The 56,659-nt window shown below is 60.0% G+C and carries 56 protein-coding genes and 1 tRNA gene (2 of these 57 cut by a window edge); 18 read left to right on the top strand and 39 right to left on the bottom strand.

All coding sequences use genetic code 11. The features are described 5' to 3' along the window. Positions 1-690, top strand: the 3' portion of a protein-coding gene (locus tag SBC1_RS10485) for an ABC transporter ATP-binding protein (protein ID WP_165091876.1). Its footprint begins 42 nt before the window's first position; the window shows 690 of its 732 coding nt (coding positions 43-732); its start codon lies off the left edge, out of view; it ends in the stop codon at positions 688-690. 43 nt (positions 691-733) lie between these two features. Here the strand turns inward: SBC1_RS10485 and glnA are convergent, their stop codons facing one another. The 3 genes from glnA to SBC1_RS10500 form a co-directional block, all read right to left on the bottom strand. Beyond that, a complete protein-coding gene (gene glnA, locus SBC1_RS10490; RefSeq protein WP_165091877.1) occupies positions 734-2,239 on the bottom strand; it encodes a type I glutamate--ammonia ligase in 1,506 nt (501 codons plus the stop codon). A gap of 81 nt (positions 2,240-2,320) precedes the next feature. Continuing rightward, a complete protein-coding gene (locus tag SBC1_RS10495) occupies positions 2,321-2,524 on the bottom strand; it encodes a hypothetical protein (protein ID WP_165091878.1) in 204 nt (67 codons plus the stop codon). Positions 2,525-2,570: 46 nt separating this feature from the next. Next, positions 2,571-2,864: a GYD domain-containing protein gene (locus SBC1_RS10500; RefSeq protein WP_165091879.1), complete on the bottom strand. Its 294-nt coding sequence runs from the start codon at positions 2,862-2,864 to the stop codon at positions 2,571-2,573. A gap of 267 nt (positions 2,865-3,131) precedes the next feature. Here SBC1_RS10500 and SBC1_RS10505 point away from each other — a divergent pair, with 267 nt between their 5' ends. The 3 genes from SBC1_RS10505 (at position 3,132) to SBC1_RS10515 (ending at position 5,302) form a co-directional block, all read left to right on the top strand. Next, entirely contained in the window at positions 3,132-3,473 is a 342-nt protein-coding gene (locus SBC1_RS10505) for a hypothetical protein (protein WP_165091880.1), read from the top strand. Positions 3,474-3,962: 489 nt separating this feature from the next. Next, positions 3,963-4,472: a DUF1269 domain-containing protein gene (locus SBC1_RS10510; protein WP_165091883.1), complete on the top strand. Its 510-nt coding sequence runs from the start codon at positions 3,963-3,965 to the stop codon at positions 4,470-4,472. A gap of 446 nt (positions 4,473-4,918) precedes the next feature. Continuing rightward, positions 4,919-5,302, top strand: a complete 384-nt coding sequence (locus SBC1_RS10515) for a hypothetical protein (RefSeq protein ID WP_165091885.1) — start codon at positions 4,919-4,921, stop codon at positions 5,300-5,302. A gap of 133 nt (positions 5,303-5,435) precedes the next feature. Here the strand turns inward: SBC1_RS10515 and SBC1_RS10520 are convergent, their stop codons facing one another. From SBC1_RS10520 to SBC1_RS10540, 5 genes are all read right to left on the bottom strand, one after another. Further along, positions 5,436-5,762, bottom strand: a complete 327-nt coding sequence (locus SBC1_RS10520; RefSeq protein ID WP_165091888.1) for an NIPSNAP family protein — start codon at positions 5,760-5,762, stop codon at positions 5,436-5,438. 132 nt (positions 5,763-5,894) lie between these two features. Further along, positions 5,895-7,394 (bottom strand): MFS transporter, encoded by a 1,500-nt coding sequence (locus tag SBC1_RS10525; RefSeq protein ID WP_165987604.1) that lies wholly within the window; start codon positions 7,392-7,394, stop codon positions 5,895-5,897. 286 nt (positions 7,395-7,680) lie between these two features. Continuing rightward, the gene (locus SBC1_RS10530) at positions 7,681-8,781 is read right to left on the bottom strand and encodes an IS5 family transposase (RefSeq protein ID WP_165102028.1); all 1,101 of its coding nucleotides are present in this window, start codon (positions 8,779-8,781) and stop codon (positions 7,681-7,683) included. Positions 8,782-8,873: 92 nt separating this feature from the next. Beyond that, on the bottom strand, positions 8,874-9,347 hold the full coding sequence (locus SBC1_RS10535) for a VOC family protein (RefSeq protein ID WP_165091893.1): 474 nt from the start codon (positions 9,345-9,347) through the stop codon (positions 8,874-8,876). A gap of 147 nt (positions 9,348-9,494) precedes the next feature. After that, entirely contained in the window at positions 9,495-9,965 is a 471-nt protein-coding gene (locus SBC1_RS10540) for a VOC family protein (protein ID WP_165091896.1), read from the bottom strand. Between the two features lie 516 nt (positions 9,966-10,481). Between SBC1_RS10540 and SBC1_RS10545 the strand changes: the two genes are divergently transcribed. Next, the gene (locus SBC1_RS10545; protein ID WP_241201925.1) at positions 10,482-10,808 is read left to right on the top strand and encodes a hypothetical protein; all 327 of its coding nucleotides are present in this window, start codon (positions 10,482-10,484) and stop codon (positions 10,806-10,808) included. 143 nt (positions 10,809-10,951) lie between these two features. On the opposite strand, the gene SBC1_RS10550 is transcribed toward SBC1_RS10545, so the two are convergent. The 14 genes from SBC1_RS10550 to SBC1_RS10615 all read right to left on the bottom strand — a co-directional run bounded on the left by SBC1_RS10550 (position 10,952) and on the right by SBC1_RS10615 (position 24,687). Then, complete coding sequence (locus tag SBC1_RS10550) at positions 10,952-11,338, bottom strand: MerR family transcriptional regulator (protein ID WP_165091899.1); 387 nt, start codon at positions 11,336-11,338, stop codon at positions 10,952-10,954. An 87-nt stretch (positions 11,339-11,425) separates the two neighbouring features. After that, entirely contained in the window at positions 11,426-11,836 is a 411-nt protein-coding gene (locus tag SBC1_RS10555) for an integration host factor subunit alpha (RefSeq protein WP_031359001.1), read from the bottom strand. Between the two features lie 47 nt (positions 11,837-11,883). After that, positions 11,884-14,319 (bottom strand): phenylalanine--tRNA ligase subunit beta, encoded by a 2,436-nt coding sequence (gene pheT / locus SBC1_RS10560; RefSeq protein ID WP_165091901.1) that lies wholly within the window; start codon positions 14,317-14,319, stop codon positions 11,884-11,886. 101 nt (positions 14,320-14,420) lie between these two features. Continuing rightward, positions 14,421-15,434, bottom strand: a complete 1,014-nt coding sequence (pheS, locus tag SBC1_RS10565) for a phenylalanine--tRNA ligase subunit alpha (RefSeq protein WP_165988819.1) — start codon at positions 15,432-15,434, stop codon at positions 14,421-14,423. Positions 15,435-15,635: 201 nt separating this feature from the next. After that, the gene (gene rplT, locus SBC1_RS10570; protein WP_007585475.1) at positions 15,636-15,995 is read right to left on the bottom strand and encodes a 50S ribosomal protein L20; all 360 of its coding nucleotides are present in this window, start codon (positions 15,993-15,995) and stop codon (positions 15,636-15,638) included. A gap of 29 nt (positions 15,996-16,024) precedes the next feature. Next, positions 16,025-16,222: a 50S ribosomal protein L35 gene (rpmI, locus tag SBC1_RS10575; protein ID WP_165091903.1), complete on the bottom strand. Its 198-nt coding sequence runs from the start codon at positions 16,220-16,222 to the stop codon at positions 16,025-16,027. Positions 16,223-16,445: 223 nt separating this feature from the next. Next, entirely contained in the window at positions 16,446-16,970 is a 525-nt protein-coding gene (gene infC / locus SBC1_RS10580; protein WP_075643994.1) for a translation initiation factor IF-3, read from the bottom strand. Between the two features lie 50 nt (positions 16,971-17,020). Continuing rightward, positions 17,021-18,928 (bottom strand): threonine--tRNA ligase, encoded by a 1,908-nt coding sequence (thrS, locus tag SBC1_RS10585; RefSeq protein WP_165091906.1) that lies wholly within the window; start codon positions 18,926-18,928, stop codon positions 17,021-17,023. Positions 18,929-19,208: 280 nt separating this feature from the next. Beyond that, a tRNA-Val gene (locus SBC1_RS10590) sits at positions 19,209-19,285 on the bottom strand. A 186-nt stretch (positions 19,286-19,471) separates the two neighbouring features. Next, on the bottom strand, positions 19,472-21,706 hold the full coding sequence (locus SBC1_RS10595) for a bifunctional (p)ppGpp synthetase/guanosine-3',5'-bis(diphosphate) 3'-pyrophosphohydrolase (protein WP_165091909.1): 2,235 nt from the start codon (positions 21,704-21,706) through the stop codon (positions 19,472-19,474). Positions 21,707-21,739: 33 nt separating this feature from the next. Further along, positions 21,740-22,093 (bottom strand): RidA family protein, encoded by a 354-nt coding sequence (locus SBC1_RS10600; protein ID WP_165091912.1) that lies wholly within the window; start codon positions 22,091-22,093, stop codon positions 21,740-21,742. Between the two features lie 48 nt (positions 22,094-22,141). Further along, positions 22,142-23,059, bottom strand: a complete 918-nt coding sequence (locus SBC1_RS10605) for an alpha/beta fold hydrolase (RefSeq protein ID WP_165091914.1) — start codon at positions 23,057-23,059, stop codon at positions 22,142-22,144. 279 nt (positions 23,060-23,338) lie between these two features. Further along, positions 23,339-23,980, bottom strand: coding sequence for a CoA transferase subunit B (locus tag SBC1_RS10610; protein ID WP_165091916.1), 642 nt, complete (start codon positions 23,978-23,980; stop codon positions 23,339-23,341). A gap of 2 nt (positions 23,981-23,982) precedes the next feature. Then, positions 23,983-24,687: a CoA transferase subunit A gene (locus SBC1_RS10615; protein WP_097263986.1), complete on the bottom strand. Its 705-nt coding sequence runs from the start codon at positions 24,685-24,687 to the stop codon at positions 23,983-23,985. Between the two features lie 208 nt (positions 24,688-24,895). Here SBC1_RS10615 and SBC1_RS10620 point away from each other — a divergent pair, with 208 nt between their 5' ends. Then, entirely contained in the window at positions 24,896-25,441 is a 546-nt protein-coding gene (locus SBC1_RS10620; RefSeq protein ID WP_165091921.1) for a LuxR C-terminal-related transcriptional regulator, read from the top strand. On the opposite strand, the gene SBC1_RS10625 is transcribed toward SBC1_RS10620, so the two are convergent. Continuing rightward, complete coding sequence (locus SBC1_RS10625) at positions 25,438-25,917, bottom strand: thioesterase family protein (RefSeq protein ID WP_165091923.1); 480 nt, start codon at positions 25,915-25,917, stop codon at positions 25,438-25,440. The genes SBC1_RS10620 and SBC1_RS10625 overlap by 4 nt on opposite strands. After that, entirely contained in the window at positions 25,914-26,687 is a 774-nt protein-coding gene (locus SBC1_RS10630) for an SDR family oxidoreductase (RefSeq protein WP_165091925.1), read from the bottom strand. The genes SBC1_RS10625 and SBC1_RS10630 overlap by 4 nt, the downstream gene beginning before the upstream one ends. A 214-nt stretch (positions 26,688-26,901) precedes the next feature. On the opposite strand from SBC1_RS10630, the gene SBC1_RS10635 reads away from it, so the two are divergent. Then, entirely contained in the window at positions 26,902-28,575 is a 1,674-nt protein-coding gene (locus SBC1_RS10635) for an electron transfer flavoprotein-ubiquinone oxidoreductase (RefSeq protein ID WP_165091928.1), read from the top strand. A gap of 63 nt (positions 28,576-28,638) precedes the next feature. Here SBC1_RS10635 and aroC read toward each other — a convergent pair whose 3' ends face one another. The 3 genes from aroC to SBC1_RS10650 form a co-directional block, all read right to left on the bottom strand. Then, positions 28,639-29,742, bottom strand: coding sequence for a chorismate synthase (aroC, locus tag SBC1_RS10640; RefSeq protein ID WP_165091930.1), 1,104 nt, complete (start codon positions 29,740-29,742; stop codon positions 28,639-28,641). Positions 29,743-29,891: 149 nt separating this feature from the next. Further along, complete coding sequence (locus tag SBC1_RS10645) at positions 29,892-31,826, bottom strand: MFS transporter (protein WP_165091932.1); 1,935 nt, start codon at positions 31,824-31,826, stop codon at positions 29,892-29,894. A gap of 248 nt (positions 31,827-32,074) precedes the next feature. Next, on the bottom strand, positions 32,075-32,527 hold the full coding sequence (locus tag SBC1_RS10650; RefSeq protein WP_031359018.1) for a CBS domain-containing protein: 453 nt from the start codon (positions 32,525-32,527) through the stop codon (positions 32,075-32,077). Between the two features lie 278 nt (positions 32,528-32,805). Here SBC1_RS10650 and SBC1_RS10655 point away from each other — a divergent pair, with 278 nt between their 5' ends. The 3 genes from SBC1_RS10655 (at position 32,806) to SBC1_RS10665 (ending at position 35,481) form a co-directional block, all read left to right on the top strand. After that, positions 32,806-34,131: an O-acetylhomoserine aminocarboxypropyltransferase gene (locus tag SBC1_RS10655; RefSeq protein ID WP_165091934.1), complete on the top strand. Its 1,326-nt coding sequence runs from the start codon at positions 32,806-32,808 to the stop codon at positions 34,129-34,131. After that, a complete protein-coding gene (locus SBC1_RS10660; protein WP_165091936.1) occupies positions 34,128-34,949 on the top strand; it encodes an alpha/beta fold hydrolase in 822 nt (273 codons plus the stop codon). The genes SBC1_RS10655 and SBC1_RS10660 overlap by 4 nt, the downstream gene beginning before the upstream one ends. Before the next feature lie 211 nt (positions 34,950-35,160). Next, positions 35,161-35,481, top strand: a complete 321-nt coding sequence (locus SBC1_RS10665) for an Mpo1-like protein (protein WP_165091938.1) — start codon at positions 35,161-35,163, stop codon at positions 35,479-35,481. A gap of 23 nt (positions 35,482-35,504) precedes the next feature. Here SBC1_RS10665 and SBC1_RS10670 read toward each other — a convergent pair whose 3' ends face one another. Beyond that, positions 35,505-36,833 carry a YihY family inner membrane protein gene (locus tag SBC1_RS10670; protein WP_165091940.1) on the bottom strand — a complete coding sequence of 443 codons (1,329 nt, stop codon included), beginning with the start codon at positions 36,831-36,833 and terminating at the stop codon, positions 35,505-35,507. A gap of 102 nt (positions 36,834-36,935) precedes the next feature. Between SBC1_RS10670 and wrbA the strand changes: the two genes are divergently transcribed. The 4 genes from wrbA (at position 36,936) to SBC1_RS10690 (ending at position 40,402) form a co-directional block, all read left to right on the top strand. Further along, the gene (gene wrbA / locus SBC1_RS10675; protein WP_165091942.1) at positions 36,936-37,538 is read left to right on the top strand and encodes an NAD(P)H:quinone oxidoreductase; all 603 of its coding nucleotides are present in this window, start codon (positions 36,936-36,938) and stop codon (positions 37,536-37,538) included. A gap of 3 nt (positions 37,539-37,541) precedes the next feature. Further along, positions 37,542-37,994 carry a DUF2069 domain-containing protein gene (locus SBC1_RS10680; RefSeq protein WP_370469557.1) on the top strand — a complete coding sequence of 151 codons (453 nt, stop codon included), beginning with the start codon at positions 37,542-37,544 and terminating at the stop codon, positions 37,992-37,994. A 110-nt stretch (positions 37,995-38,104) separates the two neighbouring features. Further along, positions 38,105-39,568, top strand: a complete 1,464-nt coding sequence (locus SBC1_RS10685; RefSeq protein WP_165091944.1) for an FAD-binding oxidoreductase — start codon at positions 38,105-38,107, stop codon at positions 39,566-39,568. Positions 39,569-39,598: 30 nt separating this feature from the next. Beyond that, positions 39,599-40,402 carry a metallophosphoesterase gene (locus SBC1_RS10690; protein WP_165091946.1) on the top strand — a complete coding sequence of 268 codons (804 nt, stop codon included), beginning with the start codon at positions 39,599-39,601 and terminating at the stop codon, positions 40,400-40,402. 271 nt (positions 40,403-40,673) lie between these two features. Here the strand turns inward: SBC1_RS10690 and SBC1_RS10695 are convergent, their stop codons facing one another. Further along, entirely contained in the window at positions 40,674-40,844 is a 171-nt protein-coding gene (locus SBC1_RS10695) for a hypothetical protein (RefSeq protein ID WP_158934310.1), read from the bottom strand. A 172-nt stretch (positions 40,845-41,016) separates the two neighbouring features. Further along, the gene (locus tag SBC1_RS10700; RefSeq protein ID WP_165091948.1) at positions 41,017-41,955 is read right to left on the bottom strand and encodes a LysR family transcriptional regulator; all 939 of its coding nucleotides are present in this window, start codon (positions 41,953-41,955) and stop codon (positions 41,017-41,019) included. 207 nt (positions 41,956-42,162) lie between these two features. On the opposite strand from SBC1_RS10700, the gene SBC1_RS10705 reads away from it, so the two are divergent. Genes SBC1_RS10705 through SBC1_RS10720 form a run of 4 tightly spaced genes read left to right on the top strand, consistent with a single transcriptional unit; the run spans position 42,163 to position 46,939 of the window. After that, on the top strand, positions 42,163-43,662 hold the full coding sequence (locus SBC1_RS10705; RefSeq protein WP_241201927.1) for an efflux transporter outer membrane subunit: 1,500 nt from the start codon (positions 42,163-42,165) through the stop codon (positions 43,660-43,662). Positions 43,663-43,664: 2 nt separating this feature from the next. Further along, positions 43,665-45,821: an FUSC family protein gene (locus SBC1_RS10710; RefSeq protein ID WP_165091953.1), complete on the top strand. Its 2,157-nt coding sequence runs from the start codon at positions 43,665-43,667 to the stop codon at positions 45,819-45,821. Next, positions 45,811-46,011: a DUF1656 domain-containing protein gene (locus SBC1_RS10715; protein WP_165091955.1), complete on the top strand. Its 201-nt coding sequence runs from the start codon at positions 45,811-45,813 to the stop codon at positions 46,009-46,011. The genes SBC1_RS10710 and SBC1_RS10715 overlap by 11 nt, the downstream gene beginning before the upstream one ends. 49 nt (positions 46,012-46,060) lie before the next feature. Further along, positions 46,061-46,939 (top strand): HlyD family secretion protein, encoded by an 879-nt coding sequence (locus SBC1_RS10720; protein WP_165091957.1) that lies wholly within the window; start codon positions 46,061-46,063, stop codon positions 46,937-46,939. Here the strand turns inward: SBC1_RS10720 and astE are convergent. The 9 genes from astE to SBC1_RS39790 all read right to left on the bottom strand — a co-directional run. Further along, positions 46,934-47,965: a succinylglutamate desuccinylase gene (gene astE / locus SBC1_RS10725; protein WP_165987606.1), complete on the bottom strand. Its 1,032-nt coding sequence runs from the start codon at positions 47,963-47,965 to the stop codon at positions 46,934-46,936. The two genes, SBC1_RS10720 and astE, sit on opposite strands and share 6 nt — an antisense overlap. Beyond that, positions 47,949-49,292, bottom strand: a complete 1,344-nt coding sequence (gene astB, locus SBC1_RS10730; protein WP_165987608.1) for an N-succinylarginine dihydrolase — start codon at positions 49,290-49,292, stop codon at positions 47,949-47,951. Before astB ends, astE begins: the two co-directional genes overlap by 17 nt. A 9-nt stretch (positions 49,293-49,301) precedes the next feature. Beyond that, positions 49,302-50,777: a succinylglutamate-semialdehyde dehydrogenase gene (astD, locus tag SBC1_RS10735; RefSeq protein ID WP_165091963.1), complete on the bottom strand. Its 1,476-nt coding sequence runs from the start codon at positions 50,775-50,777 to the stop codon at positions 49,302-49,304. 10 nt (positions 50,778-50,787) lie between these two features. After that, positions 50,788-51,837, bottom strand: coding sequence for an arginine N-succinyltransferase (gene astA, locus SBC1_RS10740; RefSeq protein ID WP_165091965.1), 1,050 nt, complete (start codon positions 51,835-51,837; stop codon positions 50,788-50,790). Next, complete coding sequence (gene aruF, locus SBC1_RS10745) at positions 51,834-52,889, bottom strand: arginine/ornithine succinyltransferase subunit alpha (protein ID WP_165091967.1); 1,056 nt, start codon at positions 52,887-52,889, stop codon at positions 51,834-51,836. Before aruF ends, astA begins: the two co-directional genes overlap by 4 nt. A 43-nt stretch (positions 52,890-52,932) precedes the next feature. Beyond that, on the bottom strand, positions 52,933-54,144 hold the full coding sequence (locus SBC1_RS10750) for an aspartate aminotransferase family protein (protein ID WP_165091969.1): 1,212 nt from the start codon (positions 54,142-54,144) through the stop codon (positions 52,933-52,935). A 247-nt stretch (positions 54,145-54,391) separates the two neighbouring features. Next, positions 54,392-55,207: an ABC transporter ATP-binding protein gene (locus tag SBC1_RS10755; protein WP_165091971.1), complete on the bottom strand. Its 816-nt coding sequence runs from the start codon at positions 55,205-55,207 to the stop codon at positions 54,392-54,394. Between the two features lie 148 nt (positions 55,208-55,355). Continuing rightward, complete coding sequence (locus tag SBC1_RS10760) at positions 55,356-55,790, bottom strand: hypothetical protein (RefSeq protein WP_241201928.1); 435 nt, start codon at positions 55,788-55,790, stop codon at positions 55,356-55,358. 33 nt (positions 55,791-55,823) lie between these two features. Then, positions 55,824-56,659 carry the 3' portion of an EAL domain-containing protein gene (locus tag SBC1_RS39790; protein ID WP_370469558.1) on the bottom strand. 385 nt of this gene lie beyond the right edge of the window, so 836 of the gene's 1,221 nt are visible here — the last part of the coding sequence; the start codon falls outside the window, past its right edge — the gene reads right to left on this strand; its stop codon occupies positions 55,824-55,826.

Here is a 56,659-nt window from a genome sequence, read left to right on the forward strand (position 1 = left end):
AACGTAGAGGTTCTGCATGGCATATCTCTCGACGTGGGGGAAGGTGAAATCGTTGCATTGCTCGGCAGCAACGGGGCGGGAAAGACCACCACGCTACGGGCCGTGTCCGGCCTGATTCGCCCACGGGCGGGAGAGATCGTGATGGCCGGGCACCCGCTGAAGGCACTGCGTGCTCATCAGATCGTGGCGCTGGGTCTCGGTCACGTGCCGGAAGGCCGCCGCATGTTCGGCGCGCTGACGGTCGAGGAAAATCTGCAGCTCGGCGGCTATCTGATCCGGCGCGACGCTGCCGTGATGGCGCAGCGGATGGACACGGTCTATCAGACTTTTCCGCGGCTTGGCGAGCGGCGCAGCCAGTTGGCGGGGACTCTCAGCGGTGGTGAGCAGCAGATGCTCGCGATTGCACGCGCCCTGATGCTGCGGCCTCGCATAGTCGTACTGGATGAACCGTCCATGGGACTGGCGCCGAAACTGGTTCGCGTGATTTTCAGCATGATTGCCGACATCGGCAAAGAAGGCACATCGATCCTCCTCGTCGAACAGAACGCTCGTCAGGCGCTGCGCATCGCTCATCGGGCCTACGTGCTGGAAAGCGGCCGTATTGCACTGGAAGGGCCAGCCCGGGATCTGGCGCAAGACAGCCGGGTCCGCGCCGCGTATCTTGGCGGCAGCGCAGCAACGACAGAGTGACCCGTGAACGGCAACGAGTGCACACGAAGAGATCACCCCGCTTTTAAGTATCGAAATACAGGTAAAACTCCCACGGGTGCGGGCGCAGTTTGAGCGTGTCGATCTCGCGTGTGCGCTTGTATTCAATCCACGTCTGGATGACATCGTCGGTGAATACATCGCCCTTGCGCAAAAACGCTTGATCCATTTCGAGCGCCGTGAGCGCGGCGTCAAGGGAGCCCGGCACCTGCCGTATATTTTTGGCTTCTTCCGGCGACAGATCGTAGATATTCCGGTCAAGCGGATCGCCAGGATCAGTTTTGTTTTCGATACCATCAAGGCCCGCCATCAGCATTGCCGCGAAAGCGAGATACGCATTGGCCGACGGGTCCGGACAACGAAACTCGACGCGCCGCGCGTTCGGCGAATCTGAATACATCGGGATCCGCGCCGCAGCCGAACGATTGCGCTGCGACATCGCCAGATTGACGGGCGCTTCATACCCCGGCACCAGACGCTTGTATGAATTCGTCGTTGGCGCGCAAAAAGCCATCAACGCGGGCGCGTGCTGCAGCAATCCGCCGATGTACCAGCGGCACATTTCGGAAGTCAGCGCCCACCCGCTGGCATCGTAAAAGAGGTTCTGTCCGTCCTTCCACAGGCTCTGGTGACAATGCATCCCGCTCGCGTTGTCGGCAAACAGCGGCTTCGGCATGAAGGTCGCAACCTTGCCGTGCCGGCGGGCGACGTTTTTGCAGATGTATTTGTAGATCATCACGTTGTCGGCCATGCGCGTGAGTGTGTTGAAACGCATGTCGATCTCGTTTTGACCGGCGGTAGCCACCTCGTGGTGATGCACTTCAATCTGAACGCCCGCCTGCTGCAGCGTCAGCGCGATCTCCGAGCGAATATCCTGCAGCGTGTCGTTCGGCGGCACCGGGAAATAGCCCTCCTTGTAGCGCTGTTTGTAGCCGAGATTACCGCCGCCGTAAGCGCCTTCGTCACGACCGGTGTTCCAGTCTCCCTCGGCCGATTCGACGTAGTAGTAGCCGCAGTGCTGGTCCTGGCCGAAGCGGATCGAGTCAAAGATGAAGAACTCCAGCTCGGGCCCGAAATAACAGGTCGTCGCAATCCCTGTCTGACGAAGATAATCCTCCGCCTTTCTTGCGACATAGCGCGGATCGCGCGAATACGGTTGGTGCAGCACCGGATCGATCACGTCGCAAATCATGGACAGTGTCGGCGTGCCGCCAACCGGATCGACAAAGGCGGTCGCCGGGTCCGGTCTCAGCAGCATGTCGGACTCGTGGATCTCCTGGAAACCGCGGATCGACGAGCCGTCAAACCCGATTCCGGCGCTGAACAGGTCTGCGTGAACCTCAGGGAGCGTGATTGAAAAGTGCTGCCAGAGTCCGGGCAAATCGGTGAACTTGAGATCGACAATCTGGATAGTGTGTTTCTGCAGCAGGTCGATCACCTCGCCTGGCGTTCCTGGTCGAGTGACGGCATAGCTGCCCGGTTCGACGGACACAGCGAATGGAGACCCGGAAACTCCTGGCGGTGCGGACATGGACGCTCCCCTCTTTCGGCCCTGCGCCTATAGACCAACCTTAGTATGTCCGTGCGCAAATACAAGCTTGCACGGGCGCGGCTAGCGGTCTTCCTCCAACGCTTTCAGATGAGCGTCGCCGGCGTCTTTGGCTGCGGCGCGCGTGGCGTATGTCTCGTCCGATACGAGCGAGCGTTTGACGTTTTGTGCACCAAAGTCGACCAGCGTGATGACCCAGACATACTCTCCCGCCTGCTCGGCCGTTTGCACAAAAGCGCGCACGTCACCCTTGTCGTCTGCTTTCATCGTGACCTCCATAGGAAAAGAAATGTTTGTGCGTCCGGTGCCCGCTTTATGGCAGTTTGCCGCTGATCGAGCCAGCTTCGTCCTTCGTGAAAGCACGCAGCGTCTGCATACGGACGTTGCCTGCGGAGCCGATCGCAAGGCCCAATGCGGCGAGGCTGTGATCGTCCGGTGCTTCGACGATCGAGACAATGTCGTACTGGCCCAATGTCCAGTAGATCTCTTTCATTTCGCAGCCAAAGGCCTTTGCCATTTCCGCTACTTGGGCCGCCCGTTGCGGGCTATTTTTGATGGTGCGGATTCCTTGATCCGTAAATTGTGAAAGAACCACGTAAGTTGCCATGACAATTCCCCCTACAATTCAAACGTGTCGGAATACATCCGCGCCAGCAATGTCGCGAACGCCACTGTATGTGCGTGATCGGCACCGTTTGCGCGTAACTTGATTCTAGGCAATGGAATCGGGCACAACGGACCGTTTTCCTCAAGGATTGCGCGGCAAAGCCTTTGCCCGCTGCAATCCCGGCTCCTCAAAAACGGAGCCAACGACAAGGCAGCCTTGCGTCGTGATAGATCGCATGTACACTTTATGATGCAGGGAGGCCAAACCATGGGGAACAGATACGAACGCTCGCGCATGTCGCGCTCGTTCACGTACAAAGGTGTCCAGTACCATCCAGGAATACTCGTGGTTCTCGCCACGCAAGTGCTCTGTCTGAGCGCGTTTGCGTTTTCGCCGGCTAGTCTCAATCACAATCAGTGGCTGTCCGCGGCAATCGCGTTCAGCCTGCTCTTCGGGCTGATTCTGTCGCTCGGATTTTTCGGAACGTGGAATCAGTTCAGAGACGAGGTCAGCCTGTGGACATTCCTCAACACGAACCCGGTCGAATCTGCCGTTGCGATAGCCACCGCAGGTGAGGCGCTTGCGATTTGGTTGATACCGCTAGGCTAAGAGACTTGAGCGGCACTCGGCGCGCACTGCGTTCACGAGGCGCACGCTCGGGGAGGCGCTTTGACGCAAGGCGCCATTGTGCCCTTCACACGAATTGAACAGCGTGCGCTGCCCGATAGATCGGCTTTCATATACATAGTTATCCAAATCAATATACATAATTACTCTTTGACCGGGACATGGCAATTACCTGCCATCCGACTCCAGAATTCTCGTCGGAATGGAAGCATTCAATGACAGGTCGATTGCCAATAGCGCACCCAGTACCGCAAGCAGCAACACGCACGTTTTGTCCACGCCGAAACTGCTCGAATGCGCTGCGAGCACGAGCGCGACAGGCCCTACGGATCATTGCGGACCAGGAATTCGAGTGCGAATACGACTATATTGAATGATGAGACTCTGTCGAATCTGGCTGCCAGAACAGCGGGTACCGTCGTAGCCTGAGGGGCAGACTGGGTCGCGGGTATTCCCGATAGGAGGCCCGAAATGCGGCGCATCTATTTCTTGTTGCCCAATGTGCAAAGCGCGAAGGGAATCATCGACGAACTGTTGCTGAAACGGATCGAGTGGCGACATGTCCACGTGCTCGCGCGTCCGGGCATCCCGCTTGAGGACTTGCCGCCGGCGACGCTCACGCAGCGCAGCGACCTGCTTCCCGCGCTCGCCCGGGGCACCGCGGCGGGCGGCGTCACGGGCATGCTGGCGGGCCTTGTCGCCATGGCCTTTCCTCCGGACGGACTCACGATCGCCGGTGGCGTCGTCGTCTTGCTGACGATGGCGAGCGCAGGATTCGGCGCATGGACAGCAACAATGATCGGTGTCGATGTGCCGAACACTCGGCTGAAGCGCTTCGAAGACGCGGTCGCGAAAGGCGAATTGCTGATGATGGTTGACGTTGCGAAGGATCGCGTCGAAGAAATCGAGCAATTGATCAAGAGTCACCATCCGGAAGCGGACATTGAGGGGACGGATCCGACCATACCGGCGTTTCCGTAAGCCTTCGCGTGGCCGGTATAGGTGCTCCAAGAGATCAGGCAGATCACTTGGGTTGGCGTCTGTCGCGTGGCCGGCGCCCCAGGCTCTTTAGCGTACTTACAGACTTCTGACCTGATACCTGCACCGCATCAAGTCTTGACGCCCACACGCCAATCGTTTGCTCGCCCACAACAAACCGATTGCACTTTGCGACGAAGACGGCAGCGGAAAATTATCAACGCGCAATGCAAAATTTGCTGCACCGCACGCATCCAATCCCGCTCCCGCTGCGTATGCATCTGTGGGTGACCGCATCGCTATAAGAAGCGGCATTCATAACGTGTTCAGTCGGACCGGGCATTAAACAAAGGGTCTGGAGACGCTGCTTCCAACAAATATAAAAATTAACCAGACAGCCGCGGATTATTTTAACCGCTGCCTGCTCTGCTGAAATCGGGGTCACACGCATGAGAACCAAGCAACAAGATCGGGCACGCAACATCAACACCACATTCGGCATCAAATGTTGGCCGGTTCAGGCAATGACGGTATCAAGAAGCGCTTCGCATATTGCGAGCACGTTGTCCGCATCACAGCGCAACAACGCACTTGCCGAAGCACTTGCTGAAGTCACAAAGGATTACGGCGATAAAGCCATCGACGCGTTTCTGGACGCATTGAAAGGCTGGTTCAATCAGCGCGACTATCGGGTAGCTGCCGAACTGGTCGACTACTTTCAAACGCACGGATGCTTGCCGGAGATTGAGCAGCCCGCATCGCCGCGACGCCGGATCTCGCGGGGTACATCGAAGGCGAATGGTGGGGGCACGGGTTCGGTTCACGCCGCCTGACATCGCCGCATCGGGCGCCAAGCGCATCGCACGCCTCGCAGAGCCACTCGCTAAACCGCCCGGTTATCGAACTGATAACCGGGCGGTTCGCTACATCATGGCGAGATCTAATGCTTAAAGCTGCATCAACCCATCAACGCAGAGCGGAATAAGCTGTCGGCGACAGAAACTGATTTTCAATGCGCTCGACGATAGGCTGCTTCGCCTCGGTTTCGGCACGCTTCGCGATCCACTCGGCGTCGGCCTGAAACGCGTTCCATTTGGTTTCGCGTTCAGCCAGGCTTTCCCATTTCAGCAGATAGGTCAGTGTGTGGTTGCTCGGACCGGCCAGCGTGGTCCAGAACCCGATTGGTTCGATCCCGTATTTCTCGAAAAACCCGAGCGTAATGTTCTCGAACCGGTCGTTCAATGCGGGCAGACGACCCGACGCGCAGTGATAAATACGCATTTCAACGATCATTTCTTCCTCATGGACATGGAATAAAGCAGCGATCAAACCTGCTGCGGTTGGAATTTGCCATGAGGGAATCGTACCGGCGTTTGACGCAGCCCGCACGCAGTCAAGCAAACATCGCCTGGCGGCTCACGGGCATCAGGCTTGTTTAACGGGGACGCCAGCCGTATCGAAATCCTCGGCATCAACGTCATAACCCGACGGTTCCCAACGAATTGCCAGCAGCGCGACTAACCCGGCGAGCGGCGCAACCGCGATGATCCAGAAGACCTTGGTGCCAAGCGCCGCCGAAAGCACGGGGAACAAGAACAGCGAAACGGTCGAGCTCGAGCGCATCAGCGTCTGATTGAAACCCACGCCCACACCGCGCAACGACGTCGGATAGCTGAGCGATGCAAACGTCATGCTGTGGGAACCCGGACCGAAGCCTTGCCCCAGCAAGAAAACCGCGAGAAACCCGATCGCGAGCGCGACCTGCGCGCCACCCGTGGGACGCCCGACAACCGCCAGCCCGATCAACGCTGCCAATTGGAACGCGTAACCCAGCACGGTCAGCTTCCACGCACCGACTTTTGGCACCGTTCGCACAGCAATCAAGCCGCCCACGAACGCAAAACACAGGTTCAACGCGAGCGAGGCGAGAATAGTGGTGAGCATCGATTGCGCGAGGAAGCTGGAAATAATGACCGGCAGCCCGAACGCCACCGCGTTGTACGCAAACGATGAAGCCACCGCGATGACGGTCGCAAGCACCGTGCGCCGCAGATACACACCGCGCAGCAGCGCGCCGTAATTACTCCATGCCGCTTTGTGCACGGGCCTTTTGGCGCTTTGCAGCGCGGCCGGGTCGACCTCGACATCGAGACCATACGAGCGCTTCAAAATCTGCGCCGCACCGCGCAAGTCACCCTGGTTCGCGGCCCAAACGGGCGACTCGCTGATATAACGGCTGCGAATCGCGATGATCACGAGCGCCGGCAGTGCGCCGAAACCGAGCGTTAACCGCCAGAGCCAGCCGGAATGGCTCGCGGGCAGTACGGCGTATAACGCGAGCACGAGCAAATAGGACACGCTGATGGCGGCATACCATGTCGGACACCACATCGCGATGCGCGCCGCCTTGTTGCCGCGCCCGTTCAGCCGCGAAAACTCCGCGAGGAAAGCCATCGCGACCGGCAAGTCGATGCCCACGCCCAATCCCATGACAAAACGCGCTCCCCCGAGCACCCAGGCATTGGGCGCGAGGCCACACGCAACGGCGGCGACCACGAAGAAGAACATGTCGGCCATGAAAACGCGATACCGGCCAATCTTGTCGGTCAGATACCCGCCCAGGAACGCGCCGATGATCGCGCCAAACGTAATTGCAGAAGCGACAAAACCGGTTGCAGCCGGCGTGAGCGAAAACTCTCGGGCAATGTCCTTCACGCCGAAAGCGAGCGCGCCGAGATCGTAGGCGTCGAGGAACACACCGCCAAGCGCGATGGCAATGACGATACGTGCGTCGCTGCCGACTGCGGCGCCACGATTGACGAGCTGCGAGACATCGGCCGCGCTGCGGATGACGGGGCGCGCGGTGGCGCCGGCTGACGCGGATGCAGACGCGACGGCGGGCTCGGGCGCAAAGGAAATCGACATGGGATGGGGTGCAATGGCGGAAGCTGCAGAACGCGCGATCCTACCGGCGACCGCATGTCATCCCAAATTCATTTTCGTTATTTGTTGAATGACGGCTGACAGAACGCTCATGGCGCCCCGTTTGGCGCTCCTCCATCGCCTAACAGGCTGCGGAAATAGAGGCCGACTTTACTGAGCCGTGAGCTTAATCAGAATTTTCAGCGAGGAATTTCTCATAGTTTGAAATGCGGACCGGTTAATTTCGGTTTTCGGACCTGTTTATGACGCTCTCTTGGGCATTTTTGGCTCACAGCGGCTGCAACGGCCGGATCTCTCCCAAGGTGCGCATGCGCACGAGGTTGTACGCGGCCATGGTCAGCACAAACATCTGATCGACCTTCTTCAAGCCGCGCACCATCACTTGACGCATACCGCCGATGCTCTTAGCCCAGCCGAAACCTTGTTCGATGAGCTTGCGCTTTTGCTGGGAAACCGCATAGCCCGCACTCTGGGCGATTGACTCGGGCACCGCCGACTGGCGGCCTGAGTTGTTTTGCGCCACGTGAGGCGTGACTTTCATGGTCTTGCAGGCCTCGATGAACTCTGCCGCGTCATAGCCTTTGTCCGCCCCCAGCGTGATCTCGCGCGTCGGATCGCCAAGCGCCTGGCGGGCATCGTTGATCATCACTTTGGCCGCTTCGCGCTCGGCATAGCCATCGGCCAGCGTCACCACGGCGCTGGCGATCAGCCCATGGCGGTTATCGCTTAACGTGTGGCCCATGTAGCGTAGCTCGCTTGCCGTTTTGCCCTTACGATACAGCCGCGAATCGGGGTCGCTCTTCGATTCATGCGTCTCATTGCTGCGCGTCTCACCCTTGAAGCTCCCACCGTCTTCGGGGTCCTGATCATCATCGCGGCGCACAAAGCTTTTATGGCCGGCCCATGCTTGAATTAACGTGCCATCGACGCTGAAGTGCTCACCGCAAAGCCAGCACTTCTTCTCGGCAATGCCCACAACCTCGTTGAAGAACTCGATGACCGCGTCATGCTTGATCAGGCGCTCGCGGTTCTTGGTGAAGACAGTGGGCACCCAAACGGCATCGTCCATCGACAGCCCGATGAACCAACGAAACAGCAGGTTATATTGAACCTGCTCCATCAACTGGCGCTCCGAGCGAACGCTATAGAGCACTTGTAATAGCATCGCGCGCAGCAACTTCTCCGGGGCAATGCTGGGCCGCCCACCTTTGATATCAGCCTCGTACATGCCGGCAAACAAGCGATCCATCCTGGCCAATGCTGCGTTGGCCATCTTGCGAATCGAGCGCAGCGGATGATCGGCTGGAACAAAGTCCTCCAGCTTACGCAACGTGAACAAATTCTCGGTAAAGGTATCCGCGCCGCGCATCGCTTCTCACAGTTGTGGGGTCTTCACTAACAACGTTTGAACTGACCTTTTGGGTGACTCCGGGGTGAGGTATTTCCGCAGCCTGCTAACTGTCACTCGCCCCGATAAGCCCGCTCCAGCCCCGCGATATCGAGCTTGATCATGCCCAGCATCGCCCGCATGACACGCGATGATTTCTCCGCGTCCGAGTCCTGAAGCATTCTGCCCAGCGCGACGGGCACGATCTGCCACGACACGCCGAACTTGTCTTTTATCCAGCCGCACTGCTGCGGTTCGCCGCCTTCGCCGAGCCGGGCCCACAATTTATCGACTTCTTCCTGAGTCTCGCAGTCGACAAAAAGCGAGATCGCCGGCGTAAAGGTGAACACCGGCCCGCCATTCAGCGCTTTGAACTCCCGGCCTTCCAGTTCAAATGTAATGCCCATGACCCCGCCCTTCGGCCCTGGCCCTGCATCTCCGAAACGCATCACCGACAGGATTCGTGAATTATTGAAGATGCTCGTGTAGAACTGAGCGGCTTCCTCCGCGTTGTTGTTAAACCATAGAAAGGGAGAAATCTTCTGCATGGAAGCTCCTGATGTTTGCCGGTCAAGCAAACGAGCCAGTGTAAAAAATGGCGGCCGGTATAACACCGCGGACTAACGCGTCAGACGCGTCAATTCGCGGCGCCCTGCTGCCTACGGAACCGAACTCGCCAACAATTACGTCGATAATTACGTCGGCATTGCCTTGGGCATGCCTTCCCGGATCTCTTCTTCGGTCAGATCGCGGGTATGAGTCGCGAGCGACCAGGAGTGACCGAACGGATCTTCAATCACGCCATAGCGGTCGCCCCAGAACATATCGGCGACGGGCATGATGACCTTCGCCCCCGCGGCGACGGCCTGCGCGAAGGAGGCGTCAACGTCTTTCACGTACAAGTGCAGCGTGACCGGCGAGCCCTTCAGCGTTAGCGGTCCGCTACGGCCACAATTCGGGAATTCCTCACCCAGCATCAGCGTAGAGTCGCCGATGCCCAGCATGGCGTGCATCACCGTGCCGTCAGGCCCCGGCAAACGTGTTCGCTCGACTGCGTTGAATGCTTTTTTATAGAACTCGATGGCGTCGGATGCGCCCTTGCAAACCAGGTGAGGCGTGATCGTATGCATCCCTTCCGGGGTCGGTTTGACAGCTGAAGTCGACATTACTTTGCTCCTGGATGTGACGGGTTGACCAACAAACTAGAGAGACGGCACCGAACAGGCGCCCTCTGCCGACACGACGTGCGATCAGCCCGGAAATCGACACATGGGGCGGACTTTTTTTCGCTCAAACCAGCTTTCGTTGCCGAGGTAGACGGTTGTTCGCGTGCGGCAGGCATGAGCATGGGTGCGACAACGCTTATCGAACGAACCGGTTCGCTCGTCCATTGTCCTGCGGCAAGCCGGCTGTTTGTTTGACAGCGCGTAGCAAACAGCCGTTTTAAAAACCTGCGTCCGCGCGGTTGATTTGCGCTCGCGCTCCGTGCTCTTGAAACTGCATTGCAACCCGGCTGACGCGCGCCGTTACTCAATCCGAGCCTAGCCGTTCACCTTCGACAACACCAGCACCGCATCCACAATACCCGCCAAGCGCGAATCGGAGCAATCAGGCGATTTGTGTCGTTCCCGGTTATGTCCCTGTTTTGTGCACTTCTGCCCCTGTTTTGCTTGTGTACACTCATGTTCCGGCGACTTCCGGCGCTCAGATTTTTTCGCCAGATTCACCCTAAAGTTTTTCCACCCGCTGCCGAAAGCCCATCTATGGACCACGAAATCAACCCGCCAGCCGACTCAAACGATCCGACCTTCCTGAGGGCGCGAGCGTTGAGTCTGAGCGTCGGCGCAATCCGGAAGGCGCAGGGGAAAAAATGCCCCGGCGATTTTCCGGTTGGCACGATTGAATGGCATGCGGTGGTTGAGGAGTTTGCGAACGACGTACTGAAGGCGATGCTTTCAGAACCGGATTTGCCGATCCTGGAATTCAAACGCGGCAACACCGGAAAATAACGGCTTCGGGCAAAGCTTAAAGCCCGAAAAACCGGGCGCAAGCTCCCGCTCCGATCAAAAATGAAAAAAGGCGTCGCGATTAATCCGCGACGCCTTTTTTCTTGTGTTTCCGCTTGATTCCGGCGAGTGATTCCAGCAAGTCGTCATCCGCCCAGTAAATCGATCACTTGCAGAATGTCCTTGCGCAATTGATCGACATCGACCGACACATTCACTTGAGGAACTGCACCGCTTTCCTGCGCGTCCTCGATATCAACCGAACCGTTCGGACGCCCATGTGAATCGAGGCGGTTGCGCGCGCCATTGATCGTAAAACCCTGCTCATAAAGCAATTCACGAATGCGGCGGATCAACAGCACTTCGTGATGCTGATAATAGCGGCGATTACCACGCCGCTTGACCGGCCTCAGTTGCGTGAACTCCTGTTCCCAGTAGCGCAGCACGTGCGGCTTGACGCCGCATAGCTCGCTGACCTCACCGATGGTGAAGTAGCGCTTGGCCGGAATCGGAGGCAGGACGACTTTTTCCATCGTCAATCAACCATCGTGGTGAATGTCGCGAATGGGGTAAATGTCGCTAATAAGCGTTCGGGCAGCACAAGGCAAATGCCCGTCACTTCAGCGGCCGAAACTGTTTTCAGCACCGGCTTCGACCAGCGCTTTCAACTTCTGACTCGCATGGAACGTGACAACACGACGCGCCGCGATAGGAATGGCTTCCCCCGTTTTTGGATTACGTCCGGGACGCTGCGGTTTGTCGCGTAGCTGAAAGTTGCCAAAGCCGGATAGCTTGACACTGTCGCCGCTTTCAAGCGCGTCGCGAATGACCTCGAAAAATGCTTCCACCATGTCTTTGGCTTCGCGCTTATTCAACCCGACATGGTCGAATAGCATTTCGGCCAATTCGGCTTTTGTCAGCGTAGGCGTTTCTGCCGTTGCCGCACCGTTCGAAGTGGGAACATCTCGGATCATGGCGCTGCGTTGCGCCGAAAGAAGGGCTTCGAAATCACTCGAGTTCATTTGGTTCATATCGAAAAAATGGCGTAACGATGAAGACGGAGGGGGCCAACTGCAGGCTATCCGCGCAATCGCGCGCCATGTACTCGAGCCAAGCGTTCCACCAATGTTTTGATGGCCGTTTCGACCGTTTCGTCCTGAAGCGTCCCGCCAGTATCTTGCAACGTTACACGGAAGGCAAGGCTTTTCTCATGCGCGTCCAACCCACCGGAAGTGCTTGATTTTGGACGGAATTCGTCGAATAAAGCAACCCTGGTGACGTGCTTGCAGGCGGGCTCGGAACGGGCACTTTCCAGCTCATCGATGAGCGCCTGCACGTCCACTTTCTGGTCCACGACAATCGCAATATCGCGGCGAACCGGCGGGAATTTCGACACGTCGGACGGCACCGGCAATGCGCGTTGCATCAATGCGTCGGATTCGATTTCGAACAAAACCGGCGCATGCGGCAAATCGTATTTCTGCATCCAGCGCGGGTGCAGATCGCCGATCCAGCCCACCGCGCGGCCGTCGATTTCAATCCGTGCGCTGCGTCCCGGATGCAGCGCCGGATGTTCCGCTTTCACGAAACGCGGCATGACAGGCGAGAACAGCGCTTCCACATCGCCTTTTACATCGAAGAAATCGACGATGCGTGACGGCTTCGTGCCCCACTGCTCTTCGAAGGCCGGACCATAAGCCAGGCCGCCGATCATTTTCGGCTGATCGAAACCTTCAATAGCCAGTTCACCCGCTTTGATTGCCGGATCATGCAGGAACACACGGCCCGCTTCGAACACACGAATCCGGTCAGCGCGCCGGTTCAGGTTGTGGCGCAGCACGCTGATCAGGCTGCCGAACAACGTGGTGCGCATGACCGAAAGCTGGCTGGCGATCGGATTCAGCAATTTCACGGGATTCGTGTTGCCGGCGAAATCCGCTTCCCACTCGGCGTCGACGAAACTGAAGTTCACCGTCTCCGCGTAATCCCGCGCGGCCACGGCGTGGCGCAGCACGTGAATAGAACGCTTCGTCTCGTTGGTCGGACGCATTTCGCTGGTCGCGACCGGCGGACGCGCGGGGATCCTCTCGAAGCCGTAAATGCGCGCGACTTCCTCGATCAGATCCTCTTCAATCTCAATATCGAAACGATACGCCGGCGGCGTGACCGCGAACGTGTCGCCGTCGTGCGTGAACGTCAAGCCAAGTCGCGTGAAAATCTGCGCGATTTCCTCAGCGCCAATAGCCACGCCAATGATCCGGTTCGCCCGCGATACGCGCATATTCACCGGCTCGCGCGTTGGCACGTTGAGCGTCTGGTCGTCTACAGGACCGGCATTACCGCCGCAAATATCGAGGATTAGCTTAGAAATGCGCTCGATATGCTCGACAGTTGTCGAATAGTCCACCCCGCGCTCGAAGCGATGCGCCGCGTCGGTGGAAAAATTGTACTTGCGCGCGCGGCCACGAATGCTGTCCGGCCACCAGAACGCGGCTTCCAGGTAGATATTGGTCGTGTCGAGCGACACGGCGGTGCTGTCGCCACCCATGATCCCCGCGAGACTTTCCACGTGGCGATCATCGGCGATTACACCGACGGTTTCATCGAGTTCGACCGTGTTGCCGTTCAGCAGCTTGAGCGTCTCGCCCAGCTTTCCCCAGCGCACTTCAATACCGCCGTGGATCTTGTCGAGATCGAACACGTGCGTCGGGCGGCCGAGCTCAAGCATCACGTAATTCGAGATATCGACGAGTGCGGAAATGCTGCGCTGTCCCGAACGTTCAAGACGCTCGACCATCCAGTGCGGCGTTTTGGCATGCGCGTTCACGCCACGAATCACTCGGCCCGAAAAGCGTCCGCATAGGTCCGGCGCCAACACTTTGACCGGCAAGATTTCATCGATAGTGACAGCGACCGGCGGCATCTCGAGCGCATGCAACGGCGCACCCGTGATGGCGGCGGTTTCCCGCGCGACGCCGAATACCGACAAACAATCGGCCTTGTTCGGCGTGAGCTTGATCTCGAAAACGGTGTCGTCGAGGTTGAGCGTCTGGCGAATGTCCTGTCCAATCGGGGTATCGGCGGGCAGGATCAGCAAGCCGCTGTGATCTTCCGACAGCTTCAGTTCGCGTGCCGAGCACAGCATGCCCTGGCTTTCCACGCCGCGCAGCTTGGACAGCTTGATCGCGAACGGCGCACCACCCGCTTCGGCCGGCGGCAATTCAGCGCCGACCAGTGCGACCGGCACCTTGATCCCCGGCGACACGTTTGGCGCACCGCACACAATGTTCAGCGTCTCGCCGGTGCCGGCGTCGACCTGACACACATTGAGCTTGTCGGCGTTAGGATGCTTCGCCACCTCCAGCACCTGCCCGACAACGATCTTCGTGGTCGGCGGCGCGACTGGCGCGAGGCCTTCCACTTCAAGACCCGCCATGGTCAGCGCGTGCGAGAGTTCATCGGTCGAGAGCTTGGGATCGACGAAAGTTCTAAGCCAGGATTCCGGGAATTGCATGTGTGTCTAGGTTCGAAATGAGGTTCGACATAAGTCGTGTCTGCGTCCGGACTTTACGTTTCTATGTCCGGACTACGGCAACCGCCCGCGGCAAGATGCGCTCAGGCAAATTGCTCGAGGAAACGCAGATCGTTTTCGAAGAACAGGCGCAGGTCCTGCACGCCATAGCGCAGCATCGTCAGGCGCTCGAGGCCGCTGCCGAATGCAAAGCCGATATACCGTTCCGGGTCGAGTCCCATGTTGCGGATCACGTTCGGATGAACCTGCCCCGAACCCGAGATTTCGAGCCATTTACCAGCGTTCTTGCCGTGCTCGAACATCATGTCGATTTCGGCCGACGGCTCAGTAAACGGAAAATACGACGGGCGGAACCGCACGAGAATGTCGTCACGCTCGAAGAATTTCTTCAGGAAGTCAGAGTACACGCCCTTCAGGTCGGCAAAGCTGATCTTCTCATCGATCCACAAACCCTCGACTTGATTGAACATGGGCGAATGCGTGGCGTCGCTATCCACCCGATACGTCCGGCCCGGCACAATCACCTTGATCGGCGGCTTGTTCATGCGCGCGTAGCGCACCTGCATCGGGCTGGTGTGCGTGCGCAGCAGCAGTTGCCGGCCATCGGCATCCTTGCCGTCGATATAAAACGTGTCCTGCATCGAACGCGCCGGATGATTTTCCGGGCTGTTCAGCGCAGTGAAGTTGTACCAATCGGTTTCGATCTCGGGGCCGTCGGCCACATCGAAACCAATCGTGCTGAAAATCTGTTCCACGCGTTCCCACGTGCGCATTACCGGATGCAGGCTGCCGGCGCCGAGACCGCGACCGGGCAACGTGACATCGATCGATTCGGAAGCCAGCCGCTGATTCAGCAACACGTCCGCCAGCGCCTGACGGCGCGCGTTCAGCGCTGCTTCCACCTGCTGCTTGACCGCATTGATGCGTGCACCTTCGATCTTGCGGGCTTCAGGATCGAGCTTACCCAAGCCTTTCAGCAGATCCGTGAGCACACCGGACTTACCAAGAAAGCGGGCCTTTTCGTTTTCAAGCGTAGCCGCATCGGCGGCGTGTTCGAAGGCATTTCGCGCGTCGGCGACAATCTGGTCCAGATCCATTGATCCCATCATTTCAGCGTCAAAGTTCTTCTGATCGTTTCCGGGCCGATGTTTGCGCGACATAGCCATCTTCGCGCTTCAACCCGGTTTCACCAACAAAAACGGGGCTCGACAAGAGCCCCGTTTTTTGGTTGTTGCGCCGTCCGGTTAGAGACAGCGCTACAACTAACCACGCAGTACCAATCTGGCTAACAAGCTCGATCAGGCTGCAACGGCGGCTTTTACCTGCTTGACGATCGCAGCAAAAGCAGCCTTGTCGAACACAGCCATGTCGGCCAGCACCTTGCGGTCGAGTTCGATCGAAGCCTTCTTCAGGCCGTTGATGAACACGCTGTACGTCATGTCGTGCTGGCGCACCGCCGCGTTGATACGCGTGATCCACAACGCGCGGAACACACGCTTCTTATTGCGGCGATCGCGATAGGCATATTGCCCGGCGCGCATGACCGCTTGCTTGGCGATGCGATAGACGTTATTGCGACGGCCGCGGTAACCCTTGGCCAGTTTGATAATCTTCTTGTGACGGGCCCGTGCGGTAACCCCACGTTTGACTCTAGGCATAGTGCGCTCCTGTGAGTGTCAGTTAAGGGTTAAGCGAACGGCAACATTGCGCGCACAGAGTTCATGTCAGATGCATGAACAGCCGTGGAACCGCGCAGATGGCGTTTTACCTTGGTGGTCTTCTTGGTAAGAATGTGACGCTTGAAGGCTTGACCACGCTTGATGGTACCGCCCGGACGCACCACGAAGCGCTTTGCAGCACTCTTCTTGGTCTTCATCTTCGGCATGAAACTACTCCAGTTTATTTGATGGATATGGGTGTGCGGTCGATCCATTCGATCCTGACCCGCCCTTCGAAACCCACATGCCACTTATGAGCGGCGGACTTTTTACGGCCACCGCTTTTTCATGAACGCCGCCCATTATCCGGCAGCGCCCTGAAACCTGCTCAAACGATGCCGCGCAGACCTTTGAAACTCGCAGGCCGCGCGATCCATCGATCGATTTCAATTACTTCTTTTTCTTCGGCGCCATGACCATGATCATCTGGCGCCCTTCCATTTTCGGCATTTGCTCGACCTGACCGTGCTCTTCGAGGTCGGTCTTCAACCGCTCGAGCACGCGCATGCCGATTTCCTGGTGAGCCATTTCCCGACCGCGAAAACGCAACGTGATTTTCGTCTTGTCGCCATCTTCGAGGAAGCGCGTGAGGTTGCGCAGTTTCACGTTGTAGTCACCGTCGTCGGTGCCCGGCCGGAACTTGACTTCCTTGACCTGAACGATCTTCTGCTTGAGCTTGGCCTCGTGCTGCTTCTTAGCTTCCGAGTACTTGAACTTGCCGTAATCCATCAATCGGCAAACAGGCGGAACAGCCTGCGGCGCGATTTCGACGAGATCCACGTCTTGCTGTTCCGACATGCGGAAAGCATCAGCCAGTTTCACGATTCCGAGCGGCTCATTGTCCACTCCGACCAAGCGCACTTCCGGTGCAGTAATTTCCCCGTTGATGCGATGTGCAGACTTATCAGTAGCGATGTTACGTTTCCTCTAAAAATCTAAAAAAACTAGCCGCGCTGCGGGTGGGCTTACTTGTACGCCTGCACGTCCTGCTGCAGACGCTCAAGGAATGCATCGACCGGCATCACGCCAGCATCGATACCGCCACGAGCACGCACGGCTACGGTTTGCGCCTCACGCTCTTTGTCCCCGACAACCAGCAAATATGGGACCTTCTGCAGCGTGTGCTCTCGTATTTTATAGCTAATCTTCTCGTTGCGCAAATCGCTCTCTACTCTAAGCCCTTGTTTTTGCAACGATTGGGTCAGCTGCAGTGCATATTCAGCCTGACTTTCAGCGATATTCAGGACCACAGCCTGCACCGGCGCGAGCCAGGACGGCATTGCACCAGCATGGTGCTCGATCAGAATTCCGAGAAAACGCTCCATGGAACCGACGATTGCACGGTGCAACATCACCGGGCGCTTGCGGCTGTTGTCTTCCGCCACATACTCCGCGCCCAGGCGCTCCGGCAGCACCATGTCCAGCTGTAACGTGCCGCACTGCCATGAGCGGCCGAGCGCGTCCTTGATGTGGTACTCAATCTTCGGACCGTAGAACGCACCCTCGCCCGGCAATTCTTCCCACGTCAGGCCGCACGCCGTCAGCGCATCGCGAAGTCCTTGTTCCGAACGGTCCCAAGTTTCGTCGTTGCCCGCACGGGCGTCCGGACGCAGCGACAGCTTGATGTCGATGTGATCGAAGCCGAAATCTTTGTATATGCTCATCGCGAGCGTGTTGAACGCAATCGACTCTTCGATGAACTGGTCTTCCGTGCAGAAAATGTGGGCGTCGTCCTGGACGAAACCACGCACGCGCATCAGGCCATGCAGCGCACCTGACGCCTCATTCCGATGACACGAGCCAAATTCCGCGTAACGCAGCGGCAGATCGCGATATGAACGCAAGCCGTGGTTGAACACCTGCACGTGACCAGGACAGTTCATCGGCTTGATTGCGTAATCGCGCTTTTCCGACTCCGTCGTGAACATGTTTTCACGATAGTTCTGCCAGTGACCCGACGCTTCCCACAGCGAGCGGTCCATGATCATCGGCGTCTTGATTTCGAGATAACCGACTTCGTTCAACCGGCGGCGGATGTATTGCTCGACCTGCTGCCAGATTGCCCAGCCCTTCGGGTGCCAGAACACCATGCCCGGCGCCTCTTCCTGCAGATGGAAGAGGTCGAGTTGCTTCGCGAGCTTGCGGTGATCGCGCTTCTCGGCTTCCTCAAGCATGTGCAGATACGCTTCCTGGTCTTCCTTCTTCGTCCAGGCCGTGCCGTAGATTCGCTGCAACTGTTCGTTCTTCGAATCGCCGCGCCAGTAGGCGCCCGCAACCTTCATCAGCTTGAAGACCTTCAGCTTGCCGGTAGACGGCACGTGCGGGCCGCGGCAAAGATCCGTGAAACTGCCGTGCGAATATAGCTTGATGTCGTCGGTTGACGGGATCGATTCAATGATCTCAGCTTTGTACTTTTCGCCGATGCTCTTGAAGTAGTCCACCGCTTCGCCGCGCGTCACCACCCGGCGCGACACCGGCTCGTCCTTCTTCGCGATTTCGGCCATGCGCTTTTCGATCTTCTCGAGATCTTCCGGCGTGAAGGGGCGGCTGTACGCGAAGTCGTAATAGAAGCCGTTCTCAATCACCGGGCCGATGGTCACTTGCGCGTCCGGATACAGATCCTTGACCGCGTAAGCAAGCAAATGGGCCGTGGAGTGGCGAATGATGTCGAGACCGTCAGCGTCCTTTTCAGTGACGATGGCCAGCGACGCGTCGTGATCGATCAGCGTGGACGTATCGACGAGCTCGCCGTCGAGCTTGCCGCCCAGCGCAGCCTTCGCGAGGCCTGCGCCGATCGACGCGGCGACTTCCGCAACCGTCACAGGGTGGTCGTACTGTCGAGATGACCCGTCGGGCAAACGTATCGAAACCATTTCGCTCTCCAAGACGCCGGCAGCCCGACGCCCAAGTTCATTGAACAATGCCTTGCAAACGCCAAGTCGAACGCGCGAAAGCAAAAAAAATGCGGCCCCACATTTTGAGGGGCCGCATTCACTTTTCCTACAACTGCAAAGGCGAAAGTGGTCCTCGACTAGCGTCGCTCCGAAGTAGTTCCGGTCAACGTTCGCGGTGCCATCTTGTTCATTTGCCTTTCGCGCCGAAGCGCTTGCTGCAGTTTTGAAAATCCAGCGTGAACCGGATTTCCACTTTCGTTGGTAGGCTCGATTGGACTCGAACCAACGACCCCCACCATGTCAAGGTGGTGCTCTAACCAGCTGAGCTACGAGCCTGAAGAAGCGAAATTATATGGAGCGTTTTGAATCTTGGCAAGTGTTTTCATGCGATGACGCTGCAGATATTCGTCGATACGTTTAAGAAGCATCAACAATGCGCTTCAAATTCAACGCGTTATCGACGTATCAAGCCAACGCACCAAACGCACGAGCGGGCATGCATTTTTCTTCCTGCGCACCGCCTCAGGCCCGTCGCGACGCGCGCACCACGCCCTGCACTTCACTCAGCAACGAACACGCACGCTGAATTTGCGCGGCACTCGACACCTCAACAGTAAATTGCATGTACGCGACGTTGCGCCGGCTCTGCGTCTTCACGCCGGTCACGTTCATTTTCTCGCGCGCGAAAACTTCGGAGATGTCGCGCAGCAAGCCTTGCCGATCGTTCGATTCCACGGCGAGATCAACCGGATACACCGACGATCCGCGCCCGCTCATTACGTCGGCGGACCACGCTGTTTCAAGCACACGTTCAGGCGAACGCTCCGCCATCCGCTCGAACGTCACGCAGTCGCTACGGTGAATCGACATGCCCTTGCCACGCGTCACGAAGCCCGAGATACGGTCCGGCGGAGCCGGACGGCAACACCGGGCCAGTTGCGTCAGCAACGCGTCCACGCCGACGACGAGCACGCCAGTAGAAGCACCCTGCGCCACGCTTTGCCCGCTGCTGCGCTTCTCGAACTGCGCTGGCGCTTCGGGCGCGGGTTCCGGTGGCGGCGTGTCGTGCAGCGCCTGCTCGATGTTGCGCAGGCTGAACTCTTCCTTGGCGACGACCGCGTACAGATCTTCAGGCGTCTTGAAACCTAGCTTCGATGCCAGCTGATCGAGGTTGACGGACGTCTTGCCCTCACGCTGCAGCGTCTTTTCAACGATTGCGCGCCCGTTCGCGATGTTTTCCTCGGAGTCGACCGCGTTGAACCACGCGCGCACCTTTTGCCGAGCCCGCGAGCTATGCAAATAGCCAAGCAACGGATTGAGCCAGTCGCGCGACGGCCCGCCCTCCTTCACCGCCACGATCTCGACCGTCTGGCCGTTCTGCAGCGGCGTGTTGAGCGGCACCATGGCCCCGTCGACGCGAGCGCCACGGCAGCGATGCCCAAGCTCGCTGTGCAAGTGATACGCGAAGTCGACGGCGGTCGAGCCTTGCGGCATGGCGATCACGCGTGCCTGCGGCGTGAGCACGTAGATGTGGTCGTCGTCGAGCGTGGCCTCGCGCAAATGCTGCCAAGGCTGCGCACCGGGTTGATCGCCCTCGGATACGTCTTCTTTCCACGCCAGCAGTTGGCGCAACCACGCAATCTTTTCGTCGTATTTGTCGCTGGCCGTCACTTGGCCGCCGTACGCGCGCGTACCGGCTTCCTTGTAGCGCCAGTGGGCTGCTACGCCGTATTCGGCGAAGCCGTGCATTTCCTGCGTGCGGATCTGGACTTCAAATGCTCGCCCGTCGTCGCCTACCACGACGGTATGCAGCGACCGGTACCCGTTCGCTTTTGGCCGTGAAATGTAGTCGTCGAACTCCCGCGGCACCGGCTGCCACAGGTTGTGAACGATACCGAGCACGGTGTAGCAATCCTTGATGTCGTCGACAATCACGCGAAACGCCCGCACGTCATTCAGCTCGGAAAAATCCAGTTCCTTGCCGCGCATCTTTTTCCAGATGCTGTAGATGTGCTTCGGCCGGCCGCTCACTTCCGCCCGGATATTCGCGGTGGCCAGTTCCTTCTGCAAGCGTGCGATAGCTTCAGTCACATACGCTTCGCGCTCGACACGCTTTTCGTCGAGCAACTTGGCGATGCGCTTGTAGGTGGGCGGTTCCTCGAAGCGAAACGCGAGGTCCTCCAGTTCCCACTTCAATTGCCAGATGCCCAGCCGGTTCGCGAGCGGCGCGTAGATCTCGAGTGTTTCACGCGGCACGTCGGGCGAAGGCTCGAGCTTGTTCGCCGCGTAGTAACGCAATGACTGCAGTCGCGACGCCAGCCGGATCAACACCACGCGGATGTCCTGCGCGAACGCGAGCAGCATCTTGCGTAGCGCTTCGACCTGGGCACGGCGCGCCGCTTGCGCGTCACGGCCCGTTTCCGGCAACTTTGCCTGCGTGGCCCGTGAACTGACCGAACCCAGCCGCCACAGCTTGCGGACGTCTGCGACGAGGCCTTGCACTTCCATGCCGAAACGCTCGCTGATAACACGCTCGGGGTCGTCGATATGCGGCGCAATTGCAAACAGCGCCGCCGCCACGATAGCCGCGGGATCAACGTTCAACGTTTGCATGATCCGCGCCGTGCCGGCAGCGTGCTCGACCAGCAATTCCCCGCTGGTCAACCGCGCGTCTCCCGCGTGTTCGCGCACGAACGCGAGCGCGTCGTCGAAGGACGGCTCGGGTATCAGCGCGGGAGAAATGGCGGTATCAGGCATACGGATTAATCTGGTGCTCGAAATATTCCCGGCTTAGCTGCGCGCAGCAGCCACGACCACCACTTCAACGAGGCATGCCGGATTGGCAAGCTTCGATTCCACGGTAGCGCGCGGCGGCGCATTGCCTTCCGGAACCCACATGTCCCACGCTGCGTTCATGGCGGCGAAATTGGCCATGTCGGAGAGATAGATCTGGACCGACAAGAGCTGTGTCTTGTCGCTGCCGGCTTCCGACAGCAAACGGTCGATATGGCCGAGCACTTCGCGGGTCTGGCCCGTGATGTCCTGGTCGGTGTCTTCGGCAATCTGGCCGGCAAGATAAATGGTGCCGTTGTGGATCGCGGCTTCGGAAAGGCGCGCGCCGACGTGGAGACGAGTGACTGCCATGAGTGTTCCTGATAGTGAATAGTCAAAAATACCGTACGAAGCTCAATATTATGCCTCGGACGTTTCAGCATCGAGGAAGAACCGGTAGGCGATCTCGATCTGATCACATGCCAGAAATGCCGGCGCGTGACCCACGCCCGCGATCTCCTTCGCAGTCACGGCCTGCCCGCTAGCGACCATTTTTTCGACGGTCTCCCGCGACAGCAAGTCCGAATGCTCACCCCGAACGACCAGCACCGGATGCTGGATTGCCGCGAGCGAACGCCACAGGATCGCCTCGCCGAGCGAGGCTGCATTTGTGTCTGCCGAGGCAAATGGGACCGCGATCTTCGGGTCGTACCTATACCCCCAGCGGCCATCGCGTTCCTGCATCAACGGCGTGTTGATCGCGCGCCATTCATCGGCCGTCAGTGGCCCGAACGACGCAGCAAGCTGCGCCGCGTTGTCGATACCTTCCTGCAGGGTGTTGAAAGTCTCGCCGCGGCCAAGATAAGTACCGATACGCTCAAGCGCCACCGGTTCAATATGCGGCCCGACGTCGTTGAGCAGCATTTTCCGGATGGGCGAATTCGGCAAGCCAGCAAGTCCAAGGCCGATCAGTCCGCCCATGGACGTCCCGAACCAGTCCACCGTTTCCACGTTCAGCCGTGCAATGAGCGCAACCATGTCACATACGTACTGCGGCACCCCGTAATGCTTAGGATCGACCAGCCAGTCCGATAACCCTCGCCCGGCTACGTCCGGACACACCACCCGATACTCGCTAGCGAACGCCTTCGCCACCTCGTCGAAATCCCGGCCGGAGCGCGTCAACCCATGTACGCACACAAGCACGCGCGGGTTCGCCGGATCACCCCATTCGGTATAAGCCATGCGATGCAGCCCCGACGGACTGATGCACTGAACGTGGCGTTGGCGTGGCGTAGGAACAAATGAAGGCGCAGCTTCGACGATAGATACGGACATAAATTTTTCCTCGGTGCGATGGCGCTGCGGCGTACAAGCAACTCAACTGAAATTGATTGTAAACGCTTTGCCGGCTACGCTTTGGCACCGCGCCGCAACGTTAGCCGAACGGTCTGAACAAAGACACTATATGCGGTCTCAAAACACCAACCGCAAGCCCTTCACAACCCGCCCTGCCTCTCGCGAGCGCCGCCAGCCAAAAATAAAAAACCGCTCCGACTCACGTCAGAACGGTTCGTTTCTGCCGGAAAACAAACCGGCGCCGATGCAGAAAAATCCTTATTTCACGCCACTCACATCCAACGGCGCACCGGTTTTCTGCTGGATCTCTTCCACGCTGACGCCCGGCGCCAATTCGACGAGTTTCAGTCCTGCGTCGGTTACATCGATCACGCCAAGATCCGTAATGATCCGGTCGACCACGCCCACGCCGGTCAGCGGCAACGTGCACGCGTCGAGAATCTTATGCTGGTCGCCCTTCGCCACGTGCTCCATCAACACGATCACGCGCTTCACGCCCGCGACCAGGTCCATAGCGCCGCCCATGCCCTTGATCATCTTGCCGGGGATCATCCAGTTCGCCAGGTCACCCGTCTTGCTGATCTGCATGGCGCCGAGGATAGCCAGGTTCACGTGACCGCCGCGAATCATCGCGAACGAATCCGCCGACGAAAATATCGACGATCCTGGCAGCGTGGTCACCGTCTGCTTGCCGGCATTGATCAGGTCAGCGTCGACTTCTTCTTCCGTCGGCGACGGCCCGATGCCGAGCAAGCCATTCTCCGATTGCAGCCACACTTCCATGCCTTCCGGCACGAAGTTCGCCACCAGCGTGGGCAAGCCAATGCCCAGATTCACGTAAAAACCGTCCTGCAATTCCTTGCCCGCCCGCGCGGCCATCTGGTTCCGGTCCCATGCCATGATCAGTCTCCTTTCGCGCGCACGACGCGTTGTTCAATGCGTTTTTCCGGATGTGCGTTCAGCACGATGCGCTGCACGAAGATGCCCGGCGTGTGAATGGCGTCGGGGTCGAGTGCGCCCGTTTCCACGATTTCCTCCACTTCGACCACGGTGATCTTGCCAGCCATGGCGCACATCGGGTTGAAGTTGCGAGCCGTGCGACGATAAATTAAATTGCCTGATTTATCGGCTTTCCACGCCTTCACGAGCGCCACGTCAGCGGTGAGCGAATGTTCCAGCACGTAGTGGTTGTCGCCGAATTGACGCGTTTCCTTGCCGTCCGCGATCACCGTGCCATAACCCGTGTTGGTGAAGAATGCCGGAATGCCCGAGCCGCCCGCGCGCAGCTTTTCGGCCAACGTGCCTTGCGGCGTGAATTCAAGCTCGAGTTCGCCGGCCAGATACTGGCGCTCGAACTCCTTGTTTTCGCCGACGTACGACGAGATCATCTTCTTGACCTGACGGGTTTCGAGCAGCAGCCCGAGTCCAAAACCGTCAACGCCCGCGTTGTTGCTGATGCAGGTAATGCCCTGGACGCCCGTATCGCGCAGTGCCGCGATCAGCGCCTCGGGAATGCCGCACAGACCAAAACCGCCCACGGCAAACGTCTGCCCGTCCTTCACGATGCCATCGAGCGCCTCTTTCGCGCTGGGATAGACCTTGTTCATCTGTTTGTCCCTTCCTGATCTGGATGAAATCCGTTTATTTGAGACGTCCACGCGACCGGTTTGCAAGGCGCGAGACGACTTTCTGACGTGGCAAAAGAGTACGACGCCGGATCGATCCGGCACAATACGCAAAAATACATAAGTAATTGCCGTACTGCGCGGCGATGAAATAGTTAAACGCGGGTTAAACCCGACACGTGCGAGCCAAATGCGTCAACTGGATTACCAAACAGCGTTTCATCTTGCGCCAGTCGGACTGGTGTTGTCACGAGACCGGATCATCGAAGACTGCAATGCGCAGCTCTGCGCGATTTTCGGCGTTGCGCAGGAGGCCTTGCTGGGCCAATCGTTCCAGGTGCTGTATCCGTCACCGGTGGAGTTCGAACGGATTGGCGAGCGCATAGCCGCGCTGATGCAGCGCCAGGGCAGTTACGCCGACGACCGCATCATGAAACGCGCGAATGGCGAATTGTTCTGGTGCCACGTGACCGGCCGCTCGCTCGATCTGAGCGCGCCTCACGCCGCCGGTGTCTGGACTTTCGAGGACTTAAGCGCGACGCGGCGGGTTGCCATCGAACTGACGCCGCGTGAACGTGAAATTGCCGCACAGCTTGTCACTGGCAAGACCAGCAAGCAGATCGGCCGCGCGCTGGATATCAGCCCCCGGACCGTGGATATCTATCGTTCGAAACTCATGCGCAAATACGACACGGGGAACGCGACCGAGCTGCTGCAGCGCCTGCTGGGAGACTAGGCGCCGGTTTGGATGCTCACGCCAGCCGTTTCAATGGCATGGCGCAGGAGGTCGGGAATCTGCACCGATTTCGCCGCCGCATAGTCAATCCACACGCATTTCGCCGTGCCCCGGGCATAGAGCGTGGCGGGATCGTCGGCACGATAGAGCTCGAAACGCGTGTCGAAACTACTGCGACCGGGTGGCCCCACGAACATGCTGCCGATTACATCGCCGGGATAGTGGAGCTGCCTCAGGAATTCCATCGACGCATTCACGATTACTGGTCCCTGCCCTTCAACGTTGGCACCCGAAATGGCCAGTTGCCGGAACCACGAGATACGCACTTCCTCCATGAAACGGAAGTACACCGTGTTGTTCACATGGCCGAATGCGTCCATGTCGCCCCATCGCAGCGGCATGGACAGATCAATGACGCGATGAAAACCACTGGGTGCCAGCGTCGTCGGGCTCGCCTGATCGAGAACCTGGCTCATAGGGCAAACCCGTCGTCGGCCGCAATCACCGAGCCGTTGATGAACTGCGATTCGTCGGCGGCAAGCAGCAGCAGCAAGCCATCCAGGTCTTCAGGAGTACCCACCCGGCGACGCGGCAGCATGGCCAGCAGTTTTTGACCCGCCTCGCTTTTCCAGTGATGGTGATTGAGTTCGGTATCGATATAACCCGGGCAAATGGCGTTCACATTGATGCCGTGACGGCCCCATTCCTGCGCCATCGCCTTTGTCATATGAATGACGGCGGCCTTGCTCATGGAGTAAATGCCGATTTGTGGCAACGTCTTGAGCCCCGCCATGGACGCAATGTTGATGATCCGGTAACCCGGCTTGACCGTGCCGTTGCCGCGCATGATCATCCGTTTGGCCACTTCCTGCGCGACAAAAAACGCGCCGCGCGTGTTGGTATCGAACACAAAGTCGAAGTCCGACGGCGTCACGTCAGTCAGCTTTTGCTGGGTGGACACCCCCGAATTGTTCACGAGAATGTCGATCGTGCCAGCCTCCGTCTCCGCGTGAGCGACGGCCGACTTGATGCTTTGGATATCAGTGACGTCGAGCGACACGACATGCGCCGCGCCGCCGGAAGCCTCAATCTCGGCGCGCAGTTCTTTCAGGCGCTCGGTGCGTCGGCTCGCGAGCACGACCCGCGCGCCCGCCTGCGACAGCACTTGCGCAAAGCGCTTGCCAAGTCCGCTGGAGGCGCCGGTGATCAGCGCGCATTTGCCTTCCAGGTTGATCGAACGGCCCATTGTTTTTCCTTGGTTGAAAGCGATTGAGATGCCCGGGATCGAACGGACTTGTTGCCGTTCGCGCCGAATCAGCGTCGAATCGAGACAGCCGATATGCTATCGTGAAATAATACGGTCGTGCTAATTACAGGAAGGTCGGTTGCACCCTGCGAAGGGTTCCCTGACAATACGCGATCCCCGAAAAAAGCATTCTAACGTTAGACAGGAGCATTGGATGACCCCGGCGAGTCTCATCGAGCAGTACGGTCCCCGTGAATCCATGGAGTACGACGTCGTAATCGTGGGCGGCGGTCCAGCGGGACTATCGGCGGCAATCCGCCTGAAGCAGCTCGCGCAGGAAAAGGGCGTTGAACTGGGCGTCTGCGTGCTGGAGAAAGGCTCCGAGATCGGTGCGCACATCCTCTCGGGCGCCGTGATGGACCCGCGCGGCTTGAGCGAATTGCTCCCCGACTGGAAGACCCAGGGCGCGCCGCTCGATGTGGAAGTCACCGAGGATCGCTTCCTGTTTTTGTCGAAGGACAGTGCCAAGCAAGTACCCAACTGGCTGCTTCCCGACAACTTCAAGAACCACGGCAACTATGTCGTGAGCTTGGCGAACGTCACGCGCTGGCTGGGGCAACAGGCTGAAGCGCTGGGCGTCGAGATCTTCCCGGGCTTTCCAGCGGCTGAAGTGCTTTACACAGAAGACGGCGCTGTGCGCGGCGTGGCGACGGGCAACATGGGCGTGGGCAAGGACGGCGAGCCGACCGGCAACTTCCAGCTCGGCATGGAACTGCACGCGAAGTACACGCTGTTCTGCGAAGGCGCACGGGGCAACCTGGGCCGCCAGCTCATGGATAAATTCAAGCTCAACCGAGACGCCGACCCGCAAGTCTACGGCCTCGGCATCAAGGAGCTGTGGCAGATCGATCCGTCGAAACACAAGCCGGGACTGGTGATTCACACGGCCGGCTGGCCGCTGGAAACCGATACCTACGGCGGCTCGTTCCTCTATCACATGGACGATAACCAGGTGATGGTCGGCTTTGTCGTCGGGCTGGGGTATTCGAATCCGTATCTCTCGCCGTTCGAGGAATTCCAGCGTTACAAGACACATCCGGCTATCCGCACATTCCTCGAAGGCGGCAAGCGCATTTCGTACGGCGCACGGGCGATTACGGCCGGTGGCCTGATGTCGCTGCCGAAGCTGGTGTTCCCGGGCGGAGCGCTGGCCGGCGACGACGCCGGGTTCCTGAATGCATCGCGGATCAAGGGCAGTCATGCCGCGATCAAGTCCGGCAAGATGGCCGCCGAGGCCGCGTTCGACGCCGTGCAAGCCGGGCGTCAAGCCGATGAACTGAGCGCGTACCCCGAAGCGTTTGATAGCTCGTGGCTCAAGACCGAGCTATATCGTGCGCGCAATTTCAAGCAGTGGATGAGCAAGGGCTTGTACCTGGGTACGTTCATGGTCGGGCTCGAGCAAAAGCTCCTGGGCGGCAATGTTCCGTGGACGCTGCATCATCAACACGCCGATAACGAAACGCTTAAACCCGCGTCGCAATGCAAGCCGATTGTGTATCCGAAGCCGGATGGCAAGCTGACGTTCGACCGGCTGGCGTCGGTGTTCATATCGAATACGAATCACGAGGAAAACCAGCCGGCGCATTTGACGCTGAAGGATGCGTCAGTGCCGGTGGATGTGAATTTAAGAACCTATGCCGGACCCGAAGGACGATATTGCCCGGCGCAAGTGTATGAGTTCGTGAAGAACGACGATGGCAGCGAGCGCCTGCAGATCAACGCGCAGAACTGCGTGCACTGCAAGACTTGCGATATTAAAGACCCGACGCAGAATATTGTGTGGGTACCGCCGGAAGGCGGCGGTGGGCCGAATTATCCGAACATGTGATCGTTCGGATTTGAGGCTTTAAGAAAATAGCGCCGGTTCTTTATGTTCAGAACCGGCGCTATTTTATTTGGGGATATGCGCAGCAATATGAGGCGTAGTTGTCACCACGTCGCCATTCTGCGCACGATGCCGCAACGCGTGATCGATCAGCACGAGCGCGAGCAGCGCTTCGGCGATCGGCGTCGCCCGGATACCCACGCACGGATCATGGCGGCCGAAGGTTTCCACCGTCGCGGAATGACCGGCTTTATCGATGGACTCACGTGGCGTGCGAATGCTCGACGTCGGTTTGATCGCGATGGATACAGTAATGTCCTGGCCGCTCGATATACCGCCCAACACGCCGCCAGCGTTGTTCGCGGCAAACCCTGCAGGCGTCATTTCGTCGCCATGAACCGAGCCTCGTTGCGCCACGCTGGCGAAACCCGCGCCAATTTCAACGCCTTTCACCGCATTGATGCCCATCATCGCCTTCGCGATATCGGCGTCGAGGCGGTCATAAAGAGGCTCACCCAGGCCGGCCGGCACACCCGTCGCCATTACGCCAATGCGCGCGCCGATCGAATCGCCGTCCTTACGCAGCGCGTCCATGTATTCCTCGAGGCGCGGCACGATTTCCTCATTCGGCGCGAAAAACGGGTTTTCGCGCACATGTTCCCACGCAACGAACGGAATCGCGATCTCGCCAAGCGCGCTCATGAACCCGCGCGTTTCGATGCCCATGCGCTCACGCAGCCATTTCTTCGCTACCGCGCCGGCCGCGACGGTCGGCGCCGTCAGCCGCGCTGATGACCGTCCGCCCCCGCGATAGTCGCGAATGCCGTACTTCTGCCAGTAGGTGTAATCGGCGTGCCCGGGACGGAACGTCTCGACGATATTGCCGTAATCCTTGCTGCGCTGATCCGTATTCCGGATCAGCAACGCGATAGGCGTACCGGTCGTTTTACCTTCGAACACACCCGACAGGATCTCGACCTGATCGGCTTCCTGACGCTGCGTCACATGCCGCGAGGTGCCCGGTTTGCGTCGATCCAGTTCGATCTGGATATCGGCTTCGGATAGTTCCATACCCGGCGGACAGCCGTCGATCACGCAGCCGATCGCGGGACCGTGCGACTCGCCGAAGTTCGTGACGGTGAAAAGCGTGCCGAGTGTATTGCCGGACATGAGCGTCGTCCTGAAAAAAGCGAAAGAGCCAATATTATGCCAGCCGACGGGTGATGCGCCCACGCTCGAAACCCGTTGTGCGAAGGCCTTTCGTTGGCAAAAGCGCCGCTTGAGAAAGGCTCCGGGCTACGCGAGCGCTCCTTGTGCGCCTACTTGCGGGCGCCTCGCAGCGTCGCGACCACCTCTTGCAAGTGTTCAGGCGTGGCATCGGCTGGGTCAATTGGCTCACCTACCGCGAGCGTCAGGCGGCTCATTACGCCGCGATGAATCGGACGCGGCCAGCGGTTGTCGTCGTGACGCGAAAAAACGCTGCCCCACAAGCCGCGTAAAGCAATGGGCACAACAGGGGCCGAATGGCGCTTCAGAATCTCGCTGATGCCATGGCGGAACGGGTTGATATCGCCGGTCCGGGTGAGCTTACCTTCCGGGAAGATGCACACCAGATCGCCGTCCGCGAGCGCGCGGCCGCAGGCGTCGTAGGCCTTTTCCAGCAGTTTTGCATCCTCGTGAGCAGGCGCGATCGGAATGGCCTTGACGTGCCGGAACAGCCAGCCGACCAGCGGCGAGCGGAAAATCCGGTGATCCATCACAAAGCGAATCGGCCGCGGACTTTCCGACATGATCACGATGGCATCGACGAAACTCACGTGATTGCACACCAGCACGGCGGCCCCGTGCTCGGGAATGCGCTCGGCGTTCACGAGCCTGATCCGGTAGAACGTATGCACGAGAATCCACGCGAGAAAACGCAGCAGGAACTCGGGCACAAGCGAATAGATATAAGCTGCCACCACGATATTCAGCAACGCCGTGGTGAGAAACAGCCCGGGAATGCCGACGCCCGCCGACGTCAGGCCGACCGCCATCAACGCCGAAACAATCATGAAAAACGAGTTAAGGATGTTGTTCGCGGCGATGATGCGCGCGCGATGCGTCGGCTGGCTGCGCGACTGGATCAGCGCGTAAAGCGGCACGCTGTAGAAGCCGCCGAACATGGCGAGCAGGAACAGATCGGCCAGGATGCGCCAGTGCACGCCCAGTTGAAGAAATTCGCCGACGCCCATCAGATGGCCGGCCGGCGCGATGCCATGGCTGGCAAAAAACAGATCGATGGCAAAAATGCTGATGCCGATCGACCCGAGCGGCACAAGTCCGATCTCGACACGGCGTTTCGAGAGCTTTTCACACATCAGCGAACCCATGCCGATACCAATCGAAAACGTGCCGAGCAGCACGGTCACCACATCGGGGTTAGCCGACAGGACGTCCTTCGCGAAGTTGAAGAACGACGTGAGAAACGTCGCACCGACGAACCACAGCCACGAGATCCCGAGCAGGCTCAGGAATACGGTGCGGTCCTGGCGCGCGAGCGCGAGGTTGCGCCACGTCTCACTGAACGGGTTCCAGTTGATCTTGAGATCGGGCTGCAGCGCCGCCGTTTTCGGCACGAAGCCCGAAGCAACGCGGCCAATCAGCGCAACCGTCACGCAACACGCCGCGAGCAACATGGCGCCGTGCTCGGTCAACCCGGCCGCCGCCCCGCCGATGATCGTCCCGATCAGGATGGCCACGAACGTCCCCATTTCGACCAGGCCATTGCCGCCAACCAGTTCCGACGGCTGGAGATGCTGCGGCAAATACGCGTATTTCACCGGTCCGAACACGGTCGAATGGACACCCATAAGGAACGTGCAGACGTAAAGCAGCGGCGCGCTGTGCAACATGAAACCCGCGCCGCCGATCAACATCACCACTATTTCGAACGTCTTCACGAAGCGCGTGAGCGTGGCCTTATCGTATTTATCGGCGACCTGGCCTGATGTCGCGGAAAAAAGCACGAAAGGGATGATGAAAATGGCGGAGATCAGGAAAGCGGCGGTTTTCGGATCGACACCCGAAAAGCGAGCGGCCTGAAACGTGACCAGCGACGTAAAACCGACCTTGAAGACGTTGTCGTTGAGCGCGCCGAGAAATTGCGTCCAGAAGAACGGCGCGAAACGACGTTCGCGCAACAGGCGGAACTGACCGTCGCCATGTTGGGCGCCGGCCTTTTTCGCGCGAGGTGATGCGGATGTTTCGCTCATGGATTATTGGATTTGGTAGCTGAGAGAGAGTTGGTCTGTTGAGCTTGGCGTTGACAGGCGAAAAGGCAAAAAAGGCGAAACCGCGTTGGCTGGACCCGTTACCGTTAAGGGGCGCAAAGGACCCCAAGGGACGAAAAAAATGCGCGCCGCTCGGGCGCGCATTTTGTGCGTGACGTTGTAATGCGCTTCGACCGGGGCGGTGTAACTCGTGGCGCCCTGTCAATCGTGCTAATCGCGCGACGCCTCGATCAACGCGCTTCTTCCTGCTGCTCAGGCCAGTCGCGGATGTAGGCCTTAAGCATCTTGTTCTCGAAACCCTGCTCTTCCACCACGGCCTTGGCCACGTCGTAAAAAGAAATCACGCCCATCAGCACATTCTTTTCCATGACCGGCAGGTAACGAACGTGATGCTCCAGCATCATGCGGCGCACCTCGTTCACGTCCGTTTCCGGCGTACACGTGATGGGATGGTCATCCATGACCTTACGGATAGTGGATGTGCCTACGCTGCCGCCGTTCTCGCTCAGCGTGAGGATAATCTCGCGGAACGTCAGCATGCCGGCGAGATCGCCGTATTCGATCACCACGAGTGAACCAATGTCGTGTGACGCCATTGTGTTGATTGCTTCGTGCAGCGGCGTATCGGGTGTAACCGTGAAGAGCGCGTTGCCCTTGACGTTCAAAATGTCGCTGACTCGCATGATTGTCTCCTCGCGAAAAGCCTGAATATCTGTCGATCCTAGCGGAAAGACAGTTAAAAAGAAAGCACGCAAGAACCCCGTGTTTTGTCTGCAAAAGCACGCCGGGCGGGCTTTTGCACCGGGTCGGCGCCCGGGTCGGTGCATGCGGCGCCAACACTGTCCTTGCGCTGCAGGGTGTCGCATGGTGCAAACGCCGACGCTGGCGTCTACCCCAAGTTTGCCGAGCCACACCCGATGTTACGATAAATGACTCTTTTCCCCATGGTAGCCCGCCCACGATGCCCGCCAACCGCTTCGACACGCTCGTGCTGCACGCCGGCGCTGCGCCCGACCCTACCACCGGCGCCCGCGCCACGCCGATCTACCAGACTACGTCGTTCTCGTTTCGCGACACCGATCACGCTGCGTCGCTCTTCAATATGGAGCGATCAGGACACGTCTATTCGCGCATTTCGAACCCGACCGTCGCCGTATTCGAGGAGCGCGTAGCCGCGCTGGAAGGCGGCGTGGGCGCGATCGGCACCGCCAGCGGACAGGCGGCGCTGCATCTGGCGATTGCTACGCTGATGGGCGCGGGGTCGCACGTGGTTGCTTCGAGTGCGCTGTACGGCGGCTCGCACAACCTGCTGCATTACACGATGCGGCGCTTCGGCATAGACACAACCTTCGTCCCGCCGCACGATGCCGACGCCTGGCGGGCAGCCATCCGGCCCAACACGCGTCTGCTGTTCGGCGAAACGCTGGGGAACCCCGGTCTCGATGTTCTCGACATCGAGACCATCGCAGAGATCGCGCATTCGAACCACGTACCGCTACTGGTGGATTCGACCTTCACCACGCCCTATTTGCTCCGTCCGTTTGACCATGGCGCCGACATCGTCTACCACTCGGCGACCAAGTTCCTGGGCGGCCACGGCACGACGATTGGCGGCGTGCTGGTGGACGGCGGCACGTTCGACTTCACAGCTACCGATCTTTTCCCCGAGTTCACCGAGCCCTACGATGGGTTTCACGGCATGGTCTTCGCCGAAGAAAGCACCGTCGCGCCGTTCCTGCTGCGCGCCCGTCGCGAGGGGTTGCGCGACTTCGGAGCCTGCCTGCATCCGCAAGCTGCATGGCAACTCTTGCAGGGCATCGAAACCTTGCCGTTGCGGATGGACCGGCACGTCTCCAACACCCGAAAGGTGGTTGAATTCCTGCTCGCTCACCCTGCCGTGGAAGGCGTGGCTTATCCGGAACTCGAAAGCCATCGCGACTACGCGCTCGCCAAACGCCTGCTGCCGCGTGGCGCGGGCGCCGTGTTCAGCTTCGACCTGCGTGGCGACGTGGCGGCGGCGCGGCGCTTCATTGAAGCGTTGACGCTGTTCTCCCATCTTGCCAACGTGGGTGACGCACGCTCGCTCGTCATTCACCCTGCTTCGACCACGCATTTCCGCATGGACGCCGCTGCCCTCGCCGCAGCGGGAATTGCACCGGGACGTATCCGGCTGTCGATTGGCCTGGAGGATCCCGACGATCTAATAGATGACCTCAAACGCGGCCTCAAGGCATCGCAGAAGGCTTCATCAAGTGCCGCCGCGAGCCGCGACGGGAGCCGCACATGATGCTCGAAGTCGAGGGCGCATCGGCCTACGCCTACACCGGCGGCCACGCGTTCGAGCCGGACCGTCCGGTGGCCGTGTTCGTGCATGGAGCCAAGCACGATCACAGCGTCTGGGCACTGCAGACACGGTACTTTGCCCATCACGGCCTGAACGTGCTCGCCGTCGACCTTCCCGGTCACAGCCGCAGCGCGGGCCCGGCTCGGCGAAGCATCGCAGCGCTCGCGGACTGGCTCGTCGCGCTACTGGACGCCGCCAAGGTCAAGCAGGCAATGCTGATTGGCCACAGCATGGGTTCGCTGATTGCGCTCGATTGCGCCGCACGTTATCCGTCTCGCGTCACCCGTCTTGCGCTGCTCGCCACCGCCTTTCCGATGACCGTGTCCGACGCGCTTCTCGATGCCGCGCTTAATCGCGAACCGGAGGCCATCGACATGGTCAACCAGTGGTCGCACTCGTCGATCGCCGCAAAACCGTCGTGCCCCGCGCCGGGCTTCTGGCTGCATGGCGCCAACCAGCGCCTGATGGAGCGCGTGTCCGCACTCGGCGAGCCCCACCTCTTCCATACCGATTTCAGTGCCTGCAACGCCTATGCAGAGGGACTTGAACGGGCAGCGGCGCTACGTTGCCCGGTACAGGTCATTGCCGGCCGCCTCGATGCCATGACGCCGCCCCGCGCCAGCCGGGCGCTGCTCGACGCGATGAAGCAAGCGGATGTCTCCGTTGAAACAGTCATGCTGGACGCCGGACACGCACTGATGAGTGAACAACCCGATGCGACCCTCGCCGCGTTATTCAGTTTTGCGACACAACCGGCTTAGGTGACAGATCACTTTGCAGCTCGTGAACTCGGCTCATGCACTAAACCTATGAATCGAGCTTACACGCCCTCTCCCCGATCCGCCATTAGCCGGATAGGAGGGGGTCTCCAACTATTCCGGGCCACAAGGAAACGCAGTTGCGCAGCGGCCTCAATCGCCGGAGAATGATTCTTGCAGAGCGAATGCTGCAACCTGCTCGAAGGAGACTGTCATGGCCCAAACCGCGCATTCCGATCACTTCGCGAGCTTCGCCGAGTTCTATCCTTACTACCTCGAAGAGCACCGCAATGTGGTGTCGCGCCGGCTGCACTTCATTGGTTCGCTGGGCGTGATTGGCTGCCTTGCAATGGCTATCGCCACGGGCGACTGGCTCTGGCTTCCCGCTGCCGTGATTTGCGGCTACGGCTTCGCTTGGGTCGGCCATTTCTTCTTTGAGAAAAACCGCCCGGCCACGTTTCGCCATCCGCTCTACAGCTTGATGGGCGACTGGGTCATGTTCAAGGATATTTGCGTGGGCAGGATTTCGCTTTAGCGCACTTCGGGACGCGAGGCGCTTCAGGCGGTTTGATGCGGCATGGACGTCACCTCTTGCGCCGCACGAGCGCCTTCCTGACGAGAAGCTGCGCGCGCCGCCAGCAACGTAGCCAGCGTGACGTCAAGTTTCTCGTTGCTCAGCGCATTCATCAGTACGCCGCGGTCAATGTGCGAGGAATCGAGGCGCAACTGATAATCCAGCTCTTCGCGCTCGATCACGAACAAATCGAACAGACTCGACACCGTGATCTGCTGCGGATTAGCGATCAGCACATAGCGCGGCACCCGCAGGTTCTCCAGCCGCGCAATCCATTCCAGGGAATCAAGTTTGCGAACCAGGCGCATGGAGGTATCCACGTCACAGCGCAGCATTCGTGCAAGCTCGAGCCCTGTGTAACCCGGCAAGCCGGCGTCACGCGCCTCCGCAAGGCGAGCGAGCAATTCGAGGGCATCGAGCAGATCGCTCCCCGGAAAATCATTTCGATGAAACTGGCCGATCCGGATTGCCGGCAACGCCGACGTGAGCATTGCGCCGATCAGCGTGATCATCCAGCACAAATAGACCCATAACAGGAACACGGGCAACGCCGCGAACGCGCCATACACAGCGGTATAAGTTGGAATACGGCGCACGTAATAGCCAAAACCGCGCTTCGCCAGTTCGAACGCGATAGCCGCAACGAGTCCGCCGACCAGCGCGTCACGCCACTCCACTTTGCAATTCGGCAAGAACACATAGAGCATGGAGAACGCCAGCATTGTGAATGGCAGCGTCGCGCTGGCGAGCGCCCACTCGACCACCGGCGGCAGGAGGTTGTGGGAGCCGGCAAATGCAATGGACTGCGCGAACAGGTAGGACGACATCGACAAACTCACCCCGAACAGAATGGGACCGAGCGTGATGATGGCCCAATACACCAGCACGCGTTGAGCGAACGGCCGCGATTTGCGCACGCGCCAGATCACGTTGAACGCGGACTCGACAGTCATCATGGTCATCACCGACGTGACGAACAAGATGATCATGCCGACCGTGGTCAGCCCCTTTGCCTTCGATGCAAACTGGTTCAGGTACTTGAAGATCTGGCTGTTGATTTGCGATGGCATCAGGTGCACGGCAAGAAAATCCTGCAACGACATCTGGAACGAAGCAAAAATGGGAAACGCGGTAAAAAGCGCGAACGCGACCGTCGCAAGCGGCACGAGCGACAACACGGTGGTAAATGTCAGGCTACCGGCTACCTGCGGCACGCGATCCTCACCCGTACGACGGGCGACGAAGGCGGCAAGCCGCTTCGTTGTGTCGAGATCGATGGGAAACTTCAGCAAGAATCTCTCTCCTTGAAACATTGCAACGGATCCGCAAGGCGGCTTGAATAGCCAGGCAAAAGCACGCCAAAAAGCCACGCCCGCGCACCCGATCCTTATAATACCCGTTCACCGAAAAGGCTCATGAACGACATTCTCGTGCTCTATTACAGCCGCAACGGCGCCACCCGCGAACTCGCCCAGGCGATTGCTCAAGGCGTCGACAGCGTGCCCGGCATGCAAGCGCGCGTGCGCACCGTGCCTCCTGTCTCCGCCGTTTGCGAAGCCACGCAGCCGGATATCCCGGCCGACGGCCCACCGTATGCCGAAGTGCGTGACCTGGAAGAATGCGCCGGGATCGCGCTCGGCTCACCCACGCGATTCGGCAACATGGCGGCCCCGCTGAAATATTTCCTCGACGGCACCTCGCCCCAATGGTTGTCCGGTGCGCTCGCTGGCAAACCCGCCAGCGTCTTCACCTCCACGGGCAGTTTGCATGGCGGGCAGGAAACCACCCTGCTTTCCATGATGCTGCCCTTGCTTCATCACGGCATGCTGATAGTGGGCATTCCGTACACCGAGCCGAAGCTGACCACCACGCAAACCGGGGGCACGCCTTATGGCGCATCCCATTTCGCCCGCGCTGAAACGGCCGACAGCGGCATCTCCGCCGACGAGAAAGCATTGGCCATGGCACTCGGCGCGCGCCTGGCCACTACAGCGCTCACGCTTCAACGCGGCGCCTGATTGATGACCACAACGCCCGTCATGAACGAAGCCAGCACCCAACCCGGCTTTGCACGCGGCGCGCTGTTCAGCCTGATTGCGCTGATTGCGTTGTCGATCGCGTGGGAGCTTTGGCTCGCGCCGCTGCGCCCGGGCGGCTCCGCTCTGGCGCTCAAGGCAATCCCGCTGCTGTTCGCGCTGCGCGGCACGATCCGGCGCGACGTGTACACGCTGCAATGGGCGTCGATGCTCGTGCTGCTGTACTTCGCTGAAGGCATTGTGCGCGGCATGACGGACAGCGGATTATCAGCACGCCTTGGCTGGCTCGAAGCGCTGTTCGCCCTTGCGTTCTTCGTCTGTGCGCTTGGTTTTGTCGCGCCGTTCAAACGCGCTGCACGCGCTGCGAAACGAGCAAAGGCTGCAACAGCTGCGACAACCTCAGAGCCAGACTCAACGCCCGACGGCAATCATTTGTAGCACGGAACAGCCTGCGCAAACGAGACCTATGCCATCAGGCCAGGGTTCGCCCGACCCGACGTTACGCGATACTGTGTCACCTGTTGTCCACGCCACCGCTACCGAAACCCATGACCGCATCCAACCGTTCACGTTACTTTGCTGAAGCCTGTATCGAAGCGATTGGCGCCGCCCATGTGCTGACCAACGCCCACGACACCGCGCCGTTTCTCACGGACTGGCGCAAGCGTTATCACGGCCAGACGTGCGCCGTGCTGCTTCCCGGCACCACCGAACAGGTCGCTAAAGTCGTGCAGCTCGCTCGCGAATTCCGTTTCCCTATCGTGCCGCAAGGCGGCAACACCGGTCACTCCGGCGGCGCAACGCCAGACGCCAGCGGCACGCAGGTGGTTATCGGCTTGCGCAGGCTGAACCGGATTCGCGATGTTGATCCACTCAACAACACCATCACGGTGGAAGCCGGCGTGATCCTCGCCGATATCCAGGCGCGCGCCGAGCAGGAACAGCGGCTGTTTGCCCTGAGCCTCGCCGCCGAGGGAAGTTGCACGATCGGCGGCAATCTTTCAACTAACGCCGGAGGCACAGCCGTTCTGCGCTATGGCAATACGCGCGAGTTGTGCCTCGGGCTGGAAGTGGTGACGCCGCAAGGTGAAATCTGGGACGGTTTGCGCGGCCTGCGCAAGGACAACACCGGCTACGATCTGCGCGACCTGTACATTGGTGCGGAAGGAACGCTCGGCATCATTACCGCCGCTGTGATGAAACTGCATCCGGCGCCTATCGCTCGCGTAACGGCGCTCGCCGCGCTGCCTTCACCACAGGCCGCGCTCGATTTCCTTGCTACCGCACAGCGTTACGCCGGTCCGTTGCTGACCGGCTTCGAGCTGATGTCGGATTTTTCGCTTCATCTGGTCTCCAAGCATTTCCCGCAAATGCGTTATCCGTTCAGCAAGAAACACGGTCAAACCGTGTTACTCGAATTGTCAGATAGCGAAAGCGAGGAGCACGGCCGAGCGCTCCTCGAACGGCTGATGGAGCATGCCATGGAGCAAGGCCTGGTCGAGGACGCAGTCGTAGCGGAGAATTTGTCGCAGTCGAAGGCGTTCTGGAACTTGCGCGAACATATTCCGCTCGCGCAGGCGGCGGAAGGACTCAATATCAAGCACGATATCGCGGTACCTATTTCCCGTATCGGCCATTTCATCGAGACAACCGACGCGCTCATCGCCCAAGCCATTCCGGGTGTGCGCATGGTGACCTTCGGCCATCTCGGCGACGGTAATCTGCACTACAACGTTCAGGCGCCGGAAGGGGTAGATCCCGAAAGCTTTCTCGCCGAATTCCAGGCGCCGGTCAATGCGCTAGTGTATGAAAGCGTGCACGCGCATCGCGGCAGCATCAGCGCTGAGCACGGGTTGGGACAATTGAAGGTTGCCGAGGCAATGCACTACAAATCCCCGGTGGAAGTGCGGCTCATGCGCGCGCTCAAGACAGCGCTCGACCCCGAGAACCTGATGAATCCGGCCAAGGTGTTGCCGGACGTGCGTGCGCCGGGTGCGCCGCGCGCGTCGTAACGTCGTAATAGTATTGAGGAGATAAGCGCCGTGAAGATTCGCGTTCTGTCCGACCTGCATCTCGAGCACGACGAACCGCTCGCCATTCCGTACGCGGAGGCCGATCTCGTCGTGCTAGCCGGCGACATCCACAATCACGCGGAAGGTCTGCGCTGGGCGGCGGAAAACTTCGGTTCGGAGGTACCGGTTGTGTATGTGCCGGGCAACCACGAGTATTACGACGGTGAATTCGGCGCACTCGAAAGCGCGATGCAGGATGCCGCGCGCAGCTTGCCCAACGTGCATTTCCTGAACAACACCGCCCTCACCGACCGATACGGCAAATGGCGCGTGCTCGGCACCACGTTGTGGACGGATTTCGCGTTGTTCGGCCCGAGCGATGAGGCGTTGCGCGAGTCCATCGCGGCAGCCGAACGGGTGATGCTCGACTTTCGGGGAGTGATCCAGGTTGCATGGCCCGAGCCCGAAGACGAGCCACGCTCGTTTAGTCCCAGCGACTCGCTGGCGCTCCACGAGCAAGCGCGGGCGTGGCTGGAACATGAGCTGGCAAAACCCTTCGATGGCAAGACGATTGTCGTCACGCATCACGCACCGCTCAAACAGAGCCTGGCTGAGAAGTTTGCGACGGATCGTGCATCGGCGGGTTTTGTGAGCGATCTAGCCTCGCTCGTGCGCGCGCCGGTTGCGCTGTGGGTTCATGGCCACACGCACACCGCATTTGACTACGTCGCAGAAGGAACGCGCGTGGTCTGCAATCCGCGCGGGTACCGCGACCGACGCACGGGGGCGCCTGAAAATCCGTTGTTCAAATGGGACAAGGTGGTCGAGATCTGAGCGGCCCGCGGCAACGAATCGCCAGGAAGCGCGTTTTCGGAACGGGGACGCCGCGAGCGTGCGGCCGGGGCGGTGAGACAAACGCGAACGCGAACACCACCCGGGCGGCCGCTTTCCTAACCGAGCTGTAAACGCGTTGGGAACGTTATGGGTAAAAAATACCGGTTCGCGAACGAGAACCGTCAGGCATCGGATACGATTTACCCGGCGCAGGGTTGCAACTCACTGCGCCACTGTAAAAACAAAAGACCGAAAGATCGGTCTTTTTTGATCAACGATCCGACGAATCGCGCGATTGACGGTTCTTACGCTCGTCAATACGGATCGGGATCAGGCGCGCGCGTTTCGCATTCTCGCGGGCGGTACGCAGCAATTCACGGGTAGCGGGCACGGCGATCAGAGCCAGCAGTGCGTAGATGGCGATCATCAGCGGCGTATTCATAACTTCCTCGGATATTGTCGAATCGGTAAAAGTGAATCGGTGAAGCCAAAAGACAAACTATAAGCTATCAAGATGCGGCCGAAATAGACGTAAGCAAGTGTTGCATCGCGGCAAATGTAAAACACTGATGAAAGCACATTAACCGGCTTACCCCATTCTCCTGCTCATAAGCTTACGACGCCACAAATTCCTGCAGCGATTTTTCATCAATGGCAAGTGCGGCAGGCAACTCAGCACGCAAATACTCCACCCAGGTCCGGATTTTCGCATCCAGGTACTGACGGGACGGATACAGCGCAAACACGTTGAGCATCTGCATGGTGTATTGCGGCAAAACACGCACCAACGTCCCCGCGCGCAATGCAGGCAACGCTGACGAAGTCGGCAATATCCCCACGCCCATGCCTTCGCTGATTGCCACGGCCATGGCTTCAGCCACATTCACCGTGAAGGTCGCCGGTCCGAGACTGATGGTTTCTTGCCCGTTCGGACCGTCAAAGGTCCATTTGTTTGGCGGAAACGCAGGCGTCATGAGTTGCAAGCACGTATGCCGCACCAGATCGGACAAGACATGCGGCACGCCGTGTTCCTGAATATAGCCGGGCGATGCGCAGGCAATGCTGAACGCAGTTCCCAGTCGTTGGGAAACCAGTCCTGAGTCGGGCAATTCAGTGCCGAGGACGATCGACACGTCAAAGCCCTCATCCAGCAGGTCGGGCACGCGCTGCGCGAGCGTCAGGTCGATCTGCACCGACGGATGCAGTTTCTGGTAGCGCGAAATCATCGGGACGATGTAATGCTGGCCGATACCCGCCATGGCGTGCATCTTGAGCTTGCCAGCCGGGCGCGCGTGGGCATCGCCGGCTTCAGCTTCCGCCTGATCCACATAAGCCAGGATCTGCTCACAGCGCTGCAGATAACGCTCGCCAGCTTCGGTCAGCGCAATGCGGCGCGTGGTCCGGTTGAGCAAGCGAGTGCGTAAATGCGCTTCGAGATCGGAGACGGCGCGCGATGCATAGGCCGTGGTCGTGTTCAGCTGCTGAGCCGCGGCGGTAAAACTGCCGGCTTCAACAACGCGTGAAAACACGCGCATGTTTTGAAGCGTATCCATGAGCCTTGAGTCTCGTTCAAGTGATGCCGCGTTGTCGCCGCATTGTTGCGTTATGGGCAACGATGATTACCTCATAACTCGTAACAATGCTTTGCATTTTTACCGGTTACTCGTCAATCAGGGCAAAAATATAATTCTGGTCTGTGTCTCAATCCATTTTGAGAAATAATTTTGCTAGTCCGCACGTTCAGAAAGACCATCATTCCGGTGGTTCTTACATTTATTTTAACAATAGCCGGCTGCGCGAGCACTAAAAACGTCGGTCCCGAAGATACTCTCAAGGACGCGTCTACGCTCGATGCCGGCGCGACGCTGCGCGCGGCTAACGCCGACGCGGCGTGGCCGGCGTCGACATGGTGGCGCGCCTATGACGACCCGCAGCTCGACGCGTGGGTTGCGCGTGCGCAGGCCGGAAATCCAACGCTAGCGCTGGCTGCCGCACGCGTACGCGAAGCCCGCTCGATGGCGGGCGTGGCGCAAGCCGCCCTCGCGCCTCAAGTCGACGGATCGCTGGCAATCAACCGCCAGCAGTGGCCGGAAAACGGCTATTACGGCCCCGGCACTTTCAACAACGTCAACACTTGGGACAACACGGCCGCGCTGCAACTGTCGTATAACCTCGACCTTTGGGGCCGCGACGGCAACGCGACGGAACGCGCGCTCGATGCCACTCATGCTCGCGCGGCCGATGCCCGCGCCGCGCAACTCGAACTCGAAGCAAACGTGGTACGCGCATACATTGGTTTATCGCAGGGATTTGCGTTGCGCGACATCGCTCAATCCACGCTCGACCAGCAGCAGAAAATCGCGGCGCGTGCGCGTCGGCGGCTGCAGGGCGGGATTGGCACGCAGCTTGAAGTCGCGCAGGCGGAAGCGTCGTTGCCGGATTACGAGCGCCAGGTCGAGACCTACGATGAAGCCATCGCGCTCGCCCGTAACCAGCTCGCGGCGCTTGCCGGCGCGGGACCGGGTGCGGGCGATTCGATCACGCGTCCCGTGCTGTTGCTGGCAACGCCGCTCGGCTTGCCGTCAGCTTTGCCCGCTGAACTGATCGGACGTCGCCCGGACGTGGTGGCGGCGCGCTGGACGGTTGCGGCTCAGGCGCGCGGTATCGATGTCGCGAAGGCGCAGTTTTATCCGAATATCAACCTCATGGCGTCGCTTACTCAAATGTCCGCGGGGGGCGCGCTGCTGACGTTCCTCACCGGCAACGGCAGCGGCTGGACAGCGGGACCCGCTGTGACGCTGCCTATTTTCGAAGGTGGGCGGCTGCGCTCGCAACTTGGGGCAGCATCGGCGCAATACGACCAGGCCGTCGATCACTACAACACCACGCTGGTCGCGGCATTGCGCGATGTCGCCGATCAGGTCGTGCGGATCAAGTCGCTCGATCGTCAGCTCGACGCGTCAGGCCGCTCGGTTGCGGCTGCGCAGAAGAGTTATCGACTGGCTGACGAGGGGTATAAGCGCGGCTTGACCGACTACCTGAACGTGCTCGTCGCGCAAACGCAATTGCTGCGCGCACAGGACGGAGAGGCGCGCGTGCGCGCTGAACGGCTCGCGGTGTATGCGACGTTCTCGGCGGCATTGGGTGGCGGCATCGATAGTTCCAGCGACAGCCCCGCCGACACGCAGATGAAACCCGCGAAGCATATCGGGCCGTTCGCGCAGCGTAAGGACGCGTCGTCCGGCGCCCGGAGCGAGTGAGCATGTCGACGCCCTCCTCCACGCTGAACCGCCCCCACCCGCTGCTCGCGGACTGGGCGCTCACCGACGGCCTCGCGTGGATTCACATCTTCAAGGTGGCGCTGGCAGCGCTCCTCACGCTGTGGATCGCGATGCGTCTCGATCTGCCGCAACCCCGAACCGCGATGACGACGGTGTTTGTCGTGATGCAGCCGCAAAGCGGCATGGTGTTGGCGAAAAGTTTTTACCGCTTCTGCGGGACGCTCGTCGGCCTCGTGGTGATGCTCGCGCTGATCAGCCTGTTCTCGCAACAACCGGTTCTGTTTCTAACGGCGACGGCGCTCTGGGTCGGCATTTGCACGGCGGGCGCAGCGCGTAACCGCAATTTTCGCTCGTACGGTTTCGTGTTGTCGGGTTATACGGCCGCGCTCATTGGCATACCGGCCGCACAGCATGCGGACGCGGCCTTCCTGACAGCAATGACCCGCGTAGCCGAGGTATCGTTAGGCATCCTGTGTTCTGGCGCGGTCAGCGCGCTTGTCTTTCCTCGGCATGCCGGCGAACAAGTCCGCGCCACCGTGCGGCGGCGTTTCACTGCGTTCGTTGACTACGTGTCGAAGGCGTTGGACGGCGGTATCGAACGCTCGCAGATCGAGCGCATCAACGCGGCGTTCGTCGCCGATGTAGTCGGCCTTGAGGCTGCGCGCAGCGTGGCCGTATTCGAAGATCCCGACACGCGCATGCGCAGCGGCCGCGTCGCGCGGCTGAACGGCGAATTCATGAGCGTATCTACACGCTTTCACGCGCTGCATCAGTTGATGAACCGGCTGCGGGTCAACGGCGCAGCGGTGACGGTCGACGCTTTGGAACCCTATTTCCGCAAAGTCGCGCCTTTGCTCAGCGCCGCCGGCGCGCCGGTGGAGAAAGCCGCCGATGCTGCCCACGCCGCCGCGCAACTCGACACATTCAAAGCCGCGCTGCCCAAGCGCATCCGGGCGACGCGGCGTGAACTCGATCCGACAATCGACCTGCTCGAATTCGATACCGCGGCGGAACTGCTGTATCGCTTCGTGGATGACCTGCATGCCTACACGCTGACTTATGCGTCGCTGGCAGTGCCCACGCACGAGCGCGAGCACTGGATCACGCGGTATGTGCCGAAGACCAGCCTGCTCGCCGCGGGTGTTTCAGGACTGCGCGCGTTCGCGGTGATCCTGGTTTTGAGCGGCTTCTGGATCATCTCGGCGTGGCCGAGCGGCGGCACAGCGGTGCTCGACGCGGCAGCGGTTATTGCACTGGCCTCGTCGTCGCCGCGGCCCACGCAAATGGCCTTCCAGATGGCGGCGGGCACCGCGCTCGCGACCGTCGCCGGCATGATCGTGGTGTTTGCGCTGTATCCGCACGTCGATGGCTTCCTGCTGTTGTCGGCCGTGCTCCTGCCCTTCCTGATGCTCGGCGTTTTCATCAGTACGCGGCCCGGCATGATGGGCATTGGCGTCGGTTATTGCATCTTCTTCTGCTTTCTCGCCGGCCCGGATAACGTCATTCAGTACGATCCGTCTGCCTTCATCAACGACGCCATCGCGTTGGTCGTTTCCATGCTCGTTTGTTCTATGGCGTTTGCGGTGCTGCTGCCAACCGACGCGCCGTGGCTGCGCCGTCTGCTGATGCGTGAATTGCGGCGGCAAGTAGTGACAGCAAGCAAGGGCAGCCTGACCCGGCTCGCGATGCGTTTTGAAAGCGGAGCACGCGATCTCCTTTCGCAGCTCGACGCGCTCGCGGCAGGCCGGGAGGATCTGCAGCGCGACGCATTGCGCTGGTTATTCGCGGTGCTTGAAGTGGGCCACGCGGTGATTGATCTGCGTACCGAATTGAACCGATCGAACACTGGCACATGCACGACGGCGTCGATCACGCAAGCGCTGCATCAGGTGGCCCGCCTCTTCGATCACCCCACCCCTCGACGCTTCGATGCCGCGTTATCGGCGACCACGCTGGCCATCGACGACCTGCGAGCGCTGCTCGATACCGTGCACGAGCCTCGCGAAGAACGGCATCGGCTGCAACGCATGTCGAGTCATCTGCATTTCATTCGTACGGCGTTGCTCGATCCGCAATCTCCGCTAGGCCATCTCAGCCAGCCCGAACTCTCGCCCGAAGGAGCACCCCATGCCGCGTGATATCGCCATTCTCGACGCCTACGTGCCGACCATCCTGCTGCTGTTTATCGCGGGCGGCTTGCTGACCTGGTTCATCGACCGGCTGCTCGCGCTCACGGGCTTGTATCGCGTGGTGTGGCATCCGTCGCTCTTTCGCGCTTGTCTACTCGTGTGTACGTGCGGCCTGTTTGGGCTCGCGGTGTATAGCTGAACCATCGCTGAAATATCGCTGAATATTGTTGAAGGACTAAAACCGCATCATGATCATCAGGAAAATTTTCGGCATCTTCATGACCGCGCTGATTTTCTGCGCAGCCATCTTGATAGGGCGTGTGCTCTGGGTGCATTACATGGACCAGCCGTGGACCCGCGACGGCCGCGTGCGCGCCGACGTCATCAACGTCGCGCCCGATGTCTCGGGCGCGGTCGTGACCATGCCGGTCGCCGATAACCAGTTCGTGCACAAGGGCGACCTGCTAATGGAAATCGATCCGTCGCACTACAAGATCGCGGTAGAACAGGCGCAGGCCACCGTCGCCGCGCGCCAGGCGGATTTACGCATGCGTCGCGACGACGCCGCGCGCCGTGCTGATCTGGATAACGAAGTGGTGTCGAAGGAATCACGCGATAACGCGAGCCAGGCCGCATCCGGCGCCGCCGCGAACTTGCAGCAGGCACAGGCAACGCTTGATGCTGCTGAGCTCAATCTCACGCGCACCAAGGTGTTTGCGCCGGTGGACGGCTATGTGACGAACCTGAACGTGCATCGCGGTGACTACGCGACGACGGGCTCAGCGAAGCTCGCTATTGTCGATAGTCACTCGTTCTGGGTCTATGGATATTTCGAGGAAACGAAGCTGCCGCGTGTGCGTATTGGCGATAAAGCCGAGATGCGGCTGATGAGCGGCGGCGTGTTGAAAGGCCACGTGCAGAGTATTTCGCGCGGCATCTATGACCGCGATAATCCGCAAAGCCGTGAACTGCTCGCCGATGTGAACCCCACGTTCAACTGGGTGCGGCTCGCGCAGCGGGTGCCGGTACGCATTCATATCGACGAGGTTCCGGCAGATGTCGTGCTGGCTGCAGGAACGACCTGCACGGTGGTTGTAGAGCCTACCGGCAAGCCGAGCGCTTTATAGCGAGTCGAACGTTTCCTGAGTCGTATCAATAACCATGAGCCCTGCCCTCAATCCCGGCTTCACCGTCGGATTCGGAAACACGATGCGCTCCTCGTCGCGAACCACTTCATACGTGTAATCGCCATCTTCGGCGAGCACCGTGCCCCGCGCGAATGGCGTGAAGTTCGCGACATCGCCGGCTACGTGGAGCTTGAACTCTTCGCTCTGTTTGTCGATTTGTCCGACCACCGTGAATACCTTCAGCGGCTGGCTGGACGGCTTTATGGGCGCAAGGCCCGCAATGAGCCTTCGCAGCGCGGCGTCCGATGCGGCGAAGCGCGACAGATCGTTGTGTCCAAACGCCCGCACCTTGCCAAGCTCCAGCGTGCAAGCTAACGCGCCCGATTGCTCGGCCGTGAAATGCGTGAACGTGTTCGACTTCTCTTTATGCAGCAACACCGCCGATAACCCCGCGTCCCGCAACCAGTCGAACATCACCCGTGACAGCGGCGCGCCCGTGTACGGCAACAACGCAAATTGCTCGAACACTGATGGCCGGATGGCCGTGTGCATGTCGATGTGCCACTTCGCTTGAGTTGAGCCGGCGTCAGCCTCGGCGAAAAACGCCCGCGTCACGTTCTCCAGTTCCGCCGCTCGCGGAGATTCATGACTCGCCGCCAGCTCAAGATACCGGCCGTTGAATAGCCGGTTGAGATCATCGTCGCGATACCGGCAAGAGGCACGCATCGCGTCGATATTGCCAAAGATGACCAGCACGCGGCTCTTCAACACCGCCTTGCCGCTTGCGATATCCGCAACAAGCATCGACAGGATTTCGATTGGCGCGGTTTCATCGCCATGAATCCCTGCCGTTGCCACCACGCTTTGTAGCACCGCGCCTTCGGGTTCGAAGCGGACGATGCCATCGCCGAGCCACGTCCACTTCACACCGCTTGGCAACGTGCCTCCAGTCAGCGCGGGCTTTTTTCCATCGAGCACAAAGTCGAGAAAATTCGCGAACATGGCCGGCTCAACGCTGGAAGTCATAGATGGCGCCCAGCTTGAGAATGCCGGTCAACGCATCAAGCGCCGCGCGCGATTCATCGAGCAGTTTCAGGTCGGCGAGATCGGCGGGCGCAATGCGATCACGATAATGCGTGTCGATCCACGCATCGAGTTGCGCGAACAACGTGTCGTTCATCCAAACGCCCGGATTCACGGCGACCCGTTCCGCGTCGTTAAGCACCACGCGCAGTCGCAGGCAAGCGGGACCACCGCCGTTCTTCATGCTTTCGCGAAGATCGAAGACGAGCACGTCGTCAATAGACGTGGACCGTGCATGCAACGAATCAAGGTACTTGGCGACCCGCGCGTTTTCCCGGCACTCTTGCGGCACGACCAACACCTGTCGGCCGTCGGGTCGTGTCAGCAACTGGCTGTTGAACAGATACGACGAGACGGCATCGGCCACGCTGACTTCGTCTTCCGGCACTTCGATAGCGGTGAACGCGCCGCCATGTGTTTCGAGTTTCGCGCGAAGCTGGTCGTACACGCTTGCCTGATTCAGGAACGCCCGTTGGTGGCAGAACAACGTGTTGCGGTTGCCCACGGCGATCACATCGTTATGAAACACGCCGGCATCGATCACATCAGGAAGCTGTTGCGCGAACACGGTGGCGTCGTCGGAAAGACCATGAAGGCGCGCGACCGCACGACTTGCTTCCAGCGTCTGACGCGCGGGGAAACGCTTCGGTTCAGCCGAACCCTGAGCGTATTCGCTACGCCCATAGACGAAAAACTCCACACCCTTCTCGCCGTACTCGTTGCAAAAACGCGTGTGATTCGCCGCACCTTCATCACCTAACGCGGGTGTGCCCGGCAGTGCATGATGAATCCTGAAATGCTTCTCGTCAGAGAAAATGGCTGAGAGCGAACGGCGCGTTTCTTCATGCTCGATCGCACGATGCAACTTCGTGCTCAGGTTAGCCGGCGTGAAATGCACGCGGCCATCGTTCGTATCCGCCGATGGACTCACCGTCGCCGCGTTCGCGGTCCACATGGCCGAAGCGGAACTCGCCGCGGCCAGCAATTCGGGCGCTTCTCGCGCAGCGCGTTCGACTACCGTAGCGTCGTCGCCGGTGAAACCCAGGCTGCGCAGCAACTTGAGCGACGGCCGTTCGAGCGGCGGCAACACACCTTGGTGAAAGCCAAGGTCGGCCAACTGCTTCATCTTGCGCAGACCCTGCTTCGCCGCAGCCTTCGGATTAGCAGCCGATTTCTCATTGTTGCGCGACGCGACATTGCCGAACGACAGCCCCGCGTAGTTGTGCGTCGGGCCGACCAGCCCGTCGAAGTTCGCTTCGAATGCTTGCATCGTGGTTCCTCAGAACTGAAGGCCGGGCGAGACGCTCGCGGGCATTTGCAACTGGGTGCTTTCGACGGATGCCATAGGATACGAGCAATAATCCGCTGCGTAAAATGCGCTCGGCCGCTGGTTGCCCGAGCGTCCGATACCGCCGAACGGCGCCGCTGACGACGCGCCGTTCGTCGGCCGGTTCCAGTTCACAATGCCCGCGCGAATGGTGCGCTGGAAATGGGTCCACGCGGTTTCATCGTCGGCTAAGAGGCCAGCGGATAAACCGAACGCGGTGTCGTTGGCGCGTTCAATCGCCTGATCGAAGCTGCTGTAGCGCGTGAGTTGCAGCATAGGGCCGAAGTGTTCTTCATCAGGCACGTTGCGCGCATTCGTCACGTCGATGATCGCGGGCGTGACAAAGCCAAGCTGCGCAGAACGCTGCGTCATTTCAAGCAAGGGCTTGCCGCCCGCTTCAATCAACTGCGTCTGCGCCTGCACGAGCTTCGCTGCGGCGCGCGCCGAGATCACGGCGCCCATGAACGGTTGCGGGTCTGCGTCGAAGGCGCCCGTTTTAATCTTCGATGTCACGTCGATCAAGCGCTCGGTGAACCGCTCGCCGAATGCGTTATCCGGAACGAACAACCGGCGCGCGCACGTGCAGCGCTGCCCCGCCGACAAATACGCCGACTGGATCGTGTGATGCACGGCGGCGTCGATGTCCGCGACCTCAGCCACGACCAGCGGATTGTTGCCGCCCATTTCCAGCGCGAGCACGATCTCCGGACGGCCGCCGAATTGTCGATGCAGCAACGTGCCGGTATCCGAGCTGCCGGTGAAGAACAAGCCATCGATCTGTCGATGATTCGCCAGCGCGATGCCGGTGTCCTTCTCGCCTTGCACAAGATTCAGCACGCCAGCGGGCAAGCCGGCTTGTGCCCACAAGTCCACCGTCAACGCGGCCACTCCCGGCGCGAATTCCGATGGTTTGAACACGACCGTGTTCCCCGCGATCAACGCCGGGACAATATGCCCGTTCGGCAAATGTCCGGGGAAGTTGTACGGCCCGAACACAGCCACAACGCCATGCGGACGATGCCGCAAAACCGCGATGCCATCGGCCATTTCCTGGCGCTTCTCGCCGGTGCGTTCGTTATACGACTTGACGGAGATATCGACTTTGGCGGCCATGGTCGCGACTTCGGTCCGTGCTTCCCACAACGGCTTACCGGTCTCGAGACCGATGGTGTGAGCCAGCGTTTCCTTGTGCTCGGTCAGGAGCGCCGCGAAACGCCGCGCGATTGCAATGCGTTCGTCCAGCGTCAACGCGGACCACGAGGCGAACGCCCGTCGTGCTGAAAGCACGGCGCGCTCAACGTCCTGAGCCGCCGCGCTTGGCCCCTCCCAAACCACGTTGCCATTGCCCGGATTGCGCGATGCGAACGGCGCACCCGTGCCGTCGCTCCACGCGCCATCGATAAACAATTGAGTCGAAATCTTCGTCATGTTCCTTGTCCTAACTAGCGTTCTGCGTTGCGTTCTTCGCGCGCGGTTGCGATGCCAGCACACGCACCGTATCGCCGGCTTGCACGCGCAGCGCGGTGGCTTCTTCCGGTGTCAGCAGGAAGGTGCCGTCTTCGGGCACGCCAAACGTCGCGCCACAGCGGAAGTCGTCCAGCGATGTATTCGATACCAGGCTGCGGGCCTCGCCGTGCCCTGCACGCTCACCAATGCGCACCGTCACCAGCACGCTCTCGCGCACCGTGCGCAAGTCTGCTACGTGGCATTCGAGGACCGGGCCGGCATCGAAGATATCGACGTGATTTTCATAGCGCAGCCCTTCCGTTTCGAGCATCTTGCGCGCGGGCATGGTGTCGCGATGCGTCAACCCGACCGCCGCTTGCGCGTCTTCGGGCAGCATGGCGAGATAGACCGGATACCGCGGCATCAGCTCGGCGAGGAACGACTTCTTGCCGTGCGAGCTGAGATAGTCGGCGGCGTTGAAATCAATCTGATAGAAATGCGATCCCACTGCCTGCCAGAACGGCGACGCGCCGCTTTCATCGAAGTGACCGCGCAGTTCAGCGCACAGGCGCTCCGGGAAGCGCTCGCGGAATTGCGCGATAAACATGAAGCGTGAACGCGATAGCAAACCACCCACGCCGGCCGTGCGATATCGCGGGCTTAAGAAAAGCGAGCAGACTTCCGCGTAACCGGTGAGATCATGCGAGATGTTGAGCAGCGACATCTTGGTCCACACGCCCAGATCGCGGCTGGCATGCACGACCGTCGACACACGATAGTTATAAAACGGCTGCTCCAGCCCGACTTCGGTTTCAATACCGCACACGCCGGCAATATCACCCGTCGCCGTGTCTTCCATCGCGAACAGATACCCTGCTTCGAAGGGTTGAGCCTCATCGGCGAGCGTGCGCCGTGCACGTTCAACGCGCGCGGTCAGTGCATCGCGATCCGGCTTGAAGGTGGTGAGTCCGGGTCCCGTCTCGTGCGCGAGCGCGACGAGCGCGTCGACATCTCCAGGCTGCACGCAGCGGACAACGATCATTGCAATTCTCCCGAAGCCTGATGAAGCGGCACACAACGTACCGTATCGGAATCTTTCACGCTTAACACCTTGCACAGTTCAGCCGACAGCGGCGCACCGGTCGCACGCGAGGACGGCAGATTGACCAAAGCGCACCGGAATGCGTGCGCGCCGCCGGCTGCGATCAGGTACGGCGTGCCTGACGTGCCCATGTCATCCTGCGCGGTTCGCACGGCGCGAATTTCGTTCGCCAGCACGGACGCACTGCGCTCCACTGCGACGGTCAGAACCGGGCCGGCATCGAAGATATCGACGAAACGATCCGGCTCAAAACCCTCTTCAAGGTGGATGTCATACGCGAGCAACGCGCCGTCGTCCGGCTCGCCCAACACTCTTTGCGCTTCAGGCGGCAGCAGCGGCACATAAAGCGGATAACTCGGCATCACTTCCGCGATAAACGTACGGCTGCGGCCGCCCGATTCCAGTTCGACCTGCTCGAAATCGCGGCCGAAGAACTTGCGCCCGACCGCTTCCCAGAACGGCGACACGCCGGCTTCATCGGTGACGCCGAGCATCAGCGAGAAGACGTCGTCGGAGAAACGCTTGCGGTTCGCGGCCACGTACATCATGCGGGCGCGCGAGAGCAGATGCGCGGCGGCGTCGTGCGTGGCTTCGCGCACCGATGGGTCAATATAGAAACCCGTTAGACGGCTCTTGCCCGTGAGTTCATGCGACATGGTGAGCGCGTGAATCTTGCGGTTCACCTTGAGTTCGCGCGACGCGTGGATCAGCGCGTCGTTGCGGAACGCGTAGAACGGCTCCGAATATCCCGCCGATGCCACAATGCTCGAACTGCCAAGCAACGCGCCTGTCGTCGTTTCCTCAAGCACGAAGAGATAAAACTCCTCGCCCGGAAACTCGACTTCCGCGCGAAACGAATCTTCGGAAAGCGCAACGCGCGTTTCCAGCACACGACGATCGCGCGGCAACGAATGCAGCACCGGATGCGCGGCGTGCGCCATCCGTTCGAGCGCGTCGAGATCGGCGAGTCTTGCGGGGCGGACGATTAACATCGGCGGTTCCGTTGGTTGAGAGAATAGACCGAAGTCCGCACGTTCAATGCGCCACGTCGGCAATGGCCTTTTCGATGCGCGCAAAACCCTCGTCGAGATCGGCCATGGGCATGATCAGCGACGGCGCGAAACGCAGCACGTTCGGGCCTGCGATCAGCATGATCACACCGTGTTTTGCGGCAGCGTTAAGCACGTCCTTCGCGCGGTCCTTGTAGGCATCGGCGAGTTCGGCGCCGATCAACAGGCCCTTGCCGCGAATTTCCTTGAAAACGGAGAAACGTTCATCGATCCGCTTGAGATGCGCCTTGATCGCAGCGCTGCGTTGCTGCACGCCTTCGAGCACAGCAGGGTCGCTGATCAATTCAACCACCTTGTCCGCAATAGCCGCGCCCAGCGGATTGCCGCCGTAAGTAGTCCCATGCACGCCGACCTTGAAATGCGCGGCGATCTTGTCCGTGGTCAGCATTGCGCCGATCGGGAAACCGTTGCCGAGCGACTTCGCGGTCGTCAGGATGTCCGGCGTCACGCCGTAACCCATGTACGCGTAGAACGTGCCGGTACGGCCCACGCCCGTTTGTACCTCATCAAAAATCAGCAACGCGCCGTGCTCGTCGCAGGCTTCGCGCAGACCCTGGAGGAACGCGGGATCGGCGGGCAGCACGCCGCCTTCGCCCTGCACCGGCTCGACGATCACCGCGCAGGTTTGCGGACCGATCGCTGCACGGGCTGCGGCCAGGTCGTTATAGGGAAGATGCGTGATGCCTTGCGGCGTCGGGCCGAAACCTTCGGCGTATTTAGGCTGGCCACCGACGCTGACTGTGAACAGCGTCCGGCCGTGGAAGGACTGCGTGAACGAGATGATTTCGACTTTCTGCGGACCGGTGTTGTCGATAGCGTAACGGCGCGCGAGTTTCAGCGCGGCTTCGTTCGCTTCCGCGCCGGAATTTGCGAAGAACGCGCGATCGGCGAAGGTCAGGTTCGTGAGGCGCGTGGCAAGCCGCAGCACCGGTTCGTTGGTGTAGCCATTACCGATATGCCAGAGCTTCTGGCCTTGATCGTGGAGCACTTTCAGCAGTTCGGGATGCGCGTGGCCCAACGCTGTCACCGCGATTCCGCCGGCGAAATCGACATAGTCACGGCCTTCCGTATCCCATACGCGCGAACCGAGTCCGCGATCCGGCACGAAATTCGCCGGTGAGAAAAGAGGCACCATCACTTCGTCGAACGTACCGCGCGTTACATTGATATCCGTCATGAACCGCTCCTTTGCTTGTTCGGGTATTTAGCCTGACACACTATGACAGGATGGTAGGCGCGCACGAGCGCCGCGTCTTGCGGGAACGCGACAAGGTTTCATGGTATTCGAGAGAATTGAGTCGTGTAAGTCAGCCGAAAGACATAGGCGCATGGGTCGGCCGAAGCAAATCGGCCACGGGGCGATCACGCTGATCGCCCCGCCAGGATCTCGTACCGGCGCTGAGTCCAGCCCTACGAGTCCGGCCCTACTTGAGACTGCCGGACAAAAATTGCTTCAGCCGTTCGCTCCTGGGCGTGCTCAGCACCTCAGCCGGCGCGCCCTCTTCTTCCGTGCGGCCCTGATGCAGAAACATCACATGATTCGATACATTGCGCGCAAAGCCCATCTCATGCGTCACCACGATCATCGTGCGGCCTTCTTCAGCCAGCTTCTGCATGACCTTGAGCACTTCGCCGACCAGCTCGGGATCGAGCGCGGACGTGGGTTCGTCAAAGAGCATCACGTCGGGATGCATGGCGAGCGCGCGAGCAATGGCCACCCGCTGCTGCTGGCCGCCCGACAAATGCGACGGATATTGCTTTTCAACCTTCGGCGCCAGCCCGACCTTCTCCAGGCATTCGCGCGCCCGTTCGCTCGCTTCCTTCTTCGATAACCCCAGCACATGCATCGGCGCTTCCATGACGTTTTCGATCGACGTCATGTGCGCCCACAAGTTGAAATGCTGGAACACCATCGCGAGCTTCGTGCGCACGCGCTGCAACTGCTTGTGGTCGGCGACTTCAAGATTACCCATGCGATCGGCTTTCGTGCGCACCGGCTCGCCGTCGACGATGATCTCGCCCGCGTTCGGCCGTTCGAGGAAGTTGATGCAGCGCAGAAAAGTACTTTTGCCCGAGCCGCTTGACCCGATGATGCTGATCACATCGCCGGCGTTGGCTGCGAGCGAGACGCCCTTGAGCACCTCGTTCTCGCCGAAACGCTTGTGGATATCGCGAGCGACGAGTTTGACCGCGGCGTTTTGCGCGGCGGCCGATGCAGCATTTTGTGCGGATGATTCCAACGCATTCTCCCCGGAAGATGGGTCTGACGGGTCCAAAAACCCGCCCTATGTCGATCATGGCTGCGGATTCTACCGAAAGCCGCCAGCGTGCAGGCATAGGGACAAACGCCCTCGCCTGGCGGCCAGCGGTCATCGGCGAGCGCATTGGTCAATCCTTGGCGTCCGGCGCGGGCGGCGGCGTCACGGCGCGCACTTGCTGCGCCACGCGGCCATTCGCCATCGCGATCTCGGGGCTGGATTGCAGCATCGGCAGGTATTGGACGTCGAAAGCGGCGTTGCGGCCCTTCGCGCCGAACATGGCCGTGACCGCGTGCGCCATGTCGATACGGCCGTCGGGCGTGGCGTCGGCGTCGTCGAGTACGTCGTCAAGCGCGGCAATCAGGGTGGAGAGCGGGCCAAGCCATTTGTACGCGCTGCCGTTGATTACGATCTGCAGGAACTCGCCGGGCGACACCACGCCGAATTCGGCTTCGTGCCGGGTACGCAATTCGTCGAGGATGCTACGGTGCAGCGCCAGCAGCGGGTGGCGCACGTCCTTGAGAAACGTGGTCGCGACCGGATCGGTCATCCTGATGATGGTCATGGTCATTGCCCCGAGGTGGAAAATGAGCCAAGCCTACACCGTCGCCAGACCGCGCCCTACATAGCGAATAAAATCAGGCGCTGTCAGCGGTGCGGAAAAAAGCCAGCCTTGCCCGAATTGGGCGCCGCGCTTGCGCAGATAACACGCCTGCTCTTCGCGCTCGATCCCCTCGGCGACTACCTGGACATGCAGCGTCAGCGCCATGTCGATAATGTGCGACGCCACACTGCTGGACGCCGCGTCCTGACCGACGGTGTCGACGAAAGACTTGTCGATCTTCAGCGCGTCCACCTGAAAATTCTGCAGATGCGAGAGGCTCGAATAACCCGTCCCGAAGTCGTCGATATACACCGGATGCCCGGCATCGCGGAACGCCTGGATCACTTCCTTGGCGGCGTCGGCGTCGAGAAAACAGCGCTCGGTCGCCTCGATCCGGATCTGCTCCGGCGCGATCTTCGCAGCGGCTAGCGCGGGCGTCAGCCGCTCCAGGAACCGCCGCGAAGTCAGGTCCGGCGCGCTCAGGTTGATCGACACGTAAAGCTCCCGGTAGCGCTGCAAGAACTCGCCGAGTTCGAGCAGGACTGTATCGAATACCTGGTCCGTGATCGCCTGGATCAGGCCACGATGTTCCGCGAGCGGAATGAAGTGATCGGGCCGCACGATGCGGTTCTGGTGCTTCCAGCGCACCAGCGCTTCAGCGCCAATACAGCGCCGCGTGGCAAGATCGACGATCGGCTGGTACGCGACGATGAACTGATGCCGGCGCACGGCGTCGCTAAGCTGGCCGAGCGGCGACAAGCGGCGCACCATCAACAGCCCGAGCCACGCGGAGAGCGTCAGGCCGCTCGCCACGCCTGCGAGCAGCCAGG

This window comes from Caballeronia sp. SBC1 (genome assembly GCF_011493005.1).
GTDB lineage: Bacteria > Pseudomonadota > Gammaproteobacteria > Burkholderiales > Burkholderiaceae > Caballeronia.

Excerpts from the sequence above, each read along its gene's own strand:
- glnA (WP_165091877.1), bottom strand. The coding sequence starts at position 2,239 with ATGTCCGCACCGCCAGGAGTTTCCGGGTCTCCATTCGCTGTGTCCGTC.
- SBC1_RS10495 (WP_165091878.1), bottom strand. The coding sequence starts at position 2,524 with ATGAAAGCAGACGACAAGGGTGACGTGCGCGCTTTTGTGCAAACGGCC.
- SBC1_RS10500 (WP_165091879.1), bottom strand. The coding sequence starts at position 2,864 with ATGGCAACTTACGTGGTTCTTTCACAATTTACGGATCAAGGAATCCGC.
- SBC1_RS10505 (WP_165091880.1), top strand. The coding sequence starts at position 3,132 with ATGGGGAACAGATACGAACGCTCGCGCATGTCGCGCTCGTTCACGTAC.
- SBC1_RS10510 (WP_165091883.1), top strand. The coding sequence starts at position 3,963 with ATGCGGCGCATCTATTTCTTGTTGCCCAATGTGCAAAGCGCGAAGGGA.
- SBC1_RS10515 (WP_165091885.1), top strand. The coding sequence starts at position 4,919 with ATGAGAACCAAGCAACAAGATCGGGCACGCAACATCAACACCACATTC.
- SBC1_RS10520 (WP_165091888.1), bottom strand. The coding sequence starts at position 5,762 with ATGATCGTTGAAATGCGTATTTATCACTGCGCGTCGGGTCGTCTGCCC.
- SBC1_RS10525 (WP_165987604.1), bottom strand. The coding sequence starts at position 7,394 with ATGTCGATTTCCTTTGCGCCCGAGCCCGCCGTCGCGTCTGCATCCGCG.
- SBC1_RS10530 (WP_165102028.1), bottom strand. The coding sequence starts at position 8,781 with ATGCGCGGCGCGGATACCTTTACCGAGAATTTGTTCACGTTGCGTAAG.
- SBC1_RS10535 (WP_165091893.1), bottom strand. The coding sequence starts at position 9,347 with ATGCAGAAGATTTCTCCCTTTCTATGGTTTAACAACAACGCGGAGGAA.
- SBC1_RS10540 (WP_165091896.1), bottom strand. The coding sequence starts at position 9,965 with ATGTCGACTTCAGCTGTCAAACCGACCCCGGAAGGGATGCATACGATC.
- SBC1_RS10545 (WP_241201925.1), top strand. The coding sequence starts at position 10,482 with ATGTTCCGGCGACTTCCGGCGCTCAGATTTTTTCGCCAGATTCACCCT.
- SBC1_RS10550 (WP_165091899.1), bottom strand. The coding sequence starts at position 11,338 with ATGGAAAAAGTCGTCCTGCCTCCGATTCCGGCCAAGCGCTACTTCACC.
- SBC1_RS10555 (WP_031359001.1), bottom strand. The coding sequence starts at position 11,836 with ATGAACCAAATGAACTCGAGTGATTTCGAAGCCCTTCTTTCGGCGCAA.
- pheT (WP_165091901.1), bottom strand. The coding sequence starts at position 14,319 with ATGCAATTCCCGGAATCCTGGCTTAGAACTTTCGTCGATCCCAAGCTC.
- pheS (WP_165988819.1), bottom strand. The coding sequence starts at position 15,434 with ATGGATCTGGACCAGATTGTCGCCGACGCGCGAAATGCCTTCGAACAC.
- rplT (WP_007585475.1), bottom strand. The coding sequence starts at position 15,995 with ATGCCTAGAGTCAAACGTGGGGTTACCGCACGGGCCCGTCACAAGAAG.
- rpmI (WP_165091903.1), bottom strand. The coding sequence starts at position 16,222 with ATGCCGAAGATGAAGACCAAGAAGAGTGCTGCAAAGCGCTTCGTGGTG.
- thrS (WP_165091906.1), bottom strand. The coding sequence starts at position 18,928 with ATGGTTTCGATACGTTTGCCCGACGGGTCATCTCGACAGTACGACCAC.
- SBC1_RS10595 (WP_165091909.1), bottom strand. The coding sequence starts at position 21,706 with ATGCCTGATACCGCCATTTCTCCCGCGCTGATACCCGAGCCGTCCTTC.
- SBC1_RS10600 (WP_165091912.1), bottom strand. The coding sequence starts at position 22,093 with ATGGCAGTCACTCGTCTCCACGTCGGCGCGCGCCTTTCCGAAGCCGCG.
- SBC1_RS10605 (WP_165091914.1), bottom strand. The coding sequence starts at position 23,059 with ATGTCCGTATCTATCGTCGAAGCTGCGCCTTCATTTGTTCCTACGCCA.
- SBC1_RS10610 (WP_165091916.1), bottom strand. The coding sequence starts at position 23,980 with ATGGCATGGGACCGGAACCAGATGGCCGCGCGGGCGGGCAAGGAATTG.
- SBC1_RS10615 (WP_097263986.1), bottom strand. The coding sequence starts at position 24,687 with ATGAACAAGGTCTATCCCAGCGCGAAAGAGGCGCTCGATGGCATCGTG.
- SBC1_RS10620 (WP_165091921.1), top strand. The coding sequence starts at position 24,896 with ATGCGTCAACTGGATTACCAAACAGCGTTTCATCTTGCGCCAGTCGGA.
- SBC1_RS10625 (WP_165091923.1), bottom strand. The coding sequence starts at position 25,917 with ATGAGCCAGGTTCTCGATCAGGCGAGCCCGACGACGCTGGCACCCAGT.
- SBC1_RS10630 (WP_165091925.1), bottom strand. The coding sequence starts at position 26,687 with ATGGGCCGTTCGATCAACCTGGAAGGCAAATGCGCGCTGATCACCGGC.
- SBC1_RS10635 (WP_165091928.1), top strand. The coding sequence starts at position 26,902 with ATGACCCCGGCGAGTCTCATCGAGCAGTACGGTCCCCGTGAATCCATG.
- aroC (WP_165091930.1), bottom strand. The coding sequence starts at position 29,742 with ATGTCCGGCAATACACTCGGCACGCTTTTCACCGTCACGAACTTCGGC.
- SBC1_RS10645 (WP_165091932.1), bottom strand. The coding sequence starts at position 31,826 with ATGAGCGAAACATCCGCATCACCTCGCGCGAAAAAGGCCGGCGCCCAA.
- SBC1_RS10650 (WP_031359018.1), bottom strand. The coding sequence starts at position 32,527 with ATGCGAGTCAGCGACATTTTGAACGTCAAGGGCAACGCGCTCTTCACG.
- SBC1_RS10655 (WP_165091934.1), top strand. The coding sequence starts at position 32,806 with ATGCCCGCCAACCGCTTCGACACGCTCGTGCTGCACGCCGGCGCTGCG.
- SBC1_RS10660 (WP_165091936.1), top strand. The coding sequence starts at position 34,128 with ATGATGCTCGAAGTCGAGGGCGCATCGGCCTACGCCTACACCGGCGGC.
- SBC1_RS10665 (WP_165091938.1), top strand. The coding sequence starts at position 35,161 with ATGGCCCAAACCGCGCATTCCGATCACTTCGCGAGCTTCGCCGAGTTC.
- SBC1_RS10670 (WP_165091940.1), bottom strand. The coding sequence starts at position 36,833 with ATGTTTCAAGGAGAGAGATTCTTGCTGAAGTTTCCCATCGATCTCGAC.
- wrbA (WP_165091942.1), top strand. The coding sequence starts at position 36,936 with ATGAACGACATTCTCGTGCTCTATTACAGCCGCAACGGCGCCACCCGC.
- SBC1_RS10680 (WP_370469557.1), top strand. The coding sequence starts at position 37,542 with ATGACCACAACGCCCGTCATGAACGAAGCCAGCACCCAACCCGGCTTT.
- SBC1_RS10685 (WP_165091944.1), top strand. The coding sequence starts at position 38,105 with ATGACCGCATCCAACCGTTCACGTTACTTTGCTGAAGCCTGTATCGAA.
- SBC1_RS10695 (WP_158934310.1), bottom strand. The coding sequence starts at position 40,844 with ATGAATACGCCGCTGATGATCGCCATCTACGCACTGCTGGCTCTGATC.
- SBC1_RS10700 (WP_165091948.1), bottom strand. The coding sequence starts at position 41,955 with ATGGATACGCTTCAAAACATGCGCGTGTTTTCACGCGTTGTTGAAGCC.
- SBC1_RS10710 (WP_165091953.1), top strand. The coding sequence starts at position 43,665 with ATGTCGACGCCCTCCTCCACGCTGAACCGCCCCCACCCGCTGCTCGCG.
- SBC1_RS10715 (WP_165091955.1), top strand. The coding sequence starts at position 45,811 with ATGCCGCGTGATATCGCCATTCTCGACGCCTACGTGCCGACCATCCTG.
- SBC1_RS10720 (WP_165091957.1), top strand. The coding sequence starts at position 46,061 with ATGATCATCAGGAAAATTTTCGGCATCTTCATGACCGCGCTGATTTTC.
- astE (WP_165987606.1), bottom strand. The coding sequence starts at position 47,965 with ATGACTTCCAGCGTTGAGCCGGCCATGTTCGCGAATTTTCTCGACTTT.
- astB (WP_165987608.1), bottom strand. The coding sequence starts at position 49,292 with ATGCAAGCATTCGAAGCGAACTTCGACGGGCTGGTCGGCCCGACGCAC.
- astD (WP_165091963.1), bottom strand. The coding sequence starts at position 50,777 with ATGACGAAGATTTCGACTCAATTGTTTATCGATGGCGCGTGGAGCGAC.
- astA (WP_165091965.1), bottom strand. The coding sequence starts at position 51,837 with ATGATCGTTGTCCGCTGCGTGCAGCCTGGAGATGTCGACGCGCTCGTC.
- aruF (WP_165091967.1), bottom strand. The coding sequence starts at position 52,889 with ATGTTAATCGTCCGCCCCGCAAGACTCGCCGATCTCGACGCGCTCGAA.
- SBC1_RS10750 (WP_165091969.1), bottom strand. The coding sequence starts at position 54,144 with ATGACGGATATCAATGTAACGCGCGGTACGTTCGACGAAGTGATGGTG.
- SBC1_RS10760 (WP_241201928.1), bottom strand. The coding sequence starts at position 55,790 with ATGACCATCATCAGGATGACCGATCCGGTCGCGACCACGTTTCTCAAG.